This window comes from Micromonospora chokoriensis, assembly GCF_000718555.1.
Taxonomy (GTDB): Bacteria; Actinomycetota; Actinomycetes; order Mycobacteriales; family Micromonosporaceae; genus Micromonospora; species Micromonospora chokoriensis_B.
The window spans coordinates 510,312-567,424 of sequence record NZ_JOAN01000001.1; the positions used below are offsets into that span (position 1 = coordinate 510,312).

The following is a 57,113-nucleotide window of genomic DNA, read 5'->3' on the forward strand; positions in this document are numbered from 1 at the left end:
CGGACGGGATCGGCGCGGCGCGGTGGCATCCCGGTCGGTGCGCCGTAACCTCAAGTAACTGCAAGCTACGGCAAGCGCTCCCCGGCCGGACGATCCACGCACCCAAGCGCGATCGGTGGAAGATCCTGCGGTCGGGTGACGGTTGCTTCGAATTCGGTGACGGGAGGGGTGAGGGTGCCGACCTCGGTGCTCCTCGCCGTCCTCGCCGCCGCCGGCCTGCTCGCCCTGGCTCCGGCGTTGGTTCGCCGGTACGACGCCACCGAGCGGCTGGTGGCGGAGCGGGCGCAGTCGACGGCGCGGGTGCTCCAGCGCCGCCGACGGCGCCGCACTGTGCCAGGGCGGCGACCCGTCCATCCTCCGCGCTCACTGGTTGTCACCCTCAGTGAAGATGTGACTACCGGAGCGTTAGGTGCGCCGGTCTCCGCGCCTCCGGCCATTCGTCGTTCCGGTCGGCTGCGTGCCGTACCCCCCGCACCCAAACGATCCCGCCGCCGCCCACCGCCGCGCCGACAGCACACCCCCGCCGTGTACCGGCGTCGCCGGGTGCTCGCCGCTCTGCTGCTCCTCAACGTCGTCGAGCTGATCGGCGTGCTCTTCGTCAGCCCCGGCTTCTGGATCGGCTTCGGGGTCACCTTCCTGCTCCTGGCCCTGTACGTGGTCCACCTGCGGGGCCGGGCCCTCGCGGGGCGTCGCCGCCGCCGCGCCCGAGCCCGCGAGGCTGCCTGGCTGGCCGCCCGGCAGGCCGAGGTGCGCCGGGAACAGGCCCGCCGGGCAGCGGCCCGCCGGGAGGCGCAGCGCCGTCTCGCCGCCCAGCGTGAAGGGGTACGCCGAGCCGCCATGGGTCTGGACCGGCCGGGCGACCTGCCGGCCGCGGTCAACGGTGGGTCGGTCTCGTATCGGCGCTCGGGTGGACTACGCGGGCGCCCCTACGAGGCCGGCCGAGGCGCCTGACGCCCCGGCTCAGTCCCGCCCGGCCCCCGCGCGGCCCCCGCGCGGTCCCGCTTGGCTTGATCCACTCGGGTTCCTGGAAGTCGGGGTGTTGCGGCGTCCGGGATGCCCCGGTTTTCATGAGCCCGAGTCGATCTTCCGGTAGGCCGGATCGCCGGGCAGGGGGCGGATTCGCGGTGAGGGCCAGCGACCTGTTAGCCTTGCTGCCGGCCCGCCCGGTGATAGCCGGGTGGGACCGACGAAGCCGGTTCGCCGGTGGGGGGCTGTGGCGCAGACTGGTAGCGCACCTCGTTCGCATCGAGGGGGTCAGGGGTTCAAATCCCCTCAGCTCCACCAGAAGCAGTAGGCCAAGGGCGGGTTCTCGTGAGATCGAGAGCCCGCCCTTGATCGTTTCTAGCGCCCGCACGACCGCCCCTTCTCCGCGATCTTGCGTTTACTGTCCCGGCATAGGGGGCATTGGGCGCATCTCGGCGACCGAAACTGCAAGATCGGCGCGGGCGGGGCGTGCGACCTGCGGGTGCTAGCCCCCGAGCACGACCAGGCGGACGTGCACGTTGTCATCGATGGCAATGTCCTCTTTCTTGCGCACCGAGTCCCGTAGCGGCAGCACGTAGCCGCCTTCCTTGGGGAACAACGAGGTCCGCCATCGACTCCGCCCGAGCCGAACCTCGACGGGCACCATGCCCCAGCCGTACGTGACGGCCGATGCCACCTGGCTCACGAGGTCGGCGCACTCGGTCGGCACCGTCACGAAGTGGTACGGCGATGGCCCTCGCCATTCCCACACCACGCCCTCGAACTCGAACTCGATCACGGCCTCACACCACACAGAACTCGTTGCCCTCGGGCACCTTCAGGAAGCTGATCGCGGGCACCCCGCCAACGTACGTGAGTCAAGAGGCACTGTCGCCGGTCAGCGCCACGTCAGCTTGGCAAGCTCCGCACGAAACTGCTTGAGGCTGAAGGACCCGCCCTCGGTGGGTATCAGCCTCAGCATGTACGTCAAGTCCCCGACCCCCCATCGCACCTCCCAGGAGCTTTCTGTGCCGCCGGTGATGGTGCCGGTACGTGAGCCGATGGCGACGGTGCCGACGGCGGGGGAACGATCCCCTCCGACCCCGCGGTCCCCAGCGAGCCAACGCGATTCTTGCCGTCGATCTCCATGAGGAGCCGGTCGTCAGTCTGCACAGCTGTCTATCCCCGATGGATTGCCCGGTTCCGGATCGTAGTGAACGCCGGTCTCTTCGAAGCCCCACGACGGGCAGACCGGGTCAGGAGAAGCGTTCGGTCGTCACGGGGATCAGGCCGTGCTGTCGCAGCACGTCGGTCAGTTGGGACAGGGTCGTGCCCACCGTCTCGGTGCCGTCGGTAGTCAGCAGCGCGGTCACGTCGAGGCACCAGGCGAGGGTGTGGCCGACGCGGCGCAGGTCCCAGGTGAGCTGATCGCCATGCTGTTCGAGGTGGCCGCTCGCAGCTGCTGCGCTGGTGCCGCCAACCGGCGTCTGCCAGATCGCCCGGAGGCTCGCCACCTGCTCGGGGCGGAGATCCTTGGCGAAGAGGACGCGGTACACGCGTCGTTCCTGGAAGCCGGCCGGCGGCTGTGCGGGGCCGAGCCGCAGCGGCGGGGCGCTCGCGATCGGTTGGTGGTCGAGGAAGTACGTCCGCAGCGCCGTCTCGTCCGGCAGGTGCTCGCCGGTCCACGCGCGGTAGATGCCCTCTGCCTCGCGCCGGGAGGTGGGCGTCGCCCTCGCCCGCAGCTCCGGGTCGGTGCGCAGGTCACGGCTCAGCGAGGCGGAACTCCACCAGCCGGTATCCGGCGTCCAGCCCGCGCTGTCCAGACCGGTGGTGGTGAAGTCGTGGTCGCGAGTGAACTCCTCGACGACGATCCCCTCGGCCTGAGCGGCCGGGACCTGGGGCCGGACCAGGTAGTAGTCGAGTGCCGGCCGCCGCCCGGCCAACTCGATGAGCGTCGAGGCGGGCACTGCGCGGAGCGGATCGGTGGTCATCAGCTCAACGGTAGCGAAGGCAACGGCTAACATCCGGATCCCGACGTGAGGAGCCCAGATGACATCGGCGGCCCAGACCAGGTTCGGCATCGTCGGCAGTGGATGGCGGGGTGAGTTCTTCCTCCGCCTGGCCCGGCTGCTGCCAGAACGGCTGCGGGTTACCGGGGTGGTGACGCGTACCGAATCGCGCGGAGCCGCGGTGACGGCCGAGTGGGGCGTGCGGACCTTCCGCACGACGGCGGAGTTGCTCGCTCACGAGCGGCCGGACTTCGTCATCGTGTCGGTGCCGTGGCCGGTGACACCCGAGGTGACCCGGGAACTGGTCGCGGCCGGCGTACCGGTGCTCGCCGAGACGCCGCCCGCCCCCGACCTGGCGGGGCTGCGCTCGCTCTGGGCCGACGTCGGACGCAGCGGTCTGGTGCAGGTCGCTGAGCAGTATCTGCTGATGCCTGGGCACGCGGCTCGGCTGGCGTTGGTCCGTGCCGGGGTGCTCGGCGAGCCGACCTCGGTCCAGATCTCCTCGACCCACCTCTACCACGCGGTCTCGCTGATCCGGGGCCTGCTCGGCGTCGGTCACGAAAGCGCCGAGGTGAGTGCGCGTGCCTTCGTCGCGCCGCTGGCCAACCCCCTGTCGCCGGCCGGCTGGAGTGGCGACGACAGCCCGCAGCAACTCTCCACCACCCTCGCGACCATCGACTTCGGTGGGCGGATGGGGCTGTACGACTTCACCGACAACCAGTGGTGGAACCCGCTGCGTACCCGCCGGTTGGTGGTGCGGGGCTCGCGCGGTGAGCTGGTGGACGACCAGGTGGTCCGCCTGGTCGACCCGACCACGCCGGTCCAGTCGTCCCTGACCCGGCGGCAGACCGGGCTCGACCTCAACCTGGAAGGGCTCGACCTGAAGCACATCAGCTTCGACGGCGACGTCGTCTACCGCAACCCGTTCGTCGGCAGCGGACTGTCCGACGACGACATCGCGGTGGCGGACATCGTGGCCCGCGCCGGCGCGTGGGCGCGGGAGGAAGGCCCGGCGCCCTACCCGCTCGCCGAGGCTTGCCAGGATCATCTGATCAGCCTTGCCATCGAAGAGTCGGTACGCACCGGCGGACCGGTCGTCACCGCTACCGAGGCGTGGGGGCGGTAGCCCAAGCGGATCCACTTTGTCGCTTGACTGACAGTGCGCAACCGTGGAGGCGGCTCACGTGTGAATCCGGATATCAACCGATGTCCGGGAACACCCGGGCCCACACGGGGAGCAAGGATGAATCGAAGCACTCGACGCAGGATGCTCGCAGCCACCGCCACTGGTCTGCTGGCCACCTCTCTCGGCGTCGCTGTCTCCGCGACGGCGACCGCCGCGCCCGGCGGGGCGGCTCTGCGCACCTGCAAGATCAGCACCCTGCCCTACCCGACCGACACCTATCGCGCCGACGCGAACGCGGTCGACCCGACGGGTCGCTACGTCGCGGGCACCGCGCTGCGGGTCGGTGAGACCGACAACCAGTACCTGCTGCTGTTCTGGGACGGGCAGCGGGTCACCGAGCTGGAGTCGCAGGGCGATTCCACCCCCGTCGACATCAACGCCGACGGCGTCGTGATCGGCAACGGTTGGGCGGAGACCGGCCAGGGGCGGCCGTGGAGGTACCGCGACGGCAAGCTCGAGCTGTTGCCGGTGCTGCCGTCCACCGGCATCTTCGTCAGCGCCATCAACGATGCCGGCGACATCGTGGGCTACGGCTCCGACATCGTCCCCGGGGAATCCGTCGCGCTGCGCTGGCCGGCCGCCCGTCCGGGCACGGTCGAGGTGCTCGACGCCCCAATCGACGCCCAGGCGGGTGGAATCACGGACAACGGGACCATCGTCGGTAGCGCCGGACCCTTCGGCGACTGGAACAGCTGGGTCCGCCGGCCGAACGGCCGGATCGACGCGCTCACGTTCCCGGGTGCCGAGTGGAGCACAGCCGGCGCGGCGGCGGGACGCTGGGCGATCGGCCAGGCATGGCTGGGCGGCACCACCTCGGCCAGGGTGCGGTGGGACCTCCGGAACGGCTCGCACACGTTGCTCGACCAGGAAATGCCCGCACTGACCGACATCAACGCCAAGGGTGTCGTGGTGGGCGATGACCGCGTCGCCAGGGGCTCCACCTCCCGGGTCCTGCCGGGGGGCGGCGAGGGGGTGAGCATCGGTGCGCGGTCCATCTCCGACTCGGGCACCATCGTCGGGTTCCGCAACGTCCGCGCCGACCGGCTGACTCCGGTGCGCTGGACGGGCTGCTGACCCACCGACTCTCCCACCGCGTGGGGCCGGCCCGGACGGGGTCGGCCCCACGTCACGTCAGCGCGTCACGGCTTCCAGGAACCGGCGGTCTGGAACTGGTCCTGGTATTCCAGCGCGCCCGAGGTGTCGTGCACGTCGAACACCACGCTGCCGGTGCGTTTGGCGCCAGCGGTGAGGTCGTCGCTGGCCGGCATCGGTTTGCCGCAGCCGGAGAAGGCCCCACCGATCGCGGTGGTCTTGGTGCCGTCGGCGGCGACCCATTGGAAGAAGAGCGGGTTCGTCGAGACTGTTCCCTTGGTGACGGCGACCGTCACGTCGGCGATCACGTACATGCCCTCGCCGGGTTTCTGGCCGTGGGACTTGCAGGGTTTGGTGGCGCTGCTGAACTTCGTCACGGTGATCTCCACGGTGCCGTCGTCGCCGTCGATGATCAGGGTGTCGCCGGGAGACATGCCTCGGGTGTCGCCATTCGTCGGCGGCGAGGTCGACGGGGACGCGGCGGCCCGCGATGGTGTGACGCGGCGGGTCGCGTCGGGGCTGGGCGGGGCCACGCTCGCCGTGGTCGAGGCGGGGTCGGCGCCGATGACGACCGCCACGATGCCACCGGCACAGGAGAGCAGGGTGAGGACGGCCGCGGTGACCGCGACGAGAACGGCGGACCTCTTGGAGCCGTTCGGCTGCACCGGTGGGGGTGCGCTGATCAGGTAGCCCGAGGCACCGGTCACCCGGTACCCGTCACCAGCGACCGGGTGCCCGCCAGCCTCCGGGTACGCGGCCCCCGAGAACGGCGGCTGCGGTGTCACCACGGACGGACGGGCCGGCTGCTGCGGGTTCGGTTGTTGGAGGTCCTGCGGCCCGACGGGGGGGTGGGGGTGGGTCACCGTACTCCTTGACACTTCGGTACGTGCGGTGCGGGGGCCTTCGACGTTACCGTGGGTGGCGGAGCGCCCGATCGCCGCGCCGGAAAGCGTCCCACCCTTGTTACCGAAGCACCGCACTGGCCAGTATGGATGGTGATCAACCCGTCACCGAGCGCCGATGTGGACGGGTGGTCCATTCATTGCTATGAGTAACCAAGCGAGGTCAACGCAGCGGAAGCACGGCTGCGGTGCGGACCAGCCCGTCGGCGACCACGAAGCGGCCGGTGATCGATGCGGGCGGGTCGTCGACCCCCGCCGCGTCCACCCGGGCCGGTGCGATCCGGGCGGTGAACGTGCCGGCGTCCGGATCGAGGTCGAGTCGGGCGTCGTGGAAGTCCAGCCAACTTCCGACGACCGGGTACCACACCTTGTAGACGGTCTCCTTCGCACTGAACAGCACTACCGGCCAGCAGATGCCGCTGGGCAACCGCGCGCAGTCGGCCTCCTCCTCGGGCAGCAGCACGAGTCTGCGTACTCCCGGATTGACCTCACGGTGCTGCTCGGCGTCTATCCCGACGGACCGGATGTCGGTGGTGTGCGCCGCTGCGGCGGCGCAGTAGCCGGCGGTGTGGGTGATGCTGCCGACCACCCCGGGCGGCCAGACCGGCGCGCGGTCGGCGGCGGCCGGCACGGCGGTCGTCGGCAGGCCGAGATCGCGCAGAGCCCGGCGGGCGCAGGACCGCCCCGCGGCGAAGTCCCGCCGGCGGGTCTGCACGGCCCGCTCGCCGAGACATGCCTGCTCAGCGGGGAGCAACTCGCCCGCCCAGTCCTCGGGCCCGGCGACGGCCACCGCGACCGTCGACGGCAGCAGGTCACGCATTCCCGCGCCCTACTGGCCGGTAGGAATGGCGCATCGGGTCAACGGTCAACTTTCCGACTCCCACGACCGCTGAAGGTACCGCAAAGATGTAACACCGGAGGGACGCGTAGCGCCCTCTCTGATGGCTCCGGGGGGACCACCATCAACACTGGCCGGCACGGCAGCCGCCAGTCCCGTGGACATCTGGAAGGACGTGCGATGACCGATGGTGCGAAACGGTCGGGGGTGCGGGCTGACGAGCACGCCCCGAAGACGCCCTGCTGGAGCTGCGGCTCCTGCGGCGACGAGTGGCCGTGCGCGACGAAGCGCACCCGACTGCTGGCGGAGTACGGGGGTGACCGGGCGATGCTCAGCGTCTATCTGGGTTCCTGCCTCGCCGCTGCCACGGAGGATCTTCGCGCCGCCCCGGTGATGTCGCTCCAGGACCGGTTCATCGGCTGGTTGCCGCGCGGCGCCCGGCGTAGCTGAGCCTCTGGTGGCCCCGCCGTCGCGGCGGGGCCACCAGAGGGGGCGTTCACCGACGGCGGGGCCGTCGGGTCATCGCGAAGCCGAACACGCCGGCCACCGCGGCGAGCGCGCCGCCGATGCCGGTCCAGACCCAGCGCGAGCCGAGATCCGGCAACCAGTCCGCCAGCGAGTCACCCTCGTCGTCGGCCTCCGCGTCCACCGGGGGTACGGCGTTGAGCACCGTGCCCGCCTTGGTGTTCGGCACCAGCGGCGCGGCCAACTCGCCGTCGTCGGCCGAGGCGCCCCGGTCGGCGATGGTGCCGACCAGCAGGTCCACGTCGATCGGCGCACCCAGATCCGGCTCCGGCAGGTCGATCACGGAGAGCCGGATGACGTACGTGCCGGGCAGCGGATCGGCCGACCAGGGCTCCGCCCACGGCCGCACCTCGCGCAGCGTGCAGCCCAGCACCACGTTCGATGCCTTCGCGTCCACGGTCGGGGTCTGCGCCCCCGCCGTGCACGCCTGGCGTCGGCGTAGCCCGTCGAAGACGTCCACCGTCCAGGTGGAGGCGCCGCTGCGTCCCTTCGGGAAGGTGACGGTGGCGCTGATCTCGTGCACCTGACCGGCGGTAGCCGGGAACGACCAGTAGAGGTGGTCGCCGAGCGAGGCGTCCACCCGTACCGGTTGCCCGGCGGTGATCGGGGTGGCGCTGAGGAACGACGTGCCGGCACGATTCACCGGCGTGGCACCCGGGGAGGGGGTCGGGGCGGCGAGGGCCGCAGCGGGCAGCAGAGCGGCCCCGCCGGCGGCGAGCAGCGCCGCCATTGACCGGAACAGCGCGGTACGCATCAGTTCTCCCTCCAGGTGGCGACCCACCAGCGGGTGAGCAGGCCGGCGAGCAGACCGGTGATCAGCCCGGCGACGGTGAGCAGGAGAAGCAGCATCCAGCCCCGGCCGAGATCCGGTCCGTCCGGCGCGGGGGCTGCGGGGACCACGTCGATGGTCAACTCCACCGGCATGCCGGGGGTCGCCGCAGTGCCGGGGCGTGGGGCGAACGAGTTGCTCACCACCAGGCAGACGGTGGTGGGCTCGACGATCGGCGCGGGGCTCTCCTCGGCCTCTGCGGCATCCTCGTCGTCGGCGGTGGCCGACCAGCGCAGCCCGGCGGAGAGCACGTCGGCCCGTCCGCTGCCGGCGTCGGCGCCCCGAACCAGTTCCCGGCCATCGGCCGCGGTGGCCCGCAGCAGCACCCCGTAGTCCCGGTTGACGGCTCGGTCCAGCGCCATGCTCACCGAAGCCCGCAGCTCCTGCCCGGGACGGATCGGCACCCGGTAGTAGCGGTGCTCGGAGAACGCCTCCCGGTCGGCGTAGACGCCGGGGGCGAGCAGTGGTGCCGAGTCGCAGGCGCTGGTGCCGCCGACCACTGTCGGTGCCCGGGTGTGCGTATCGCCGGCCCGCTCGACGAGCTGCTTGATCCGGTCGGTCAGCTCCTCGGCGCTCTGCGCGGCGGTGTACGTCCCGCCGGTCGCGTTGGCGATGCAGAGCAGTTGCCGGCGGACCTTCTCGTCGGGAGCCAGGCCGAGGGTGTCGACGACCAGGCTGGTGCCCTGGGCGGCCAGTTCCCGGGCCACCTCACACGGGTCCGGCGGAGCGCAGGTGTCCTCGCCGTCGGTGATCAGCACGATCCGTCGGGTGGTGGCCCCGGTGCCCAGGTCCTGCGCGGCAGAGCGCAGCGCCAGCCCGACCGGGGTGAACCCGGTGGGCCGCAGTGTCGCCACCGCCGCCTTGGCCGCGGACCGGTCCACCGGGCCGACCGGCACGATCTGCTGCGTGTCCTTGCAGCCCACCTTCTTGTCCTGGCCGCGGTAGGTCGCGCCGAGCACCCGGATGCCGAGCTGGGTCTCCTCGGGTAGCGCGTCCACCACCTCGTTGAAGGCCTGCTGAGCGACCGAGATTCGGCTTCGTCCGTCGATGTCGGCGGCGCGCATCGACCCGCTGACGTCGAGCACCAGCTCGACCCGAGGCGGTTCGGGCGCGGTCTCCTCGTCGGCCTGTGCCGGGACGGGCCCGGCCAGCGCGGTGGTCGCCAGCAGTCCGAGAAGGACGGCCGACGAGCGTCTGAAGTTGATCACGGACCGCAGTGTAGTGAGATCCACTTTGGATGATCGCTTGGGTGGCGGGGTTCAGTGCTGACGGCTGCGGCCGGATCGAAAAGCACCCCTGAGCGCGCGTGCCCGCGCTCAGGGTCCACGCCGGGTCACCCTCGGTCAACTGTGCGAGGGTAGGTGTCGGCCCGGCTAGCATCCGTCGGAAATCTGACCCAAGTCGACCCGTTGTGCCGGTGGTGCGCGGTGGTTAAGCTTCTCATGCGCGCCCCAATCGCCCGCTTCCCCCGTGGCAGGCGATCGGGGCGCGCGTCTATGTCAGAAGGGCCCGCACGCTTCGGCGTGCGGGCCCTTCTCCATCGCGCTGCGCTGCGCGTCGCCTGTCGGTGCTTATATCCACCGACCGTCGAGCCACATCCGGGACAGCCAATCCGAGTACGGGATGAGTCGGCCGACGAAGATCGGATAGAAGTACGCGAAGCAGAGCGCCACCAACAGCACGTACGCCCCAGCCGCGACGCTGCCCACCAGCCGGCGTTCATAGCTCGGGTCGCCGGGCGTCAGCGGCGCCACCGCACCCACGTCAGCCCCGTCGGGAGCGATCAGCGCGCCCAGCACGTACACCACCGCCAGCACCAGGAACGGCACCGCTGGCGCGGCGTAGAACGAGAACATCGTCCGGCCGTCGAGGGCGAACCAGAACCAGGGCAGCAGCCCGGCGGCCACGGTGAGCAGGATCGCGCCGGCCCGCCAGTCCCGGCGGGCCAGGCCCAGCCAGACCAGCGCCACCAGGGCGGGCAGGAACGACCACCAGAGCAGCGGGGTGCCGAGCAGCAGGATCTCCGAGGCGCAGCTCGGCGCGCCGCAGGCGCCGTCGCCGGACCAGTGGAACGCCACCGGGCGTCCGAGCAGCAGCCACTGCCACGGCCACGACTGGTATTTGTGCGCGTCGTCGAGCTGGGCGTGGAAGCCGTACGCCGCGCGGTGGTATTCGAAGAGGTTGATCAGCGGGCCGATCACCGGACGGTCACTGAGCGGGGCGCTCGGGTAGGCCGACGCGGTCCGGTAGTAGCCGTTGTCGGTGAGCAGCCAGCCCGACCAGGTGGCGAGGTAGGTGCCGACCATGAGCACGCCCGCGAGCAGTAGCCAGGGCAGCTCGTCGACCAGGGTGTCCCGCCAGGGCCGGCGGACGCCCGCCGAGCGGCGGACACCGACCTCCCAGAGAATCACCAGCAGCGCGAAGGCCGGCACGAAGTACAGGGCGCTCCACTTCACCGCGCAGGCGCAGCCGAGCAGCACCCCGGCCGCCAACCGCCACCACGGCCAGGTGCGCCAACCGGTCGGCGGTCGGCCGGCACGGCCCCGCTGGCTCGGATCGAGCCCGTCGTCCAGTGCCCGTGCCCAGCGCCGACGGCGGGCGTCCCGATCGAGCACCAGCGCGCCGAACGTGGCCAGCACGAAGAAGAGCAGGAAGATGTCGAGCAGGGCCGCGCGGGACAGCACCAGGTGGAACCCGTCCAGGGCGAGCAGCAGGCCGGCCGCGCAGCCGAGCACCGTCGACTGGAACATCCGCCGACCGATGCGGACCAGCAGCAGCACCGACAGCGTGCCGATCACGGCCGCCGAGAACCGCCAGCCGAACTCCGGCGCGGTGGTGATCAGGTGCCCGGGGACGGAGACCTTCGAGTCCGCGTCCTGATAGCCGAAGGCCCACTCGCCGAGGCCGATCAGCCACTTACCCAGCGGCGGGTGCACCACGTACGACGGGACGTTGTCCTTGTAGTTCCACTCCACGCCCCGGGAGATCAGCCCGTAGGCGTCCTTGGCGTAGTACGTCTCGTCGAAGATCTTGCCCTTCGGGCTGGACAGCCCGACGAAGCGCACGATCGCCGCGATGGCCACCACCACCGCTGTGGCCAGCCAGGAGAACCGGTCCAGTTGGGTGTCGACGGTGGCGAACCGCCGCCGGACCACGGTGGCCACTCCGCCGCCCTCGGCACGCGGTGCCGTCTGGTCCTGGTTGGGGCTGGGCTCGCCGGCCGCCTCGGTCATCTTGTCCGGGTCGGCGCTCGGGCTCTGCGCTGTCGACGCACTCGTCACCCGGCGATCGTAGGCTGCCAAGGTGTCGGGTGACGCCCGTCGTCCCTGATACCGGTATTCGCAGTCAATGAAGGAGACGAATTCGTGGGTGAAATGTCCGAAGTTGGGCGCCTGATTCTGCTCGGTGCTCCGCTCGGCAACCCCGCCGACGCCTCGGCCCGACTCCGGGAGGTGCTGATGAGCGCCGATGTCGTCGCGGCCGAGGACACCCGCCGGCTCACCCGGTTGGCCCGCGACCTCGACCTCACCGTCGGCGGACGGATCGTCTCCTACTTCGAGGGCAACGAGGAGCGGCGCACCCCCGAGTTGGTCGAGGCCATCCTCGGCGGGTACGTAGTGGCGCTGGTCACCGATGGGGGGATGCCGAGCGTCTCCGACCCCGGCTACCGGCTGGTCCGCGCCGCGTTGGAGGTCGGGGCGCCGATCACCGTCGCCCCCGGGCCGAGCGCCGTCACCACCGCGCTGGCCGTCTCCGGGCTGCCCTGCGACCGGTTCTGCTTCGAGGGCTTCCTGCCCCGCACCCCCGGCGGTCGGCGAGCCCGGCTGCGCGCGCTCGCCGCCGAGGAGCGCACCCTGGTCTTCTTCGAGGCGCCGCACCGGATCGGGGCGACGCTCACCGACCTGGCCGACACGTTCGGCGCGGACCGGCCGGCCGCGCTCTGCCGCGAACTCACCAAGACCTACGAGGAGGTGCTCCGCCGCCCCCTCGGCGAGCTGGCCCAGTGGGCCGCCGAGGGCGATCCGCGCGGCGAGATCACCCTGGTGGTGGCCGGTGCGCCGGTGACCGCCGCCGAACGCCCCGACGACGACACCCTGCGCGCGGCCGTCGCTGAGCGGGAGGCCGCCGGCCGGTCCCGCCGAGACGCCATCACCGACGTCGCCACCGAGTACGCGCTGCGCCGCCGGGACGTCTACACGATCGTGCACAGCTGACCGAGCCGGTCGGGCTCGCCGGGTGGCGGGCTCACCACGCGTAGGCCAGGAAGCCGACGGTGATCAGCGCGGGGCCGGCGATGGCGGCGGCCACCGCCCACCGGCGGTGCCGGCGGCCGGCCAGCCGAGCCGATCCGGTCCACCGGACGATGCCGGCGGTGCAGCCCAGCACCACCAGCAGGCCGGGCAGCCACCGCAGGTGCCGGCCCACGCCGACGTCCGCGTACGCGATGCCGCTGTCCGGGCCGGTCATCCGCGCCGGCAGCGACGTGCCGGCCGCGTTCCCCTCGACGGGCACGCTGCTGACCCGGACACCATGGGCGATGAACCGCCCGTCGTCGGCGGTGAAGATCCCCCGGCAGCGCTGGGTGAGCCCGCCGCCGGTGCAGTCGTCGATCACCACCGTGCCGGTCCGGGCGTGCCCGACCGCGAGCCAGAACGGGCCGGCGCTGACCCAGGCGAAGAAGGCCGCGACCAGGCTGAGCAGCACCAGCGCGGTGAGCCCAGGCAGCGGATCCGGCGGTGGGGCGGTACGGCTGGGTGCCCGGCGTCGCACCAGCCGGAAGCCGCGAAACCGCTCCGGCGCCGGGTCCTTGCGGACCGGGGTGCCGTCCCAGTGCACCTGCTCGATCGGCGCCCAGAAGACGACACCGTCGTCGTCAGGTGAGTCGCCGTCGCGGCGGCGGTCCCGCTGCAGGCGGCTCTGCTGCCGGACCGGCACCCGACGCGGCACCGCGTCCACCGGCGCCCCGGTGGTCGGCTCCACCTCGACGTGATCCGTGCTGGCCGGCGCCGAGCCGGCCGGTGGGGCCGACGAGCCGGGCCGGGCCGGGCTGGGTGCGGGTGCCGCCGGGGTCGGACGGGCCGGGGTGGGCGACGGCGCCGCGGGCGTGGGCCGGGCCGGGGTGGCGGACCTCCCCGCTGGCGTGGGCCGGGCCGGGGTGGCGGACCTCCCCGCGGGCGTGGGCCGCTGCTCGCCCGGGTCGGCGTTGGGCACCAGCCGGGGCTGAGGCGCGACACCGGCACCCCGGGGCACGGCGGGTTCGGGCCCCGGGTCGTCGCCGACCGCCGGTCCGGTGGGACGGCCCTCGTGGTCCCGCGCCGCTCGTCTGCCCGTCACGACGTTCATTGCACACCGGCTCGGGAGGTGAAACGGGCAGCTAAGGCGCGTGTCGACGACAAATCGGACCAACGGGCGAGGTGGTTGGCCCGGTCCGCCGGTCGGGCACCCCCTATTGGTTCGCGGGCGCACCGGACGGGTCACTAGGCTTGCTGCTCATGAGTCACGTTCTCGCGGCAGTGGCCTGGCCGTACGCCAACGGCCCCCGCCACATCGGCCACGTCTCCGGTTTCGGCGTTCCCTCCGACGTCTTCGCCCGGTACATGCGGATGGCCGGCCACGACGTGCTCATGGTCTCCGGCACCGACGAGCACGGCACCCCGATCCAGGTGCAGGCCGACGCCGACGGGGTGACCCCGCGCGAGCTGGCCGACCGGTACAACAGGGTGATCGTCGAGGACCTGCACGGCCTCGGTCTCTCCTACGACCTGTTCACCCGCACCACCACCCGTAACCACTACGCGGTGGTGCAGGAGCTGTTCGAGGGGATGTACCGCAACGGCTACATCGTGCCGAAGACCACCATGGGTGCGATCTCCCCGTCCACCGGGCGCACCCTGCCCGACCGTTACATCGAGGGCACCTGCCCGATCTGCGGGTACGACAGCGCCCGTGGTGACCAGTGCGACAACTGCGGCAACCAGCTCGACCCGATCGACCTGATCGACCCGAAGTCGCGGATCAACGGGGAGACTCCGAAGTTCGTCGAGACCGAGCACTTCTTCCTGGACCTGCCGGCCCTGGCCGAGGTGCTGCGGCAGTGGCTGGACACCCGCGAGGGGTGGCGGCCCAACGTGCTGCGGTTCTCCCGCAACCTGCTCGACGACCTCCAGCCCCGGGCGATCACCCGGGACCTGGAGTGGGGGGTGCCGATCCCGCTCGACGGCTGGCGCGACCGGCCGGACAAGCGGATCTACGTCTGGTTCGACGCCGTGATCGGCTACCTGTCCGCCTCGATCGAGTGGGCCCGCCGCTCCGGCGACCCCGAGGCCTGGCGCAAGTGGTGGTCGACCGACGGTGCGGGCAAGGACTCCCAGTCCTACTACTTCATGGGCAAGGACAACATCGTCTTCCACTCGGTGATCTGGCCGGCGCTGCTCTCCGGATACTCCGGCGAGGGCTCCCGCGACGGTGAGCCGGGCGAGCTGGGTCGGCTCAACCTGCCCACCGAGGTGGTCTCCAGCGAATACCTGACCATGGAGGGGCGCAAGTTCTCCTCGTCCCGCAAGGTGGTCATCTACGTCCGCGACTTCCTGGAGCGCTACGACGCCGACGCGCTGCGCTACTTCATCGCCGCCGCCGGCCCGGAGAGCAACGACACCGACTTCACCTGGGCCGAGTTCCTCCGCCGCAACAACGACGAGTTGGTCGCCGGCTGGGGCAACCTGGTCAACCGGTCCGTCTCGATGGCGGCGAAGAACTTCGGGGCGATCCCGCCGATCGACCCGGCCGGGCTCACCGAGGCCGACGAGGCGCTGCTCGCGGTGGCCCGGGCCGGCTTCACCACGGTGGGTGACCTGATCGGCCGGCACCGGCAGAAGCAGGCGATCGGTGAGGCCATGAAGGTGGTCGCCGAGGCCAACAGGTACCTCTCCGAGCAGGCACCCTGGAAGCTCAAGGACGAGGCGGACAAGCCCCGGATGGGCACCATCCTGCACGTCGCCCTTCAGGTGATCAGCGACGCCAACACGCTGCTCACCCCGTTCCTGCCGCACTCCGCGCAGCAGGTGCACGAGCTGCTCGGGGGCACCGGCGTGCACGCGCCGATGCCGGTGATCGAGCAGGTCGACGACCTGGACGGCGGCCCGGCGTACCCGGTGCTCACCGGCGATTACACCGTCGGCGCGCGCTGGGAGTCGGTGTCGATCGAGGCGGGCCGGCCGCTGGCCACGCCGAAGCCGGTGTTCCGCAAGCTCGACCCGTCGATCGTCGACGAGGAGCTGGCCCGGCTGGCCGACTGAACGCACGACGCGCGCGGCGGCGGGGGTGCCCCGCCGCCGCGCGACGTCACATCGCGTACCGGGTGTCCATCACCTGGTCGTCGGTCACCTCGGCGGCCGGCGCCCAGGTCTCGTAGACGCCACGTTCCTGGCACTGCGCGCCGGTCGTGACCACGGTGTCCGGGTTCGGGTAGCGAAGGCGGATCCGCAGCCAGCCGGCCTCCTCCCGCAGCACCAGGGACGGCACGCCCCGCCACTGGGCGAACCGGACCCGGCGGGCCACCGCGTCCACCGGGTAACGGGCCGCCCGGGTCATCGCCAGCACCCGGAACCCGCCGGGCAGGTCGGCGAGGGCCTCGTACTCGCTGTCGCCGTACATCCCGACCAGTTGGGTGGAGCGAGGCGCGTCGCCGTTCGGCACGTACTCCTGGTCCGGGGACAGGCCCGGCACCGCGGCCAGCAGGTGCCGCCACTGCGGGCCCACCATCCGCAGCCACCCGCGCTGCTCGGCCTGGTAGGTGTACAGCACCACCTCCACCCCCTCCGCCGGATAGGCGATCAGGGCGGCGTTCGCCGGCATCGGCAGGTCGGCGAAGTCCCGGGTGATGAACTCCGGGATGAGCTGACCGTTGCTGGGCACGAAGCCCGTGCCCAGCACCGGGGCGCCGATCCGGTCCCGGGAGGGCAGCGCGGTCAGGCCGCGGTGTGCCTCGCCCATCGGCACGTCGTAGTCGCCCGGGTCGGACGCGCGCCAGCGCAGCGCGTACGCCACGTCCGTGCCGTCCCGGCCGACATCGCCATCGGTACGCAGCACCGTCGTCGTCGCAGGCGTACGCAGATGCGCCACGTCGTATTCGCGGTAGCAGAAGCCGTGCGGCAGCCAACCCCGTACGAAGCCGGCGAGCTGCTGAGCCGAGAGCACCTTCATCATTCGGGTGCCCCGGCGAACCACCGCCGACGCGCGCGCCACCGCGAGCATCGGGTCACCAGACGCTGCCGGCTGCTGGCTGAGCTGGTGCAGGTGCGCCCAACCCCGCTCACGATGCGCGGGCATCATCAGCGGCGTCTCCGGCTCGTCGACCGGCTCCGTCGCCCCGTGCACCGCGGTCACCTCGGTGACGTGCACGAACCGGCGCCACGGCAGGGCGCTACCCGAGCGGGGCGCCCACTCGAAGCCGGCCACCTCGTCAGCGCTGAACAACTCGTACGCGGCGCCTCGGGCGATCTCCTCGGCTGGGTACACGCCGCCGCCAAACGCCACGTGCAGTCCGGTTCGCTCGCTGCGCTCGCTCACGCGGCGAAACCTAGAGCCGTGCGGCGTAGTCGAGGTGAACGTCGGGTGGCGGGCAGATGGCCAGGCCCGGTGTGTGATGCTGTCGCTGATGAGCGAGCCCACTGAATCCCGCCGCGAGCGTGCCGCCCGGCGGGCCGGAGAGTTTCCGCCCGCCCCCGAGGCGCTGCCCCGGCCGGTGCTGGACAGCCACACACACCTGGACATCACGGTCAGCGAGGCCGGTGTGCCCGGCGGCGGGCCGGCCGACGACCCGGTCGCCGTGGCCATCGCGTTGGCCACCGAGGTCGGCGTGGACCGGCTGGTCCAGGTGGGCGTGGACGTCGCCTCCTCGCGTTGGGGCGCGGACACCGCCGACCGGTACCCCGCCGTGCTGGCCACCGTGGCGCTGCACCCCAACGAGGCGCCCCGGTTGGGCGACCTGGATGAGGCGTTGCGGGAGATCGAGTCCCTCGCCGCCCGCGACCGGGTCCGGGGGATCGGCGAGACTGGAATGGACTTCTTCCGGACCGGCGACGAGGGGCGTGCCGCGCAGGAGGTGAGCTTCCGGGCGCACATCGCCATCGCCAAGCGGTACGGCAAGACTCTGGTCATCCACGACCGGGAGGCGCACGCCGACGTGCTGCGGATCCTCGACGACGAGGGCGCTCCCGAGCGGGTGGTGCTGCACTGCTTCTCCGGTGACGCCGACTTCGCCCGCGAGTGTGTTCGTCGCGGCTATCTGCTCAGCTTCGCCGGCACTGTCACCTTCGGCAGCGCGGCCGCGCTGCGCGAGGCCGCCGCGCTGACCCCGGTTGACCAGATGCTTGTGGAGACCGACGCGCCGTACCTCACCCCGATGCCACATCGCGGCCGGCCGAACGCGTCGTACCTGATCCCGCTCACCGTCCGTGCGCTCGCCACGGCCACCAGCAGCGACCTGGACGAGCTGTGCGCGGCCATCTCCGCCACCGGCGACCGGGCCTTCGGCCCATGGTGAGCCCGGCCCGACGGTCGGCCCCGATCCCGTCGCTAGGCTGCCAGCCATGACCGGTCTCCTCGGCCCGGCGGAGATCCGGGAACTCGCCGCCCGGCTGGGCGTCGCGCCAACCAAGAAGCTGGGCCAGAACTTCGTCCACGACCCGAACACCGTGCGTCGGATCGTCACCGCTGCCGGCCTGACCCCCGACGACGTGGCGCTGGAGGTGGGTCCTGGGCTCGGCTCGCTGACGCTGGGGCTGCTGCCGGTCGCCGGGCACGTGCACGCCGTGGAGATCGACCCGGTGCTCGCCGGGGCGCTGCCGGAGACCGTCGCACGGCACGCCGGGGCCGACGCCGCACGGCTCACCGTGCATCGCGCGGACGCGCTGCGCATCGCCGCCGCCGAGCTGGCCGACCCGGCACCGACCGCGCTGGTGGCGAACCTGCCCTACAACGTCGCCGTGCCCGTGGTGCTGCACCTGCTCGCCGTGCTGCCCACCCTGCGACAGGGCCTGGTGATGGTGCAGAAGGAGGTCGCCGACCGGCTCGTCGCCGGTCCCGGCTCCAAGGTGTACGGCATTCCGTCGGTGAAGCTCGCCTGGTACGCCCACGCCCGAGGCGCCGGCAAGGTGCCGCCGAACGTGTTCTGGCCGGTGCCCAACGTCGACTCCGGCCTGGTCTCCTTCACCTGCCACGAGCCGCCCCGCACCGACGTACCCCGGGAACGGGTCTTCGCGGTGGTGGACGCGGCGTTCGCGCAGCGCCGCAAGACGCTGCGCGCCGCGTTGGCCGGCTGGGCCGGTGGCGCGGACCGGGCCGCCGCGGCGCTCACCGCGGCCGGCGTCGACCCCGGTGCCCGCGGCGAGTCGCTGACCGTCGAGCAGTTCGCCGCCATCGCCGCGTCGGCCCCGGTCGGTACGCCGGCCGCGAAGTAGGCTGACGCCGTGCCCGCCCAGGACGCCGAGGAGCTGATCGTGACCAAGCCGTTCGACATTCGCCTGCGCGTGCGGGACACCACCCCGTGACCGAGGCCTGGCGACCGGACGACGAGGACGAGCGCCGCGGCGCGATCGGGCCGGTGAAGGTGCGGGTGCCCGCGAAGGTCAACCTGCACCTCGGGGTGGGCCCGCTGCGCCGGGACGGCTACCACGAGCTGAACACGGTCTACCACGCCATCTCGATCTACGACGAGCTGACGGCTCGCCGGGGCGACACCCTCGCCCTGACCATGGAGGGTGAGGGCACCGGCGAGCTGGCCCTGGACGACACCAACCTGGTGATCCGCGCCGCGCACGCCCTCGCCGGGTACGCGGGCGTGCTGCCACATGCCCGCCTGCACCTGCGCAAGCAGATCCCGCTCGCGGGCGGGTTGGCCGGCGGCAGCGCCGACGCGGCCGCCGCGCTGGTGGCCTGCGACGCGCTCTGGGGCACCGGGCTGTCCCGCGACGAGTTGGCCGGCATCGCCGCCGACCTCGGCTCCGACGTGCCGTTTCTGATCTACGGTGGCACCGCGCTCGGCACCGGCCGGGGGGAGGCGATCAGCCCCGTGCTGGCCCGCCCGACCTCCTGGCACTGGGTGGTGGCCATCGCCGAGGTTGGCCTGTCCACCCCGACCGCATATCGGGAGTTGGATCGGCTCCGCGACTCAGGTGCCGCTGGTGCCCCGCTGGGCAGCACCGACGCCCTGCTCGGCGCGCTGCGCCAGCGTGACCCCCGGGTGCTCGCCCGTACGCTCGGCAACGACCTCCAGGACGCCGCGCTGGCCATGCGTCCGGCTCTGGCCGCCACCCTCAAGGCCGGTGAGGCAGCCGGCGCGCTCACCGGCATCGTGTCCGGCTCCGGCCCGACCTGCGTGTTCCTCGCCGCCGGTGCGGCCGACGCGGAACGGATCGCCGCCGAGCTGACCGCCGCCGACGTCTGCCGGGAGGCGCGGGTCGCACATGGTCCGGTCGCCGGTGCCCGCGTCGGCTGACGACGCGCTCCACCGGGGCAACTGACACGCGGCGCGGGCGTTCGGGGTGTCCGCGTACCCTTGGGATAGGCGTCCAGGTGCCCGCCGGCACCGGGACGCTTTGATCATGAAGGGTGGAACGTGGCGAACATCGTCAATCTGGACCGGGTGTCCAAGGGGTATGGCGCTGCCGGGCGGCTGCTCACGGACGTCTCGCTCGGCCTGGACGACGCCGACCGGATCGGCGTGGTCGGCCTCAACGGCGCGGGCAAGTCCACCCTGCTGCGGCTGCTCACCAAGCAGGAGGACCCCGACGACGGCCGGGTGACCCATCGCCGCGACCTGCGCGCGCTCTGGCTGCCGCAGCAGCTCGCCCTCGCCCCCGAGGCCACCGTCCGGGACGTGGTGCTCGGCACCGCCTGGCTCGACGAGGGCATGGGCGCCGAGCACGAGTGGGCCGGCGACGCCGGGGTGCGGGCCATCCTCGACGGCCTCGGCATGCCGCACCTCGGCCTCGACCAGCCGGTCGGCCCGATGTCCGGTGGCGAACGACGCCGGGTGGCGCTCGCCGCGCTGCTCGTCCGCGACTGCGACCTGCTCATTCTCGACGAGCCCACCAACCACCTGGACGTCGGCGGTGTCGACTGGCTGGCCCGGCACCTGGTCGGCCGCAAGGGCGCCCTGGTCGTGGTCACCCACGACCGGTGGTTCCTGGACGCGGTCTGCACCACCACCTGGGAGGTCGCCGACCAGACCGTCCGCGCCTACGAGGGCGGCTTCGCCGCCTGGATCCTCGCCCGCGCCGAGCGTGACCGCGTCGCCGCCGCCACCGAGGCCCGCCGGCAGAACCTGCTCCGCAAGGAGATCGCCTGGCTGCGCCGTGGCCCGCCGGCCCGGACCTCCAAGCCGCAGTTCCGCATCGACGCCGCGAACGCGTTGATCGCCGACGTGCCGCCGGTGCGCGACACCATGTCGTTGCAGCGCATGGCCACCTCCCGGCTCGGCAAGCAGGTGTACGACCTGGAGAACGTCGAGCTGCACGCCGGCCCGAAGGAGATCCTGCGCGACGTCACCTGGCAGGTCGGCCCCGGCGACCGGATCGCCATCCTCGGCGCCAACGGCGCCGGCAAGACCACGCTGCTGCGGATGCTCGCCGGCATCACCCGCCCCGACGGTGGCCGCCTCGGCACCGGCTCCACCGTGCGTCCCGCGTTCCTCTCCCAGGAGCTGACCGAGCTGCCCGGGCACCTGCGGGTGCTCGAAGCGGTGGAGGAGGTCGCCCGCAGGGTTCAGCTTGGCGACCGGGAAGTCTCTGCCGCCCAGCTCGCCGAGGTCTTCGGCTTCGACGACCGCCGGCTCTGGACCCCGGTCAGTGACCTCTCCGGTGGGGAACGCCGCCGGTTGCAGATGCTGCGGCTGCTCGCCGGCGAGCCCAACGTGCTGCTCTTCGACGAGCCCACGAACGACCTGGACACGGACACCCTCGCCGCCCTGGAAGACCTGCTCGACTCGTGGCCCGGCACGATCATCGTGGCCAGTCACGACCGGTACCTGATCGAGCGGGTCACCGAGACGGCGTTCGGGATGTTCGGCGACGGTCGGCTGGTGCACCTGCCGGGCGGCGTGGATGAATACCTCGCGCGGACCGCTGAGCGGGCCGGCTCTCCTCGGGCGGGCGTCACCTCGACCTCCGCATCCGCCGGTCCCTCGGGTGGCGGCATGTCCGCCGCCGAGGTCCGCCAGGCCCGCAAGGAGCTGACCCGGCTGGAACGGCAACTCAGCAAGCTCGATCAGCGCGAGACCACGCTGCTCGATCAGCTCGCGGCGGACGCCACCGACTACGCCCGGGTCGCCGAGTTGGACACCCAGCTCAAGGATCTGCGCGCCGAGCGGGAGCGGATCGAGGAGAGCTGGATGACGCTCGCCGAGGACCTGCCCGAGAGCTGACCGGCTGGGCGCGCCAGCCCGGGGCCGTGTGCGGCGTCACACCGCCACATGCGCGACAATCGTCGGCGACACCTCACCCCACGGCGTTGGAGACACAGACATGGCCCACACCCCCGTCAACCACCCCGCGCGGCCGATCTACCGGGCGATCGGCGGGCTGACCGGTCTGTACCTGGTCGTCTTCGGTGTGCTCGGCATCATCACGAGCGCTGGCAACGAGATCCTCGCCCAGGACGACACCCGGGTCCTCGGCCAGGGCACCAACCTCGGCTTCTCGCTGCTCAGCGTGCTGCTCGGGATCGTCGTGCTGATCGGCACCGCGCTCGGCCGCAACATCGACGTGGCGATCAACCAGTGGCTGGCGTACGGCCTGATGGTGGTCAGCCTGGCCGGTCTCGCGTTCATCCGGACCGACGCCAACTTCTTCAACTTCAGCATCACCACGGTAATGGTGGTGATGACGGCCGCCCTGGTGCTGCTGATGGTCGGCATGTACGGCAAGGTCGGCTCGGAGGACGAGGCGGAGGCGTTCCAGAAGGCTCGGCTCGTTCTCTGAGCTCGCTTCCTCGTCGGTTGCGGTGGTGGTTTTCGCCGGAGCCCGAGCTGCTCCGGGCGGTCAGGCTTGATCCCTGCGCAGCTCGGGCTCCGGCGAAAACCTGACCGGGTCCAGCCTTTCGGCGGACGCTTCCGGCTTTGTGGTTCTTCGGACAGTTGGGTCTGACCTGGGCGACAATTCCCCTGAAACGGTCACATCAGGGGGTCTGGGCATGCCGCATTTTCCGGTTAACCATCCGGCACGGCCGCTCTACCGGGTCCTCTCCGGTCTGATCGGCGTCTACATCCTGGTGTTCGGCGTCTGGGGCGTCGCCGAGACGATCGGCGACCCGCTGTTCGACCGGGACAGCACCTGGGCCCTCGGGCTCCGGACCAACCTGGCCTTCTCGCTCGCCTCGGTGATCTTCGGAGTCGTCCTGATCATCGGGGCCTCGCGGCGCACCAACCTCGGCCACTACATGAACCTCACCGCCGGCGTGGTGTTCCTGGTGACCAGCATCCTGATGATGTCGGTGCTGCAGACCGAGGCGAACTTCCTCAACTTCTCGATGTCGACGGTGGTCGTGTCGATGCTGTTCGGCCTGATCCTGCTCGGCACCGGCCTCTACGACAAGGTCGGCCCACCGGAGCACGCCGAGGCGGAGCTGGAGCACCGCAAGCACCCGGTGGCCGACGTGCACCGCCGCTGATCAGCGTCAGGAACGCCGTGCGGTGATCAACGTCGGCTTCGCCTCCAGGTGCGACAGCCCGTTCCAGGCCAGGTTGACGAGGTGCGCCGCTACCGTCTCCTTGCGCGGCTTACGCACCTCCAACCACCAGCGGCCGGTCAGTGCGACCATGCCGACAAGCGCCTGCGAGTACAGCTCGGCGAGCTTCGGGTCGTACCCGCGGCTCTTGAACTCGGCACCCAGGATGTGCTCGACCTGGTGCGCCACGTCGTTCATGACACTGCTGAAGTTGGCCGCGCCGGACATCAGCGGTGACTCACGGACCAGCACCCGGAAACCGCTGGTCTCCTCCTCGATGTAGGTCAGTAGGGCCAACGCCGCCTGCTCCAGCAGCTCCCGTGGGTGCCCGGCGGTCAACGCCGTGGTGATCCGGTCCAACAGGGCCCGGACCTCCCGGTCCACCACCACCGCGTAGAGCCCCTCCTTGCCGCCGAAGTGCTCGTACACCACCGGTTTGGAGACCTTGGCGCGGGCCGCCACCTCTTCGATGGAGGTGGCGTCGAAACCGCGCTCTGCGAAGAGTTGCCGGCCGGTCGCGATCAACTGCTCCCGTCGTTGGGCCGCCGACATGCGGACCCGCGAGGCGGGTTTGGCCTTTGCTGCGGGGGCCGGCACCGACGCACGCCGGCCGCCGACACCTGTGCCCGCATCGTCGCTGACCTCGGGCATGTCGCCGCCTTGCTGGCGCTCGGTGACGCCCTGCCGTGGAATGGTGCCTCCGCTGTGCCCGTTCACGTCGTCGCCTCACTGTCGGGCGGTCCGACCACCCTGCCGCGCCGTTCGACCGTACCCGGATCGGGCCCGGCCCCCCGTCTGCCGAGCCCTCCGGTCGCCCCGGATGGCATGGTCATCCGGCCATCCTGCCAGGCGGCAACCCCGTGCACCGCCCGGTTTCAGTGCGGTGCGACCGGCTTCACGAGCTTGGCGGCGAGCCGCTCCGGCTTTGGCCAGCGCACCTGCGTTGCCGCGCCGAACTTCTCGAACAGCCAGATCACCCGGGCGGAGATGTCCACCTGACCGCGCAGCACGCCGTGCCGGGCGCTGGTCGGGTCGGCGTGGTGCAGGTTGTGCCAGCTCTCGCCGAACGACAGGATCGCCAGCGGCCAGAAGTTCGACGCGCGGTCGCCCTGGCGCATCGCGAACGGGCGCTCACCGTAGACGTGGCAGACCGAGTTGATCGCCCAGGTGACGTGGTGCAGCAGGCCGATCCGGACCAGCCCGGCCCAGAAGAACGCGGTAAGCGCACCCTGCCAGGACCAGGTCACCAGGCCGCCGATCAGCGCCGGGCCGAGCAGCGAGATGGCCACCAGCGCGGGGAAGAGCCGATCGACCCGGCTGATGTCCCGGTCGGCGATGAGGTCCGGCGCGAAGCGCTCGCGGTTGGACAACTCCCGGCGGAACAGCCAGCCCACGTGTGCGTGGAACAGGCCCCGGGTCAGCGCCCAGAAGCTGGTGCCGAAGCGCCACGGCGAGTGCGGGTCACCCTCCAGATCGGAGAACGCGTGGTGCCGTCGGTGATCGGCGACCCACTGGATGATCTCGCCCTGCACCGCCAGCGAACCCGCGACCGCCAGAGTCACCCGCAGCCACCGCTTGGCCTTGAACGAGCCGTGCGTGAAGTAGCGGTGGAAGCCGACGGTGATGCCGAGCCCGGAGACGACGTACCAGACCAGGCCGATGATCACGTCGGTCCAGCCCAGCCAGCCGCCCCACGCCACCGGAACGGCGACGATCAGGGCGACGAAGGGGATCACCACAAATGCCCACAGGGCGGCCAGGATGCCGGGGGACTGGCTGCCGTCGGTGAGTGGTTTGGGGCCGGGGCCGGCGGTGTTGGGATCGAGCAGGGCAGTGGACATGGGACCTCGCAGGGGGATGGAAAACGATCACGAAGCTACGCCTACGTCACCGTAACTTACGGCACCGTAGATCGCACGGGGAAGTTTTGAATAGCTCTCGCGTATCTGGTTGAAGTTGCAGGTCAGGTGCCGTCCTCGCGGGTCTTGAGATAGGCGGCTCGACCGGGGTTTGATCGACGGAAAGCTCGGTCGGGAGCGGTCCAGCGGACTGTTCGGAGCGTCCGCCGCTGCGGGGCTTGGGCTCGGCGGCGGGATGAGCGATGGCGTTCGACGGCCGGGGCGCTAAGGTGTAGCGCGGGATGTCCATCCCTCGCGCGACGTCCTCGCGTCGCTGATCGGCCGTGGTGTAATTGGCAACACCCGGGTCTTTGGTACCCGTATTTCAGGTTCGAACCCTGGCGGCCGAGCTGCCCACCTACGTCCGTTTTAGGGTCCGGTGGGGGTAAGAGGGGAACGTGCCGGGCCTCGCGGCTAGCATGGCCGCGAGAGTGTCCGCCGTCCCGACGGGAGCCACGTCGTGCCCCAGCCCCACCTCCGTACCGTCGTCGTGCTCGCCGCCGGTGAGGGCAAGCGGATGAAGTCGGCACTGCCCAAGGTGCTGCACCCCCTGCTCGGTCGGACGCTGCTCGGTCACGTGCTGAGTGCCGCCGGGCCGCTGGGCGCGGACCGCACCGTCGTCGTGGTGGGCCACGGCGCCGACCAGGTGCGGGCGCACCTGTCCGAGGTCGCCCCGAACGCCACGCCGGTGCTCCAGGCCGAGCAGCTCGGCACCGGGCACGCCGTGCGGATCGCGCTGGACGTCGTACCGGATGGTGCCGGCACGGTCGTGGTGATCAACGGGGACGTGCCCCTGCTACGACCCGAGACGGTGGGCGCTCTGGTGACCGCGCACGAGCAGGCCGCCGCGGCGGCCACCGTGCTGGCCGCCGAGGTGCCCGACCCGACCGGCCTCGGACGGATCGTCCGGGACGCCGACGGCCGCCTGGAGCAGATCGTCGAGGAGCGCGACGCCGACCCGACGCAGCGCGCGCTCCGGGAGATCAACGCCGGCATCTACGCGTTCGACGCGGTGCGGCTGCGCGAGGCGCTGGGCAAGCTCTCCACCGACAACGACCAGGGCGAGGAGTACCTGACCGACGTCTTCGGCCTGCTCCGCTCGGCCGGCGAGCCGGTGGCGGTGCACGTCGCCGTAGACCACGTCGAGACGTTGGGCTGTAACGACCGGGTGGAGCTGGCGACGTTGCGCCGGCTGCTGCGCGACCGGGTCAACGAGGCGTGGATGCGCACCGGGGTGAGCCTGCTCGACCCGGCGACCACCTGGATCGACGTGACGGTCGCGCTGGACCGGGACGCGGTGGTCGACCAGAACACCCAGCTGCGCGGCGGCACGGTGGTCGGCGCGGGCGCGCTGATCGGACCGGACGTCACGCTTGTCGACACGATCGTCGGCCCCGCCGCGTCGGTGATCCGCAGCCACGCCGTCGGCGCCGAGGTGGGCCCGGGCGCAAGCGTCGGGCCGTACGCGTACCTGCGACCGGCCGCCAAGTTGGCCGAGAAGGCCAAGGTCGGCACGTTCGTCGAGGTGAAGAACTCCGAGATCGGCCCGGGTGCGAAGGTTCCGCACCTCAGCTACGTGGGTGACGCGACGATCGGCGCGAAGGCCAACATCGGCGCGGCGACGATCTTTGTGAACTACGACGGGGTGAACAAGCACCGCACGACCGTGGGCGAGGGCGCCTTCATCGGCTGCGACACGAGCTTGATCGCCCCGGTCGAGGTGGGTGCCGGGGCCTACGTGGCGGCGGGCAGCGCCATCGCCCAGGACGTGCCGCCGGGCGCGCTCGGGGTGACCCGGGCGCCGCAGCGCAACATCGAGGGCTGGGTGCCGCGCAAGCGACCTGGGACGGTCTCCGCGGCGGCGGCCGAGCGGGCGCAACGCGGCGCTGAGGGTGCGCCGGGTGTGGCCGACGCCGCAAGCGACAGTGAGGCAATGCACGGGGTGGCCGAGACGGTGAGCGGCGCATCCGGCCCGGGAGATACTGCAACCGAATAGTCCCTGACCCACCACCACCGGGTCGGGTACCGCCGACAAAACGGGAGCAGACGGGCCCATGGGCAGCATCGTCGCCGAAAACCGCAAAAGCCTGATGCTCTTTTCCGGACGTGGCTTTCCGGAGTTGGCCAAGGAGATCGGTGAGGTGCTCGGCGTCGCGCCGACCCCGGCCGACGCGTACGAGTTCGCCAACGGCGAGATCTTCGTACGTTTCAAGGACTCGGTGCGTGGTTCGGACGCCTTCGTGGTGCAGTCCGTCACGCACGGGGTGAACACCTGGGTCATGGAGACCCTGATCATGGTGGACGCGCTGAAGCGGGGGTCGGCCAAGCGGATCACCGTGGTGCTGCCGTTCTATCCGTACGCGCGCCAGGACAAGAAGCACCGCGGCCGGGAGCCGATCTCGGCCCGCCTGGTGGCGGACCTGCTGAAGACCGCCGGCGCGAACCGCATCCTCACCGTCGACCTGCACACCGCGCAGATCCAGGGCTTCTTCGACGGCCCGGTGGATCACCTCTTCGCGATGGACATCCTGGCCGAGTACGTGGAACACAAGTACGCCGGCCGGCCGATGACCGTGGTGGCACCGGATTCGGGCCGGGTGCGGGTGGCCGAGCGGTGGACCGACCGGTTGGGCGGCTGCCCGCTGGCGTTCATCCACAAGACCCGTGACCCGATGAAGCCGAACCAGGTCGTGGCGAACCGGGTGGTCGGTGAGGTGGAGGGCCGGGTCTGTCTGATCGTCGACGACATGATCGACACCGGTGGCACCATCGCCAAGGCCGCCGACATCCTCAAGGAGTCGGGCGCGGCGGAGATCGTCGTCGCGTCCACCCACGCGCTGCTGTCCGACCCGGCCATCGAGCGGCTGAAGAACAGCTCGATCAGCGAGGTCGTGGTGACCAACACGTTGCCGCTGCCGCCCGAGAAGCAGTTGGACAAGCTGACCGTGCTGTCGATCGCGCCGCTCCTGGCGCGGGCGATCCGGGAGGTCTTCGACGACGGCTCGGTGACCACCCTCTTCGGCGGCCTGAGCTGAGCCTGACACTTCGGTGAGCCCCGTTTCCGCCACTTGACGCGCCGGTGGGGGCGGGGCTGGCAAACTGGTGGAAACGGGGCCGGCGCGCTGGTGGGAGCACCACCGACGCGCCGGTTTGGAGCCGTGATCGGGGACTGCCGGAAACCCTGGAAACAGCTCGGGTAGACTAGTGCGGTTGCCACGGCGAGGGTGCCCGGCGGGCCGCTGAAAAGCGCCGCACGGAGGCACCGTCATCGACGCGGTGCTCCGGGCAGTCGTTCATGACGCATGAGCCCCAGCGAGCCCCTCGCCCCAGCACCGCCAGACGACAAGCCGCCGCAGCGAAAAGCATCAGGAGTTTCCCCGTGTCCGAGGTAAAGATCAGCGCCGAGCCCCGTACCGAGTTCGGCAAGGGTGGTGCCCGCCGTACCCGCCGGGCCGGCAAGGTGCCAGCCGTGCTGTACGGCCACGGCGAGAAGCCCAAGCACATCGCGCTGCCGTCGCGGGAGTTCGCCGCCGCGATCCGCAAGGGCGGTGCCAACCAGCTCTTCGCGATCGACATCACCGACGGCACCCAGGTGCTGGCGCTGCCGAAGGCGATCCAGCGTGACCCGATCCGGGACACCTTCGAGCACGTCGACCTGATCCTGGTCCGTCGCGGCGAGAAGGTCACCGTCGAGGTCCCGGTCCAGCTGACCGGCGAGGCCGCGAAGGACACCCTGATCGTGCACGACCACGACACCCTCTCGGTGACCGCGGACGCCACCAAGGTTCCGGACCACCTCGAGGCGTCGATCGAGGGCATGGAGGCGGGCACCCAGGTGACCGCCGCCGACGTCGAGCTGCCGGCCGGCGTCGAGCTGTCCGCCGACTCCGAGCTGACCGTCGCGTCGGTGACCGCTGCCCCGACCGCCGAGCAGCTCGAGGCGACGCTGCCCGAGATCGAGGTGGCCACCGACGAGGCTGAGGCCGAGGTTGGCGAGACCACCGAGGGCTCCGAGGACGCGGACACCACCGAGGGCGACGAGTCGACCGAGGCGCGCACCGAGGCCTGATCATTTCGTACTGTGCGACAGGCGTCCCCGGCTGTTCGGGGGCGCCTGTCGGCATATCGGGAGTCGGTGGGATGGGCGTCGGGAGGGACGGGTCGTGACGGACGAGGCGGGGCCGTGGCTGGTGGTCGGCCTGGGAAACCCAGGTCGGGAGTACGCCGGTAACCGGCACAACGTCGGGTTCATGGTGGCCGAGTTGCTGGCCGCGCGGGTGGGTGCGCGGTTCGGCCGGCACAAGCGGGCGGTGGCCGAGGTGGCCGAGGCGCGGCTGGGCTTCGGTGGGCCGAAGCTGGTGCTGGTGAAGCCACTGACGTACATGAACCTCTCCGGCGGGCCGGTGGCGTCGTTGGCGCAGTTCTACAAGGTGCCGGCCACGCAGGTGATCGCGGTGCACGACGAGCTGGACATCGAGTTCGGCCAGGTGCGGATCAAGTTCGGCGGCGGCGAGGGTGGGCACAACGGCCTGCGCTCGATGTCGAAGTCGTTGGGGACGAAGGACTACGCCCGGGTGCGCTTCGGCGTCGGCCGACCGCCGGGGCGGCAGGATCCGGCGGATTATGTGCTGTCGGATTTTGGCGCGGCCGAGCGCAAGGAGCTGGATTTCCTGGTCGACCGGGCTGCCGACGTGGTGGAGTCGGTGATCCTCAAGGGCGTGGAGCCGACGCAGAACCTCTACCACGGCAGCTGAGCCGGGCGGGGCGTACCCGTTTGGAAACGGCGGGCCGGTAGTCTGCGCCTTTCGGCGTGCCGCAACCGACGACGCGGGTCGCGGCGAATCGGTCCGTGCGGGCACGGGCCGCGGCGAGGCGACGGGAGCGGTCAGTTGAGCAGTCCTCCGATGATCGATGGCGCGTTCGCCCGATGGTTGGCGACCCGGGCCGGGCAGGCGCTGCTCGACCTGCGCGCCGAGATGGGTTTCGCGGACACCGGTGCGCTGAAGTCGGCCGGGGACAAGGTGTCGCACGACCTGATCCGCACGGAGTTGGCGAAGTGGCGGCCGGGCGACTCGGTGCTCTCCGAGGAGGACGAGGGGTCGCGGTTGGCCTGGGCCGCCGAGGTGAACACCGGTGCGGTGTCGCGGTTGACCGCGGACCGGGTGTGGATCATCGACCCGCTGGACGGCACCCGGGAGTTCTCCGAGGAGGGCCGCTCGGACTGGGCGGTGCACGTGGCGCTCTGGGCGCGCAACGCGCCGAGCCCACACGGGCTGGTCGCCGGGGCGGTCGGGCTGCCGGCGCAGCAGCGGGTGCTGGGCACGGACTACCCGCCGGCGTACCCGCCGATGACTGTCGAGGCGGCGACGGCCGGCGAGCGGAAGATCCGGCTGGCGGCGAGCCGGAGCCGCCCGCCCGTCTTCCTGACCGACCTGGCCGAGGACGTCGGGGCGCATCTGGTGCCGATGGGCTCGGCCGGGGCGAAGATCGCGGCGGTGGTGACCGGCGAGGTGGACGCGTACATCCACGCAGGTGGGCAGTACGAGTGGGACTCGGCGGCCCCGGTGGCTGTGGCGACGGCCACCGGATTGCACGCTTCCCGGATCGACGGTTCTGCGCTGAAATACAACGAGGCGGATCCGCGCCTGCCCGACCTACTGGTCTGTCGCAAGGATCTCGCCACCCGGTTGCTTGCAGCGCTGCAGAAGCATTCCGGGTAGCCTGAGCGCACTTTCTTGACATGTCCGACCGGAAAGGTCTGGAAATCGGATGAGCGAGCGAATCGAGCCGGTGTCATGACCACCCCCGCGGCGTACCAGGTCTCCCACCTGGACGCCCTGGAGGCAGAGAGCATCTTCGTGATGCGCGAAGTGGTCGCCGAGATGGAACGCCCGGTGCTGCTCTTCTCCGGTGGCAAGGACTCGATCGTCATGCTGCGGCTGGCGCAGAAGGCGTTCGCCCCGGCCAACATTCCGTTCCCCGTCATGCACGTCGACACCGGGCACAACTTCCCCGAGGTCCTGGAATACCGCGACCAACGGGTCGCCGAGCTGGGGTTGCAGCTCGTGGTGGCTAGCGTGTCGGAGGCCCTGGCCAGCGGCTTGGTCCGGGAGTCCGCCGACGGCATGCGCAACCGGATCCAGACACCGGTGCTGCTCGACGCGGTAGAGAAGCACCGCTTCGACGCGCTGTTCGGGGGTGCCCGCCGGGACGAGGAGAAGGCTCGGGCGAAGGAGCGGGTGTTCAGCTTCCGCGACGAGTTCGGCCAGTGGGACCCGAAGAACCAGCGGCCCGAGCTGTGGTCGCTGTACAACGGCCGGCACCACCCCGGCGAGTCGATCCGGGTCTTCCCGCTGTCCAACTGGACCGAACTGGACATCTGGCACTACATCGCCCGGGAACGCATCCCGCTGCCCTCGATCTACTACGCGCACGAGCGCGAGGTGATCGAGCGGGACGGAATGTTCTACGCCGTCAACGAGTTCTTCCGCCCCCGCGCGGGTGAGGAGCGGTTCAAGGCGCAGGTGCGCTACCGCACCGTCGGCGACGCCTCCTGCACCGCCGCGGTCCGTTCCGACGCGGACACCGTGGAGAAGGTCATCGAGGAGGTGGCGGCCACCCGGATCACCGAGCGTGGCGCAACCCGTGGGGACGACCGGGTCAGCGAGGCCGCCATGGAGGACCGCAAGCGGGAGGGCTACTTCTGATGAGCACCGAGATCATGGCGTCCGCGAATGCGGAGGCCCGGGCTGTTACCGGGGCCGGGCCGGAGGCCCGGGCTATGGACCTGCTGCGGTTCGCCACCGCCGGCAGTGTGGACGATGGGAAGTCGACCCTGATCGGTCGCCTGCTCTACGACACCAAGTCCCTCTTCACCGACCAGTTGGCCGCCGTAGAGGCGGTAAGCGCGGCGCGCGGTGACGAATACACCAACCTGGCGTTGCTCACCGACGGTCTGCGTGCCGAGCGGGAGCAGGGCATCACCATCGACGTGGCGTACCGGTACTTCGCCACGCCCCGGCGCAAGTTCATCATCGCCGACACTCCGGGTCACATCCAGTACACCCGCAACATGGTCACCGGGGCATCGACCGCAGACCTGGCGTTGATCCTGGTGGACGCGCGTAAGGGCCTGGTCGAGCAGTCCCGCCGGCATGCGTTCCTGTGCTCCCTGCTGCGGGTGCCGCACCTGGTCCTCTGTGTCAACAAGATGGACCTGGTCGACTGGTCGCAGGAGGTCTACGAGCAGATCGCCGACGAGTTCACCGCGTTCGCGGCGAAGCTCGACGCACCAGACCTGACCGTGGTGCCGATCTCCGCGCTGCGTGGCGACAACATCGTCACCCGATCGGAGAACATGCCCTGGTACGAGGGCCCGTCGCTGCTGCACCACCTGGAGCGGGTGCACATCGCGAGCGACCGCAACCTGGTCGACGTCCGGTTCCCGGTGCAATATGTGATCCGTCCGCAGTCCACCACGGTCACCGACTACCGCGGTTACGCCGGTCAGGTCGCCTCCGGCGTGCTGAAGACAGGTGACGAGGTGATGGTGCTGCCCTCCGGCTTCACCAGCCGGATCGCTGCCGTGGAGACCGCCGACGGTCCGGTCGCGGAGGCGTTTCCGCCGATGTCGGTGACGGTACGACTGGCCGACGAGATCGACATCTCGCGGGGTGACCTGATCTGCCGGCCGAACAACGCACCGGCGGTGGCCCAGGACATTGAGGCGATGGTCTGCTGGATGGACGAGACCGCACCCCTGCGGGTCGGCGGTCGGTACGCGATCAAGCACACCACCCGCTCGGCGCGGGCGATTGTCCGCGGACTGCACTACCGGCTGGACATCAACTCGCTGCACCGCGACGAGTCGGCCGACGAGCTGCGGCTCAACGAGATCGGCCGAGTGCGGCTGCGCACGACGGTGCCGCTGCTGGCCGACGAGTACCGCCGCAACCGCACCACCGGAGGCTTCGTCATCATCGACGAGGCAACCAACCGCACGGTAGGCGCCGCCATGATCGTCGAAGCCACCTAACCCCAACCCGCCGGCTCGCCGGCCCGCCCGCGCCCGCGCGCAAGATCGCGCTCGATCCAGGATGTGGTGGCCTCGCCCGTTGGACGAGGCCACCACGCCCATGAACAAGCACGATCTCCATCGCCGGCCCACACCCGATCCCCGACCCTAGGCGGGTGATCAAGAGGTTTGCGTCAGGATTCGGGCTCGAATTGACGCGAACCTCTTGATCACCGGCTGCGGTGGGGGGTGGGCGGTGGGGGTGGGGGTTAGGGCAGGCGGGTGGCACCGGGGGAGGGGAGGACCGTGACGGTGCCGGGGGCGGTGAAACCCCGTTCCGCGTACGCGGCCGTGACGGCGGCGGCTACCGCGTCGGCGTGGTCGGCCTCGACCAGCGCGAGCACGCAGCCGCCGAAGCCGCCGCCGGTCATCCGCGCGCCCAGCGCACCGGCAGCCAACGACGCCTCGACCGCGGTGTCGATCTCCGGCACGGTGATCTCGAAGTCGTCGCGCATCGAGATGTGGGAGGCCGTCAGCAGCGGACCGATGTCACGGACCCGGGCGGCGCGCAGCAGCGCCACCGTGTCCAGTACGCGCTGGTCCTCAGTCACCACGTGCCGGACCCGCCGCCGGGTCTCCTCGTCGTCGAGCTGAGCCAACGCGGCGTCGAGCTGGTCGATGTCCACATCCCGCAGCGCCGCGACGCCGAGCGCACTGGCCCCGGCCTCGCAGGAGCGGCGGCGGGCCGCGTACTCCCCGTCGGCGTGTCGGTGCGGCGCCCGGCTGTCGATCACCAGCACCGCCAGCCCGGCGGCGTCCAGGTCGAACGGGATGTGCTCGACGGACTCGTCGCGGCAGTCCAGGAAGAGGGCGTGCCCGGCGCGGCAACGGATCGACGCGGACTGGTCCATGATGCCGGTCGGCGCACCCACGTAGACGTTCTCCGCCCGCTGCGCCAGCCGGGGTTGCAGTGCCGGGGCAAGCTCCAGCCCGCCGAGGTCGAGCAGGGCGGCCAGCACGGCTGACTCCAACGCGGCCGAGGAGGAGAGCCCGGAGCCCAGCGGTACGTCGGAGGCGATCGCCAGCCGGGCACCGGGCACTGGGTGACCCGCCTCGCGCAGGGCCCAGACCACACCCGCGACGTATGCGCCCCAGCCGGTGACCCGACCCGGCTCGGCGACGTCGTCCGCGCTGAAGGTGATCGCCTCGCCGGAGAGCTCGGACCAGACCGTCCAGTGCTCTCCGTCCTGCCGGTCGGCCGCGACGACGGTGCGCATCGGCAGCGCGAAGGGCAGCACGAACCCTTCGTTGTAGTCGGTGTGCTCGCCGATCAGGTTGACTCGGCCCGGAGCCGCCCAACGGCCGGATGCTTCGCCGCCGAACTGTGCGGAGAAGCCGGCTGCGGCCCGCTCGGCGACGTCGCCGGTCGGGTGGGTCATGACTGGCCCAGGATGTGCGTGCGGTAGAACGTCCAGGCATCACCGACCATGTCGTGCAGGGTCGGCTTCTGCGGCACCCAGCCCAGCTCGTCGCGGGCCAGCGCGGAGGACGCGACCAGCTCGGCCGGGTCGCCCTCGCGGCGTGGTGCCACCTCGACGGGCAGTTGGTGCCCGGTGACCTCGCGGACCACGTCGACGACCTGGCGGTTGGTGAAGCCGTTGCCGTTGCCCAGGTTGTAGATGCGGTGTTGGCCGCTGGTGGCCGCGTCCAGCGCCAACAGGTGCGCGCGGGCCAGGTCAGCGACGTGGATGTAGTCGCGGACGCAGGTGCCGTCCACGGTGGGGTAGTCGTCCCCGAAGAGTTGGAGCTTCTCCCGTCGGCCGGCGGCGACGTCCAGCGCGATCGGGATCAGGTGCGTCTCCGGGTCGTGTCGCTCGCCGAGCGTGACATCGCCGTCGAGGTGGGCGCCGGCCACGTTGAAGTAGCGCAGCGACACGGCGGCCAGCCCGTGCGCGATCGCCTCGGAGGTGAGTGCCATGTCGACGGCGAGTTTGGTGGCGCCGTACGTGTTGGTGGGCGCCTTTACCGCGTTCTCCGTGATCGGCAGCTCGGTGGGGTTGCCGTAGACGGCGGCGGTGGAGGAGAAGACCATCCGGGGCACCCCGGCGGCCCGGACGGCGTCGATCAGGGCGAGCGTGCCGATGGTGTTGTTCTGCCAGTACAGCTCCGGCTTGACCATCGACTCGCCGGCGGCGATCAGGGCGGCGAAGTGCAGCACCCCGTCGAAGCCGGCATCCGCGGTGAGGACGCGGGCAGCGTCGTGGATGGACGCCTCGACGTGGGTCGCGTCCGGGGCGAGGGCCTCGCGGTGGCCGGTGCGTAGGTCGTCCAGGATGACCACCTGGTGGCCGGCGTCGAGCAGCATCCGGGTCACCACGCTTCCGATGAAGCCGGCGCCCCCGGTGACGAGCAGTTTCACGTCGTTGTCTCCTGCCTGGCCCGCCCGGGACGTGGCCTTTCGGTGATCACACTAGGACGGTGGTCGACACCCTCGCCGACACCACCGTCAACCCCATTCCATCATAATCTCTCATGATTAAACAGAGCCGAACATCTGCCGGCCGCTCCGCGTGATCCCCGGTGCGGTGGGGCCCTCGGTGTCTACCATCTCTGTCATGCGGGAAGCGGCCCGTACCGGGCTCCGGCGACGCGCGGGGGTGCACCCCCGCCGCGACCCCGGCCCGCTCGCCCGGGCTGTCGCCCGGGTGCTGGTCCGCGCCGCAGATGGTGCCACCCGGCTCGTCACCGATCTGCTCGGGACCGGCCCAGCGGCCGGCCGGGAGCGCATCTCGGAGGCCGATCTGCGGGATCTGGTCGCGGCGAACACCGTGCTCGACCCGGACGAGCGGCGGATCATCGACGAGGTCCTGGTGGCCGGTGCCAGTCTGATCCGCGAGGTGATGATGCCGCGCACCGAGGTGGTCTTCCTGCCGGCCCGGCTGACCATCGCCGAGGCCGCCCGACTGGTCCGCGCCGAGACGCACACCCGTTACCCGGTCACCGACGGCACCCACGACGACGTGGTCGGCTTCGTGCACCTCCGTGACGTGCTGCTGCGTCCGGACGCCGACCCGTGCGTCACCGTCGGAGAGTTGGCCCGGGAGGTGAAGCGGCTCCCCGGCAGCAAACGGGTGCTCGCCGCGTTGACCGAGATGCGCCGGGAGGGCCAGCACCTCGCGGTGGTGGTCGACGAGTACGGCGGCACAGCCGGGATCGTCACCCTTGAGGACCTCATCGAAGAGTTGATCGGTGAGATCCACGACGAGTACGACGCCATCCCGGACCCGGTGCACGCGGGCCTGCCCGCCGTGGTGGACGGCCGCCTCAACCTCGCTGACTTCGCCGAGCGGACCGGGGTGGCGCTACCCGCCGGGCCGTACGAGACGGTGGGCGGTTTCGTGATGGCCGCGCTGGGCCGGCTCCCGGTGACCGGCGACGAGGTGCCGGTGCCCGGTGAACCCGCCGCCGTCGGCGGGCCCGATCCGGCCGATCTGCCGGCTGGCTGGCTGCTGCGGGTGCTCACGTTGGACGGCCGCCGGGTGGCCCGGCTCGCGGTCTCCGCCGCGCGCGCGACCGAGCAGCGCCGCGAGCAGGACACCGAGCAGCGCTGGGAGTACGACCCGGCGCCCGCCTCGGGGGTCGGCCGTGAGCGGGCCCGGGAGGCGGTGTCCGGGCAGCACCGTCGGGTCGCGGCCGGGCCGACACGCCGGGTCGGCGTCGACGAACCACGCGAGGTCAGCACCCCGGAACCGGCGGGCCGCAGCCGACCCGCCGGCCCGTCATGACGGACCGGGTTGCTTGCTGACAGAATTATCGCCATGTCCGACGTTCCCGCCCGACCCCGCGTCTTCTCCGGCATCCAGCCGACAGCCGACTCGTTCCACCTCGGCAACTATCTGGGCGCGGTGCGGCACTGGGTGGCACTGCAGGACACGCACGACGCGTTCTACTGCGTGGTGGACCTGCACGCCATCACCGCGGGGCACGACCCGGCGCTGCTGCGCCAGCGGACCCGGGTGGCTGCGGCCCAGCTCTTCGCGGTCGGGCTCGACCCGGAACGCAGCACCCTGTTCGTCCAGTCGCAGGTGCCTGAGCACCCGCAGCTCGCCTGGGTGCTCGGCTGCATCACCGGCTTCGGCGAGGCCAGCCGGATGACCCAGTTCAAGGACAAGTCGCAGAAGCAGGGCAACGAGCGGGCCAGCGTCGGGCTGTTCACCTACCCGATCCTGCAGGCCGCCGACATCCTGCTCTACCAGGCCAATGCGGTGCCGGTCGGCGAGGACCAGCGCCAGCACCTGGAGCTCTCGCGGGATCTGGCCCAGCGGTTCAACTCGCTGTTCGGCCCGACGTTCACGGTGCCCGCGCCGCACATCGTCAAGGACACCGCCAAGATCACCGACCTGCAGGATCCGACCGCGAAGATGTCGAAGTCGTCGTCCTCGCCGGCCGGCATCATCGACCTGTTGGAAGATCCGGCCCGGTCCGCGAAGAAGATCCGGTCGGCGGTGACCGACACCGGCCGGCAGATCGTCTTTGACGCTGAGACCAAGCCCGGTATCTCCAACCTGTTGACCATCCACTCGGCGCTCAGCGGTCGTGGCATCGACGAGCTGGTCGCCGCGTACGCGGGCCGTGGCTACGGTGACCTCAAGAAAGAGCTGGCCGAGGTGGTGGCGGACTTCGTCCGCCCGATCCAGGAGCGCACCCGCGCCTACCTCGACGACCCGGCCCAGTTGGACAAGCTGCTCGCGGCCGGCGCGGAGAAGGCCCGTGCAGTGGCCGCGACGACCCTGCGGACCGCGTACGAGCGGGTCGGGTTCTTCCCACCCGTGCGCGGCGAGTAGCTCCGCGGTACAGGTGAACGGGTCGGTGCTCGGAGGGGCGGCACGAAGCGTGGAGCGCAGTGGCGGGGTGCCGCCGACCGGCGACACCATCCAGATCGGCATCGCGGTGGACATCCCCGAGCCGTGGGGTGCCCAGCTCACCCGGCGGCGGGTCGAGGCCGGTGACCCGCTGGCGGTGCCGGCACACGTGACGTTGCTCGGTCCCACCGAGATCCAGACGGCCAACCTGCTCGCGGTGGAGCGGCACCTGGCCGCCGTCGCCGCCGCGCACCTGCCGTTCACGCTGCACCTGCGGGGCACCGGAACGTTCCGTCCGGTCACCCAGGTGGTGTTCGTCGCGGTGGCCGCCGGGATCAGCGAGTGTGAGTTGCTGGCTGCGGCCATCGCCGCCACGCCAGGCCTACACCGCGAGGCCCGCTTCCCGTACCATCCGCACGTCACAGTGGCGCAGGACGTGGCACCGGACGCCCTCGACAAGGCGTACGAGGATCTGGCCGACTTCTCCGCGATGTTCCAGGTCGACGCGTTCACCCTCTTTTCGCACAGCGGGCAGGCCAGGTGGCAGCCGCGTCGGGACTTCCGACTCGGCGACTGAAGCGTCCGCACCTGTTGCATCGGCAAGTGAAACGTCCGGCGACGCGCCGGCCGGCGAGCATCGGAAGCCGGTTGCCACTACAGCGGTGGGAGATCGGCGAGGATGATCGCGTGAACGTGATCGGCCGCATCGAGGCGGGCATCGGCCGCTGGGTGAGCGCCGCGCGCCACCGGTCGGGGCTCTTCGATCATGTGTGGCGGGCCGGCGAGCTCTACGCCGAGGTGCTCGCCGGGCGGTTGGCCGCGGCGATCGCCTACTACGGCTTCTTCGCGGTGTTCGCCCTCGCCCTGGTCGCGTTCTCGATCTTCGGCGCCATCCTGGAGGACAACGACGAGGTCAGCGCGGCGGCGGCCGACTTCCTCAAGGAGAATCTGCCGTTCCTCGACGCGCAGCAGATCGCCAACTCCAGCGGCACGGTCGGTGTGGTCGGCCTGGTCATCCTGGTCTTCACCGGGATCGGCTGGGTGGAGGCCATCCGGTCCTCACAGCGACTGATGTACGCACTCAACCAGCAGCCGGGCAATCTGGTCGTGCGGCGGCTCGTCGACCTGGGCGTGATGATCGGCGTCTTCGTGCTGCTCGGCCTCTCGGTCGCGGCGGTGGACGCGTTGGAGTCGCTGCTGCGCTTCCTACTGCGCAGCACCGGCTCGGTCGGTCTGACCACGATCAGCGCGGTGCTCAGCGTGCTGGTCAACACCGTGCTCGCCACCGCGCTGCTGCTCGCCGTGCCCCGGCTGCGGATGAGCCGGTCCCGGCTGCGACCGGTGGTGTTGCTGGTGGCGGTCGGGATCACGCTGCTGAACACCGTCGGGCGGTACTACGTGGTGCGTACCGAGCGGAACCCGGCGTACACCGTGGTGGCCGGTGCCGTCGGTCTGCTGCTCTACCTCTACCTGCTCAACCAGCTGGTGCTGTTCGGCGCGGCGCTCCTCGCGACCAGCACCAACGGCCGGGTGGTGGACCTGGCGGAGGCCCCGGCGCCCGCGCAGGATGTCGACGAGGGCACCGACCCCGGTACGCCGGGCGGTGCGGGCTGATGACGGAAGGTGCGCAGGTGCTGATCTCGGTCGATCCGGACTCGTCGGTGCCCCCGTACGAGCAGGTGCGGGTGCAGCTCGCCGAGCTGATCGGCGACGGTCGGTTGCCAGTCGGCAGCCGACTGCCCACCGTCCGGCAGCTCGCCGCTGACCTGCGGCTGGCCGCGAACACGGTGGCTCGCGCCTACCGGGAGTTGGAATCGGCCGGGCTGCTGGAGACCCGGGGCCGCAACGGCACCTTCGTGGCCCCCGGTCGGGACGACGCCGTCGACCGGTTGCAGCGGGCGGCGGCCGGCTACGCGGCGGAGGCCGCCCGGCTCGGGGTGCCGCCGGCCACCGCGCTCGCCCCGGTCCGCGCCGCCCTGGACGCTGTCCGCCCCGGCTGATCGACCGCCGATCGAGCGCCGGACGGGCGGTAACTGAGGAGAACGGCGTCGGGGCTCGCGTTCGCGGACCATGATGAGCCGGTGGGCGCACTCATGACACTTGACCTGCCGGCGGACTCACCGCTCCTCGGCCTGCCGTGGATCATCACCTTCGGTCCGCTCGGTGACCTCGACGAGTGGGAGCCGGTGGTCTGCGGGCCGTACGAGCGACCACACGCGTTGGCGCTGGCCGAGGCGGTAGTGGCCGAGGAGCAACTGATGGCCGTCGTCGAGCCGCTGCTGCCGGCGCTCTCCGCCGACGAGATCCGCAGTGAGATCGCCGCCGCGCAGGTCGCCGCCGAGGACGAGGCCCGCCAGGTGGAGGGGGCCGACCTGTACGGGGACTTCGAGGACGTGATCGACGAGGAGTTGGACGCCGCGGCCGACGAGGCGGGCCACGGTGAGCCCGTCGAGCCGCCAGACGAGGCCGAGGTCCGTGCCGGCTTCACCCGGATCGCGGCGCTGCTCACCGCGAAGTGACCAGTTGGGCTGGCGCGGACGGACACCGGCGCCACGAGGAGCGGACTCCGCGTGGCGCCGGTGGCACCTCACCCCCCACCACAAGGGGCCGGTAGCCCAGTCGCCCGCCGGCGCGGGGCACGACGAACGACCAGGTCGAGAACGAGTTACCCGTTCAGCGCTGTTCCAACCAAACTGCCGCGTCAATTGGCAGCAGATGGCCGGAGCCCTGGTCGGTGAGGGTGTCGCTGGCGACGAGCGGCTGACCGTACCCGTCGATCAGGACCGGTGCGCCGCTGAGATTGACCAGGCAGGTCAGCACGGTGTCGTCGGCGGTGCGGGCGAAGGCCAGCACGCCCGGCTCACTCTCCAGCCAGGTGACCCCAGCGGCGTCGTGGGCCAGCGCGGGGTGAACGTGGCGGATCCGCAGCGCGGCCCGGTACAGCTCCAGCGTCGAGCCGGGCACGTCGGTCTGCGCCGTGACGGAGAGCGCCTGCCAGGCCGCCGGGGCGGGCAGCCAGCTCAGCTCGCTGCCGGCCGGCCCGAAGCCGTACGAGGGCGACTCCCCGCTCCACGGGATGGGCACCCGGCAGCCGTCGCGGCTCTCGCCGGTGCGCAGGAACGCCGGGTCCTGGCGTAGCTCGTCGGGAAGGTCGAGGACCTCCGGCAGGCCCAACTCCTCGCCTTGGTAGAGGTAGGCGCAGCCGGGTAGGGCGAGCATCAGCAGGCTCGCGGCACGGGCTCGGCGCAGCCCCTCGGCGCCGTCGCCGTAGCGGGTGACGTGTCGCTGCTTGTCGTGATTGGACAGCACCCAGGTGGTCGGGGCCCCGACCACTGTCGCCTCGGCCAACGCCGTGTCGATCACCTTGCGGAACGAGTCGGCCGACCAGGTGGCGTCGAGGAAGTCGAAACTGAACGCCTGGTGCAGCTCGTCCGGGCCGATGTAGCGGGCCAGGCGCTGCGGCGTCTCGGCCCATGCCTCGGCGACCGCCATGCGACCGCCCGGGTAGCTGTCCAGGATGGGCCGCCAGGCGCGGTAGATCTCGTGCACCTCGTCCTGGTCGAAGTAGGGCAGCCGGCCCTTGCCGAGCAGCTCGACCTGGCGCTGGCCGGTGGTCATCGAGCTGAAGCCGACATCCGGCAGCCCTTCCGCCTTGATCATGCCGTGCGCCACGTCGACGCGGAACCCGTCCACGCCCCGGTCCAGCCAGAACCGCAGCACGTCCTCGAATTCGGCGCGGACCTCCGGGTGACGCCAGTTCAGGTCCGGCTGGGACCTGTCGAACAGGTGTAGATACCACTGGCCGTCGGCGATCCTGGTCCAGGCGGGGCCGCCGAAGATGCTCTCCCAGTCGTTCGGAGGCAACTCGCCGTGCGTGCCCTGCCCGTCGGCGAAGAGGTAGCGGGCCCGCTGCGGTGAGCCGGGGCCGGCGGCGAGAGCGGCGGTGAACCAGTGGTGCGCGCTGGAGGTGTGGTTGGGCACCAGGTCGACGATGATCCGCAGGCCGTGGGAGTGCGCATCGGTGATCATCTCGTCGAAGTCGTCGAGGGTGCCGAACATCGGGTCGACGTCCCGGTAGTCGGCTACGTCGTACCCGCCGTCGATCATCGGGGAGGTGTAGAAGGGGGTCAGCCAGAGCGCGTCCACCCCGAGGTCACGCAGGTACGGCAGTCGCTGCCGGATGCCCTGGAGGTCGCCGGTCCCGTCGCCGTCGCTGTCGGCGAAGCTGCGGACGTACACCTGATAGACGACTGCGGAGCGCCACCAGTCGTCGTCGGTGGTAGGCGGCGGGGTGGCGGTGCTGATCATTTGAGCAATATGCCGGCCTGTCGCTGCAAGAGTCAAGCAGATCTTGCGTAAGGGACGCGTGCCCCGCGCGGCGCGACCGCGGTGGAGCCGCGCACCACCAGCTCCGGGCGGAACAGGTACTCCGAGTGCGGGGCGCCGTGCCCGTTGATCTCGTCCACCAGGGCTCGGACCGCGGCGACCGCCATCGCGGTGACCGGCTGCCGCATGGTGGTCAGCGGCGGGTCCGTGAAGGCCATCAGCGGTGAGTCGTCATAGCCGACCACGGAGAAGTCGGCCGGCACGTTGAGGCCGCGTTGCCGGGCCGCCCGAACCGCGCCGAGCGCCATCAGGTCGGAGCCGCAGACCACGCCGGTGACGCCGCGGTCCAGCAGACGGCTGGCCGCCGCCTCGCCACCCTCCACTCCGAACAGTGTCAGCTCGGCCAGTGGGCCCAGGTCGGTCTCGGCCACGCCGGCCAGCCGGGTCATCGCGGAGCGCCAGGCGGCCACCTTGCGCTGCACCGGGACGAACCGGTCCGGACCGGTGATCAGCCCGATCCGCCGGTGCCCGAGCGCGACCAGGTGGGCGACGGCCAGCTCGGCCGCCTCCCGGTCGTCGCAGGAGACGAAGGGTGCGCCGACGCCGGGCACGTAGCCGTTGATCATCACAACCGGCATCGGCCGGGTGAGCAGCGCCCGGTAGCGGTCGTGGTTGGCCGCGGTGTCGGCGTGCAGGCCGGAGACGAAGACGATCCCGGAGACCTGCCGGTCCAGCAGCATCTCCACGTACTCGTCCTCGGTCACGCCGCCGGCGGTCTGGGTGCAGAGCACCGGAGTGAACCCGCTCTGCGCCAGCGTCGACTCGATGACCTGGGCGAAGGCGGGGAAGATCGGGTTGTCCAACTCCGGCACCACCAGGCCGACAAGCCCGGCGCTGCGCTTACGAAGCCGGGCCGGGCGCTCGTACCCGAGCACGTCGAGGGCGGTGAGGACAGCCTGCCGGGTCTCCGGGGCCACGCCGGGGCGATCGTTGAGCACCCGCGACACCGTGGCCTCGCTGACCTCGGCCTGCTGGGCGATGTCGGACAGTCGAGCGCGCATGGCGGCACTTTAGCCCACCGGCAAGTTCTTGCGGAGCTACCTGCAAACCCTTCCATGACCTGTAAACCCTTGCCGACGCCCCGGGTGTCGCCGCCGGGGTGACGTCGGGAGAGCCGTCCGGGATGAGGCTGGGGATGGTCGATCTCCTGACGCCGCGCGGTAGGGTGCTTCGGCGCTGCCCCAACGGTTTCAGCGAGTGCGGGACAGCGTACGAGTGGTGGGCCTGCTTCACTAGCCGCTGGATGGCCCGCCGCCCTCCATACGCAGTCCGGTGCGGCCCCCGGGGGAGATTTTCGTGCAACTGTCGATCTTGATGCCGGTTCACAACGAAGCGGAACGCGTCGCGGAGGCCCTGAAACAGGCCCTGGCCGTCGAATACCCGTGTGAGATCGAGATCGTGGTGGTCGACGACGGCAGTTCCGACGACACCGCGGAGATCCTGAGCCGGATGGACGACGCGCGGTTGCGGGTCGTGACGCATCCGCGCAACGCGGGCAAGGGCGCCGCGATCAAGACGGCGGTGGCCAGCGCCCGGGGCGAGTACATGGTGATCCTGGACGCGGATCTGGAGTACGACCCGCAGGACATCCCGAAACTGTTGGCGCCGGTGCTGGAGGGGCACGCGACTGTCGTCTACGGCAACCGCACCTTCGGCAGCCACAGCGCCTACAGCTTCTGGTACGTCGTGGGGAACAGGGGCCTGACCACTGCGGCGAACATGCTGTTCAACTCCTACATCGGCGATCTGGAGACGTGTCTCAAGCTGATGCCGGTGGAGTTGTACCGATCGCTGGACATCCACTCCCGAGGGTTCGGCATGGAGGCTGAGGTGACGGGCAAGCTGCTGCGGCGGCGGATCCGCCCGTACGACGTGCCGATCAGCTACCGGGCTCGAGGCCGTGACGATGGCAAGAAGATCACCTGGCGGGACGGGGTCGAGGCACTGTGGATCCTGGGCCGGGAACGGGCTCGGCGTCTCCCCGGCGGCAATCCCCGCGCAGTCACTCGCTGACCGATGACGATCACGAAGCGCCTGGCCCCGGGAACCGTCGTCCGCGTCGTTGTGGCACTCGTCGGAGTGGGCTGCCTGCTGGTGGCCGCTCAGGGTGCGGTCTGGGCGAGCCAGCACGGCTACGCCATCATGAACGACCGGGAACACGACCTGACCGTGCGACGGCGCCAGGTGGACTTCGAGACGCTCTGGCGCGAGTTCGTCGCCCAGGTGCCTCCGGGTAGCCGGATCGCGCTCGCGCCCGACCAGCCCAACAAGACGCTCTGGCATCAGCGGATCAGTGAGTTCGCCGCACTCAACCGCTGCCTGGTCGTTCTCGGGCCAAAGGGGGACTACGTGGTGAGCGTCGCCTTCATGGATCGGCAACGGCCGGCCGGCCCGGGTGTGCGGCTGGTCGTCCGGAAGGTCGTCTGACGACATGTACCTCACCCCGGTAGTCGCCGCCCTCGCCCTCCTCGCCGCCGGTTTCCCACTGGCCTTCGTGATTCTGCGCAGCCCCTTCCTCGCCCTGCTCCTCGCGCCTCTGGTGGCGGCCCTGTTGAGCACGTTCGCGGTGATCCTGATGCTGGTCGTCGGCGGTCCGCTGCCGCTCTGGCTCGCCCTGGTGCTGGTCGCGGGGGCAGCCGCCGCCTGGTGGCTGCTGCGCCGCCCCGGCGAGCCGGCGCCGTACAGCGGCTGGTCGCACACGCTGCTGATCGCGCTGTCGTTGCTCCCACCGTTCCTGTTGGTCTTCGAACCGCCCTACCAGTGGGATTCCCATTCCATCTGGTGGCTGCACGCCGGCTACTTCTCGCATGACGGCGCGTACGCACGCACGGCTATCGGCAGCCCTGCCTTCGTCTTCTCGCACACGGACTACCCGCCGCTCAACTCCGCGCCGGTCGCGGCCGTGTGGAGCGTCGTCGAGCCGGACTTCCGGACCGCCCAGCTCATCGCCGCGATGGTCAGCATCTCCGCGATCGCGATGCTGATCCACCTGGTCCGACGAACGTTGGTCGGGGTGTCCGCGTGGGTGGCCTGGACGCTCGCGGTGGGGGTGGGCCTGGCGTCCTGGTCGGCCGCTCCGCGCGCGGTTACGAGCGGGCTTGCCGACACGCTCTGGGCGGCGGCCATCGCCGGGGCGGTGGTGGCCCTGTTGCTCGGTGGCGACCCGCTGCGCCGACCCCTGCTGCCACTGCTGCTGCTGACCGTTGCGGCGCTCACCAAGAACGAGGGGCTGGTGGCAGCCGTAGGTGTCGCCCTGCTGGTCACCCTGCGGTGCCGCGCCGAGTGGCGGCGAGCCGGGCTGGTCTGGCTGCCGGTGCTGGCCGGGGGCGTGTGGGTGGTGCTGGCTCGTCTTGCCGGCGCCCAATCGGACATCGCTAGCGGCAGTTCGGGTGGCGCGTTCTCACGTGGAGTCCAGGAAATGGCGGAGCGGTTCCAGCTCACCATGGCGGCGCTCTGGGATGGGATCGGCCCGGTGGTGGCGGGCACCGTGGTGGTGGCGGCGCTCGGCGCGCTGTTCCTGCGCGGGCGGCGCCGGGCGATCGGGCTGGCATCGGACGGCTGGGTGTGGGCGGCCAACGGCTACTACCTGGCCGTTCTGGTCTGGACCTACCTGTCCGGTCCCAACGACATCCGGTGGTGGCTGTCGACCTCGGTGAATCGGGTCACGGTCCTGGTGGTGCTCCTGGCGGCGGTGAGCTGTGCGGGCTGGGTCGCCGTCGCGTCCGGCGATGGCCGCCCCGCAGAGCCTGACCCGGTGGGCGACGGGCCGCGCGAGTCGGACAGAACGGGCATTACCTCCGCGGCGACTCGCTGACCGGCTCCCGCTACTACGATCCGTCGTTAATAGGGAAGTATGGCGACCGTGGAAGCTCTCAGACTCGTCCTTCTCTACGTCCACCTGATCGGGTTCGCTCTGCTGCTCGGCGGCTCGATCGCCCAGTACGCCAGCGGCCGGGTGCGGATCAACCCCGCCATGCTGTGGGGTGCGGTGATCCAGTTGCTGACCGGGCTCGGCCTGTCCGCGCCGCTGCGCGACGGCGACGAGCCGGCACCGGCGAAACTTGTGACGAAGTTGGTGATCGCGCTGCTGATCTTCGTCATGGTCTTCTTCTCCCGGAAGCGGGACGAGGTCAACCGTGGCCATTTCCTCGCGATTGTCGGTCTGACCCTGGTCAACGCGGCGGTGGCGGTCTTTTGGCGGTAACGTCCGGGGAGGGGGCCGCCCCCGAAAAACGGACGTTGCGGACGCCCCGGTGCTTGGTTACCAGCATGAGGAGTGACTTGCCCCACGCAAGGGTTACACCCGGGTAACAGGCGCTCAACAGTCGTGCACGATTGTCGGCCGGTGGGTGGACGCGGGCGTACGCTCCCGTCCGTAACGTGGGACAGCCGGCGGCATACCGCAGGTCGGCTGATGGGCTGCCACCGCACTAGGCGCGGTGTGCAATGGGAAGGAGACGTCTTGCGCTCGGTGCGTGGGATGCGGATCGCCTCGATCTTCGCGGTGGGTGGGCTCGCGCTCACCGCCGCCGCTTGTGGCGAGGCCCCCAAGGATGACAACAACGCCGGCAGTGGCGCCAAGAAGTTCAGCGCCTGCATGGTGACCGACGTCGGCGGCATCGACGACAAGTCGTTCAACACCTCGGCCTGGAAGGGTCTGCAGGAGGCCAAGGCCGCCAACAGCAACATCGACATCAAGTACGTGGCGTCGAAGTCCGAGGCGGACTACGAGCCGAACCTGACGCAGTACGTCAACCAGAAGTGCGACTTCATCCTGGCGGTCGGCGGCCTGATGGCCGAGGCCACCAAGAAGACCGCGACGGCGAACCCGAAGCAGGAGTTCGGCATCGTCGACTCCAACCCGGGTCTGGACAACATCTACCCGATGCAGTTCGACACCGCCCAGGCCGCGTTCCAGGCTGGCTACCTGGCCGCCGGGATGACCAAGACCGGCAAGGTGGCCACCTACGGTGCTATCCCGATCGCGCCGGTCACCATCTTCATGGACGGCTTCGTCGACGGTGTGAAGTACTACAACACCACCAAGGGCAAGAACGTCCAGGCGCTGGGCTGGAACAAGGAGACCCAGAAGGGCTCCTTCTCCAACGCCTTCGACAAGCAGGACGAGGGCAAGAAGGTCTCCGACGCGCTGGTCGCCCAGGGCGCGGACATCATCATGCCGGTCGCCGGCGGCTCCGGCCTCGGCACCACCGCCGCGGCCAAGGCCTCGGGTGGCAAGTACAGCACCATCTGGGTGGACGTCGACGGCTGCGAGAGCACCCCGGACTGCTCCGCGATCGTCACCACCGTGGTCAAGAACATCCCGGACGCCGTCAAGGAGGCCGTGGTGAAGGCCGCCGCCGGTGACAAGCTGCCGGCCAAGCCGGGCTTCGTCGGCACCCTGGCCAACAACGGTGTCTCGATCGCCCCGTTCCACGATTTCGACAGCAAGGTTCCGGCCGAGCTGAAGGCCGAGCTCGACAAGATCAAGGCGGACATCGCCGCGGGCACCATCACCGTCACCTCGAAGGCCCAGCCGACCAAGTGACAACCGGCCGGCCCCTACGGTGAGATCATCGGAGGGATCGGCGGGAAACAGGTACGACCGATCGGCCGCTCTGGCTCTGCGGGTGCCCCGCGGGGTTGGAGCGGCCGATCGCGCACCATGTCGACCGGACCGTTCCGGCCGGGTCGACAGCAGCTAGGCTGCACCATCGCTCGCACTCCAGGAGGTTGCGCTGAGACTCGAACTGCGCGGCATCACCAAGCGGTTCGGTGATCTGGTCGCCAACGACCACATCGACCTGACGGTGGAGCCTGGAGAGATTCACGCCCTGCTCGGCGAGAACGGCGCGGGCAAGTCGACCCTGATGAACGTGCTCTACGGGCTCTACCAGCCCGACGAGGGCGAGATCCTGGTCGACGGCAAGCCGCTGAAGCTGAAGGGCCCATCCGACGCGATCGGTGCCGGGATCGGCATGGTGCACCAGCACTTCATGCTGGTGCCGGTCTTCACCGTCACCGAGAACATCATGCTCGGCGCCGAGCAGGTCAGGGGCGGCATCGCCGGCTTCCTGGACCGGCGTCGGGCCCGGCGCGAGGTCGCCGAGGTGTCCGAGCGCTACAACCTCCGGGTCGACCCGGACGCGGTGATCGAGGACCTGCCGGTCGGCATCCAGCAACGAGTCGAGATCGTCAAGGCGCTCACCCGCGACGTCGACCTGCTCATCCTGGACGAGCCGACCGCGGTGCTCACCCCCCAGGAGACCGAGGAGTTGCTGACGGTCATGCGGTCGCTCAAGGCGGCCGGCAAGTCGATCGTCTTCATCACCCACAAGCTCGGCGAGGTCAAGGCCATCGCCGACCGGATCACGGTGATCCGGCGCGGAAAGACCGTCGGCACCGCCTCGCCGGAGGCCAGCCGGGACGAGCTGGCCGCGCTGATGGTCGGGCGCAACGTCCGGCTCACCGTGGACAAGGCCCCGGCCACGCCGGGCGAGCCGGTGCTGGAGGTGGCCGGGCTCGTCGTCGACGACGACCGGCAGATCCGCGCGGTCGACGGCATCGACCTGACCGTACGCGCCGGTGAGGTGCTCGGCGTGGCGGGCGTGCAGGGCAACGGGCAGACCGAGCTGATCGAGGCGATCATGGGCCTGCGCCCGGTGCTCGCCGGCACGGTCAGCCTGGCCGGTGACCGGATCGACGGCTGGAAGCCCAAGAAGGTGCTCCGGGCGGGCGTCGGCTACGTGCCCGAGGACCGCAGCGTGGACGGCCTGGTCAAGGAGTTCAGCGTCGCGGAGAACCTGGTACTGGACATCTACGACCGGCCGCCGTTCGGTTCCGGGCTCGCGCTGAAGCCGGACGCGATCGCCGCCTCCGCCAAGGAGCGGATCGAGCAGTTCGACGTCCGTACCTCATCGGCCGACACGGCGGTGGGCACCCTCTCCGGTGGCAACCAGCAGAAGGTGATCGTGGCCCGGGAGCTGTCCCGGCCGCTGAAGCTCTTCATCGCCGCCCAGCCGACCCGTGGCGTCGACGTCGGGTCGATCGAGTTCATCCACAGCCAGATCATCCGCGAACGGGACATCGGCACCGCCGTCCTGGTGGTCTCCAGCGAACTCGACGAGGTGATCGGGCTGGCCGACCGGATCGCGGTGATGTACCGCGGTCGGATCATCGGCATCGTCGGCCCGGACACCCCACGCGAGGAGATCGGCCTGCTGATGGCCGGCATCAGCCCGGACGCGGCCCACGAGGCCACCGCGGCGACCGGCGAGGGCCCGGCGAACGCCGACGGTTCCGCGAGCGAGGACGAGGCATGACCACCAACCCCAACCCGCAGTCGGGCTCCCCCGACAAGGAGCCGGCGAGCGAGGCCCAGGCCGCGCAGAACGCCCTCGGCAACACCGAACGGGCCGAGACGGCGACCCTGCCGGGCCGCCCACAGCCTGAATCGGAGCCGAAGCCGAGCCTCGGCCGGATGTTCCTGGACAACCTCTGGGCGGCCAACACCTTCACGGTGACCCTGCTGTCGTTGGTGCTGGCGATCGTGGTCGGCGCGGTGTTGATGATCATCTCTGATCCGACGGTGCTCTCCACCTACTCGTACATCACCTCGCGCCCGTCCGACGCGATCAACTCCAGTTGGACGCTCGTCAGCGAGGCGTACGCGAACCTGTTCAAGGGCTCGGTCTTCGACCCGGAGGCGTTCTCCGCCTGGGTGAACGGCACCGGCGGTTGGCAGGCCGTGCTCGCGCCGATCTCGGAGACGCTCACCTACGCGGCGCCGCTGATCTTCACCGGCCTGTCGGTGGCGCTGGCCTTCCGGGGCGGCCTGTTCAACATCGGCGCCCAGGGTCAGGCCACCATCGGTGTGATCATGGCGGCGCTGGCCGGCTTCCTGCTGCCGCTGCCGCCCGGCCTGCACCTGCTGGTGGCGGTGCTGGCTGGCGCGCTGGGCGGGGCGATCTGGGGCTTCATCCCCGGCATCCTCAAGGCCCGTGCCGGCGCGCACGAGGTGATCAACACGATCATGCTCAACTACGTCGCCACGTACTTCCTGACCTGGTTGATCGTGCAGAACGGCGTGCAGGACCCGACCCGCACCGACGCGATCAGCAAGGCGGTCGACAGCTCCGCCCAGCTGCCCCGACTGCTCGGCGGCGACCTGCGGGTGCACGCCGGCATCCTGCTCGCCGTGCTGGCCACCTGGGCGGTGGCCTGGCTGCTCAACCGCTCGACGCTCGGCTTCGAGCTGCGCGCGGTCGGCGCCAACCCGGACGCCGCCCGGACCGCCGGCATCAGCGTCACCCGGACGTACATCCTGATCATGGTCTTTGCTGGCATCCTGGCGGGCCTCGGCGGCTCGAACATGGTGCTCGGCTCCACCGCCAGTGCTCTGACCCCGCTGGTGGTCGCGCAGATCGGTTTCGACGGCATCCTGGTGGCGTTGCTCGGGCGGGTGAAGCCCTGGGGGGTGCTGCTCGCCGCGCTGCTGTTCGGGGCGTTGCAGGCCGGTGGCAACCGGATGCAGTCGTACTCCGGGATCTCGCTGGAGCTGGTGACCGTGCTCCAGGCGCTGATCGTCATCTTCATCGCCGCGCCGGCCCTGGTGAAGGCGATCTTCCAGCTCCGGGCCGCACGCGCAGCCCGGTTGCAGACGAGCCTGGCGAAGGGCTGGTAACTCATGTCCACCATGGCTGTCCCTGACATCGCCGTCGCCCCGGTCGACGAGGGCTTCTGGACTCGCAGCCGCAAGGTCGGCCTCACGCTGCTGGGGCTCGGCCTGCTGGCCGCGGTGCTCTTCGGCGCGCTCGCCACCGACCAGCAGGCCCGGTTCACGCTCAGCGACGACGCGGCCGGTGCCGCATTGGAGATCAACGGCACGATCGGGGCGATCCTGTTCGGGATCATCACGATCGCCGCCGGTGCGGCGCTGCTCGCCGGGGTGCCGAAGCGCTGGTTCCTCCCCGTGCTCGGCGTCGGGCTCGTCGGCTTCGTGCTCTCGTTCCTCTGCTGGCAGGTCTCCGCCGCGCCGGCCGGGCAGAACTTCATGCCGCTGGTCAACATCATCCGGGGCACGTTCATTCTGGCGCTACCGCTGATCTTCGGCGCGCTCGCCGGGGTGCTCTGCGAGCGCTCCGGCGTGGTCAACGTGGCCATCGAGGGTCAGCTGCTGATGGGCGCCTTCAGTGGCGCCCTGTTCGGCAGCATCTCCGGCAGCGTCTGGGTAGGCCTGGTCGCCGCCGCCATCGGCGGCGCGCTCATCTCTCTGCTGCTGGCCGTCTTCGCGATCCGCTACCTGGTCGACCAGGTCGTCATGGGCATCGTGCTCAACCTGCTCGCGATCGGCGTCACCGGCTTCCTCTACGAGCGGCTGATGCAGACCGACGCGGAGAAGTACAACAGCGCCCCCCGCTTCAGCAACTGGGAGATCCCGCTGCTGAAGGACATTCCGGTGCTCGGGCCGGCGCTGTTCCGGGGCAACATCTTCCTCTACCTCGGTCTGCTGCTGGTGCTGGTGATCCACATCGGGCTGTTCCGTACCCGGTGGGGGCTGCGGACCCGCTCGGTCGGGGAGCACCCGATCGCCGCCGACACGCTCGGCGTCAAGGTGCTGCGGGTCCGCTACCGCAACGTGCTGCTGGCCGGTGTGGTCGCCGGCATCGGCGGCGCGTCCTACACGCTGGCGCTCTACTCGTTCACCAAGAACATGATCGGCGGCAAGGGCTTCATCGCACTGGCCGCGCTGATCTTCGGCCGGTGGAACCCGACCGGCGCGCTGCTCGCCGCGCTCTTCTTCGGCTTCGCCGACCAGCTCGCCACCTACCTGGGTGCGATCAGCAGCTCCATCCCCAGCCAGTTCCTGGCCATGCTGCCCTACCTGGCGACCATCCTGGCCGTCGCCGGGCTGGTCGGCCGGGTCCGGGCACCGGCCGCCGACGGCAAGCCCTACATCAAGGGCTGACCATGACCCGGGCTGTCCCACACCGGCCATCACCGCAGATCGCTGCTTGCCGGGCCGAGGAGCCGGCCCTGCCCGCTTCTGACCTGGGCTGCTTGGGCAGAATGGCGGCATGACCGACATTGACTGGGCGCGGTTGCGCGCCGCCGCCACCGACGCGATGCGGCACGCGTACGCGCCGTACTCGACGTTTCCGGTCGGGGCGGCCGCGCTTGTCGACGATGGCCGAGTGGTGGTCGGCTGCAACGTGGAGAACGCCGCGTACGGGGTGACGCTCTGCGCCGAGTGCGGGGTCGTGTCCAGCCTGCATGCCACCGGTGGTGGTCGGCTCGTCGCGCTCTCCTGCGTCGACGCGACAGGTGAGCCGTTGATGCCGTGCGGCCGCTGTCGGCAGCTGCTCTGGGAACACGGCGGGCCGGAGTGTCTGATCGAGAGCAAGACCCGGCCGCTGCGGATGGCCGAGCTGTTGCCGCACGCCTTCGGCGTGGAGGACCTGGAGGCCGTCACCGGTGAGACGCCGGTGCCGGTGGTCCCGGAGCGGCTGGCCGCGTGGCGAGGGCGCGGCACCGTCTTCGTGCACCCGGACATGTCCGCCGGTCAGCAGGTCTGGACGGCGTACTGGGAGCGTTCGGCCGGCGACGACGCTGGCGCCGAGACCGGGGTGCTGGAGGAGGCACCGAGCTGGGCCGACCCGGCCGAGGCGATCACCTGGGGTCTGGCGCGGACGCCCCGGGTGGTCGTGGTGGACGCCACCGGCACGATTTTCTGGGCGGGCGAAGGCGAGCCGCCGCTGGAGATCCCGGTCCGCTGGTCCGCCAGCTGACCGCAAAGCCGCAGGCGACCACACGCGCGCGACCACACGGCAAGGCCGCGGGCTACCGCCCCGCCCCGCCATGATCGTGCTCGATCCTGGAAATAGTGCCCAACCTTGTGATGCGAGGGGACTACTTCCTAGTTCGAGCGCGATCAGGGCGGGCGGGGGCGGGGACGGCGCCGAGGCGGCTGGCACGGCCCTGGACTGATCCACAACGATGTGAGAAGGAACCACACGGTGAGTGCTTTTGCTGCTGTTGACGTTATCCGGGTCAAGCGGGATGGGGGTGTGCTGTCGGACGCGCAGATCGACTGGGTGGTCGACGCGTACACCCGGGGGGTTGTCGCCGACGAGCAGATGTCCGCGCTGGCGATGGCGATCCTGCTCAACGGTATGACCGGGCCGGAGATCGCCCGGTGGACCGCCGCGATGATCGCCAGCGGTGAGCGACTGGACCTCTCGGCGGTACGCCGGCCGACTGTCGACAAGCACTCGACCGGAGGCGTCGGCGACAAGATCACTCTGCCGCTCACCCCGCTGGTGGCGGCGTGTGGCGCGGCCGTGCCGCAGCTCAGCGGCCGGGGTCTCGGGCACACCGGCGGCACGCTGGACAAGTTGGAGTCCATCCCGGGCTGGCGGGCCACGGTGAGCAACGACGAGTTCATCGCCCAGTTGGACGAGGTCGGCGCGGTGATCTGCGCGGCCGGCGCTGGGCTCGCTCCCGCCGACCGCAAGCTGTACGCGTTGCGCGACGTTACCGGCACCGTGGAGGCGATCCCGCTGATCGCCAGCTCGATCATGAGTAAGAAGATCGCCGAGGGGACCGGCGCGCTGGTCCTCGACGTCAAGGTCGGCTCGGGCGCCTTCATGAAGTCCGTCGACCAGGCCCGCGAGTTGGCGCGCACCATGGTCGAGTTGGGTGGCGCGCACGGCGTGCGTACGGTCGCCCTGCTCACCGACATGTCCACCCCGCTCGGCCTGGCGATCGGCAACGCGGTCGAGGTGACCGAGTCGGTCGAGGTGCTGGCCGGTGGTGGCCCGGCCGACGTGGTGGAGCTGACCCTCGCCCTGGCCCGGGAGATGCTCGACGCCGCTGGCCTGCCGGACGCCGACCCGGCGGCGGCGCTGCGCGATGGCCGGGCGATGGACTCCTGGCGGGCGATGATCCGGGCGCAGGGCGGCGACCCGGACGCGCCGATGCCAGCGGCCGCCGAGGTGGAGGTGGTCCGCGCCGAGCGGGACGGGTACGTCGCGGCCGTCGACGCGTACGCGATGGGGGTTGCGGCGTGGCGGCTCGGCGCGGGTCGGGCCCGCAAGGAGGACCCGGTCAGCGTGCCGGCCGGTGTGGTGTTGCACAAGCGCCCGGGTGACGAGGTGCGGGCCGGTGACCCGCTCTACGAGCTGCGTGCCGAGGACGCCACGCGGATTCCGGCCGCGCTCACCGAGGCCGCCAACGCGGTGCGGATCGCGTCGACGGCTCCGGCGGCGACGTCGCTGGTCATCGAACGCATCGGCTGAGCGATCCGCTGTCGCCCTGGCGTGGTGCCGGTGGCCTGGGAGCGCTATTGTCGCAGGCCAAGGGGGGACAACCGGCCTTGCGCCGGCGCGAGCAGACAGGAAGATCCGCCGTGACCGTTGCTGCCCCCGATCCACGTGAGGTGCGCGAGGCGAGCCTGGACGAGCTGTCCCGGCTTGGCCTGCCGTTGCCGCCGCCCCAGTTTCCCCTCGTCTGGGAGCCGGGCGACGGGATCGACCTGCGCCCCACGGCGGAGATCGAGGCGCGGATCGCGGTGCTGCACCTGATCCTGGCCCGCTGCTTCGGGATGCCCCCACAGGCGGCGATGAGCTGGCTGCTCGGCTCACACCTGGTCGACATGGTCACCCCACCGGAGTGGCAGTTCGTGATGGGCGGCAAGGGCGACCACCGGTCGTTCGTGCTGCATCACGACGCGCTCTTCGCGCTGGCCTGGGTGCTGGGGCTGAGCAAGCAGCTCGACCCCACCCTGGCCGTCGACGAGCGGCTGGTCGAGCGGCTGCCGCACATCGCCGAGGGGGAGTCCTTCCCGCACTGGCGTTCCCGGATCCTCACCGCGCCGCAGCACCCGGCCGACGCGGCCGCCCTGCTCGACCTGCACTACTGCCTGGACTGGGCGTACCTGGAGACCGAGCGCGGCGGTCGGCGTGCGCCGGGTCTGGTCGACGCGAACGCGATCGGGCAGCGGCGCTGGGCGTTGGAGTGGGCGGTGATCCTGCGCGGGCCGTACCACGACGAGCCGCCCGGCTGGGAAGAGGTCGACCTCTCCACCTGAGCTCAGCGGGGTAGGTAGGTGTCCACCCGGATCGCCACGGTCACCCGTACCGGCTCGGGTAGGGCGGCCAGCCGTCCGGCGAGGGCGTCCGGCGCGGTGTGCCAGGCGCTGGGGCCCATCCCGACCAGGGTGGCGACCTCCAGCCGGGTCAGGGCCAGCTCCGTCCGGTGCGCCGTCGAACTGGCCAGGGTGAAGTGCCCGCCCAGGCTGCCGGTCACCCGCTCGGCCTTGTCCGGGTCCACCCGCAGCAGGTCGAGGGCATCGACCAACTCGGCGAGGTGGTCGGTGTCGGGCGTGACCACCAGCAGCGTCCCGGCCGGATCGAGCACCCGGTGGAACTCGGCGCCGTTTCGCGGGGCGAAGACGTTCAGCAGCACGGCGGTCGAGGCGTCCGCCAACGGCAGCCGCTGCCAGGTGTCGGCGAGCGCCGCGGCGGCCCGGGGATGCGCGCGGGCCGCGCGCCGCAGCGCCGGCTTGGACACGTCCAGGGCCAGACCCACGGCGTCCGGCAGCGCCGCCAGCACCGCGCCGAGGTACCGGCCGGTGCCGGCACCGGCATCCACCACCAGGGGGTACGCCCCGAAGCCCGCCACGGCCCGCGTCGCGGCTGCGGCAAGCGCGTCCGAGATGACGTCGTAGTGCCCGGCGGCCTGGAAGTCCGCCCGGGCGGCGACCATCTCGGCGGTGTCACCGACGTGCGGGGCCCGACCGGTGAGCAGGTTGACGTAGCCCTGACGCGCGATGTCGAAGCTGTGCCGTCGCGGGCAACGCAGGGCCCGAACGTCGGTGGCTTGCGCAAGTGGCTCGCCGCAGACCGGGCAGCGCAGCCGGTCGAGAACCCGGGGATCCAGGTCAGGGCGCGGCTTGTCCAACCCCCGGAACGCGTCCATGCCGTCGAGCCTAGTGGCCGCACTCCGCGGGCCCGAACCGGCTGACTAGGGTCTGAGCATGCACGAAACTATCCGATACGAGGACATCGTCAAGGTCCCGAAGGCGCTACTGCACGATCACCTGGACGGCGGGCTGCGGCCGGCGACAATCGTCGAACTGGCCGCCGAAGTGGGCCACGAGCTGCCCACCACCGATCCTGAGGCGCTCGGACGCTGGTTCGTGGACGCGGCGGACTCCGGCTCGCTGGAGCGCTACCTCGAAACGTTCGCGCACACCGTGGCGGTCATGCAGACCGCGCCCGCGCTGCGTCGAGTGGCCCGCGAGTGCGCTCTGGACCTGGCCAACGACGGTGTCGTCTACGCCGAGGTGCGCTTTGCCCCGGAGCAGCACCTGGAACAGGACCTGAGCCTGGACGAGGTGGTCGAGGCGGTGCTGGCCGGGTTCGCCGAGGGCACCGCCCAGGCGGTCGAGGCGGGCCTGACCATCCGGGTGGGCACCCTGCTCACCGCGATGCGGCACGCCGCCCGCTCTCAGGAGATCGCCGAGCTGGCGGTGCGGCACCGGGACGCCGGGGTGGTCGGCTTCGACATCGCCGGCGCCGAGGCGGGCTTTCCCCCCACCCGGCACCTGGACGCCTTCGAGTACCTCCAGCGGGAGAACTTCCACTTCACCATCCACGCCGGCGAGGCGTTCGGCCTGCCGTCGATCTGGCAGGCGATCCAGTGGTGCGGGGCCGACCGGCTCGGCCACGGGGTGCGGATCGTCGACGACATCGCCCCCGACGGCACGCTCGGCCGACTGGCCGCGTACGTCCGGGACAAGCGGATCCCGCTGGAGCTGTGCCCCTCGTCGAACGTGCAGACCGGCGCGGTGACCTCGATCGCGGACCACCCCATCGGCCTGCTGC

At 70.9% G+C, this 57,113-nt stretch carries 53 protein-coding genes and 2 tRNA genes (1 of these 55 only partly in view); 39 read left to right on the top strand and 16 right to left on the bottom strand.

The window, feature by feature from the left end:
• Positions 1-168 precede the first annotated feature (168 nt).
• Both IF46_RS0102410 and IF46_RS0102415 read left to right on the top strand, forming a co-directional pair.
• Positions 169-951, top strand: coding sequence for a hypothetical protein (locus IF46_RS0102410; protein ID WP_198041331.1), 783 nt, complete (start codon positions 169-171; stop codon positions 949-951).
• Between the two features lie 256 nt (positions 952-1,207).
• A tRNA-Ala gene (locus IF46_RS0102415) sits at positions 1,208-1,284 on the top strand.
• A 184-nt stretch (positions 1,285-1,468) separates the two neighbouring features.
• Here the strand turns inward: IF46_RS0102415 and IF46_RS0102420 are convergent.
• Both IF46_RS0102420 and IF46_RS0102430 read right to left on the bottom strand, forming a co-directional pair.
• Positions 1,469-1,762 (bottom strand): DUF1905 domain-containing protein, encoded by a 294-nt coding sequence (locus tag IF46_RS0102420; RefSeq protein ID WP_232233905.1) that lies wholly within the window; start codon positions 1,760-1,762, stop codon positions 1,469-1,471.
• A 457-nt stretch (positions 1,763-2,219) separates the two neighbouring features.
• The gene (locus tag IF46_RS0102430; RefSeq protein ID WP_157562521.1) at positions 2,220-2,954 is read right to left on the bottom strand and encodes a hypothetical protein; all 735 of its coding nucleotides are present in this window, start codon (positions 2,952-2,954) and stop codon (positions 2,220-2,222) included.
• Between the two features lie 58 nt (positions 2,955-3,012).
• On the opposite strand from IF46_RS0102430, the gene IF46_RS0102435 reads away from it, so the two are divergent.
• On the top strand, positions 3,013-4,098 hold the full coding sequence (locus IF46_RS0102435; RefSeq protein WP_030486593.1) for a Gfo/Idh/MocA family protein: 1,086 nt from the start codon (positions 3,013-3,015) through the stop codon (positions 4,096-4,098).
• A 117-nt stretch (positions 4,099-4,215) separates the two neighbouring features.
• On the top strand, positions 4,216-5,232 hold the full coding sequence (locus IF46_RS0102440) for a hypothetical protein (protein ID WP_157562523.1): 1,017 nt from the start codon (positions 4,216-4,218) through the stop codon (positions 5,230-5,232).
• A gap of 65 nt (positions 5,233-5,297) precedes the next feature.
• Here the strand turns inward: IF46_RS0102440 and IF46_RS0102445 are convergent, their stop codons facing one another.
• Both IF46_RS0102445 and IF46_RS0102450 read right to left on the bottom strand, forming a co-directional pair.
• A complete protein-coding gene (locus IF46_RS0102445) occupies positions 5,298-6,113 on the bottom strand; it encodes a DUF4352 domain-containing protein (RefSeq protein WP_157562525.1) in 816 nt (271 codons plus the stop codon).
• Positions 6,114-6,315: 202 nt separating this feature from the next.
• On the bottom strand, positions 6,316-6,972 hold the full coding sequence (locus tag IF46_RS0102450; protein WP_030486596.1) for a 4'-phosphopantetheinyl transferase family protein: 657 nt from the start codon (positions 6,970-6,972) through the stop codon (positions 6,316-6,318).
• Positions 6,973-7,170: 198 nt separating this feature from the next.
• Here IF46_RS0102450 and IF46_RS0102455 point away from each other — a divergent pair, with 198 nt between their 5' ends.
• On the top strand, positions 7,171-7,440 hold the full coding sequence (locus IF46_RS0102455) for a hypothetical protein (protein WP_030486597.1): 270 nt from the start codon (positions 7,171-7,173) through the stop codon (positions 7,438-7,440).
• A 46-nt stretch (positions 7,441-7,486) separates the two neighbouring features.
• On the opposite strand, the gene IF46_RS0102460 is transcribed toward IF46_RS0102455, so the two are convergent.
• The 3 genes from IF46_RS0102460 to IF46_RS0102470 all read right to left on the bottom strand — a co-directional run bounded on the left by IF46_RS0102460 (position 7,487) and on the right by IF46_RS0102470 (position 11,577).
• Positions 7,487-8,269 carry a hypothetical protein gene (locus tag IF46_RS0102460; RefSeq protein WP_030486598.1) on the bottom strand — a complete coding sequence of 261 codons (783 nt, stop codon included), beginning with the start codon at positions 8,267-8,269 and terminating at the stop codon, positions 7,487-7,489.
• On the bottom strand, positions 8,269-9,552 hold the full coding sequence (locus IF46_RS0102465) for a VWA domain-containing protein (protein WP_030486599.1): 1,284 nt from the start codon (positions 9,550-9,552) through the stop codon (positions 8,269-8,271). The genes IF46_RS0102460 and IF46_RS0102465 overlap by 1 nt, the downstream gene beginning before the upstream one ends.
• 363 nt (positions 9,553-9,915) lie before the next feature.
• Positions 9,916-11,577: a dolichyl-phosphate-mannose--protein mannosyltransferase gene (locus tag IF46_RS0102470; protein ID WP_030486600.1), complete on the bottom strand. Its 1,662-nt coding sequence runs from the start codon at positions 11,575-11,577 to the stop codon at positions 9,916-9,918.
• Positions 11,578-11,718: 141 nt separating this feature from the next.
• On the opposite strand from IF46_RS0102470, the gene rsmI reads away from it, so the two are divergent.
• Positions 11,719-12,558: a 16S rRNA (cytidine(1402)-2'-O)-methyltransferase gene (rsmI, locus tag IF46_RS0102475; RefSeq protein WP_030486601.1), complete on the top strand. Its 840-nt coding sequence runs from the start codon at positions 11,719-11,721 to the stop codon at positions 12,556-12,558.
• Between the two features lie 31 nt (positions 12,559-12,589).
• Here the strand turns inward: rsmI and IF46_RS0102480 are convergent, their stop codons facing one another.
• On the bottom strand, positions 12,590-13,687 hold the full coding sequence (locus tag IF46_RS0102480) for a hypothetical protein (protein WP_420063542.1): 1,098 nt from the start codon (positions 13,685-13,687) through the stop codon (positions 12,590-12,592).
• 149 nt (positions 13,688-13,836) lie between these two features.
• Between IF46_RS0102480 and metG the strand changes: the two genes are divergently transcribed.
• Positions 13,837-15,639: a methionine--tRNA ligase gene (metG, locus tag IF46_RS0102490; RefSeq protein WP_030486604.1), complete on the top strand. Its 1,803-nt coding sequence runs from the start codon at positions 13,837-13,839 to the stop codon at positions 15,637-15,639.
• Positions 15,640-15,685: 46 nt separating this feature from the next.
• Here the strand turns inward: metG and IF46_RS0102495 are convergent, their stop codons facing one another.
• Positions 15,686-16,912 (bottom strand): hypothetical protein, encoded by a 1,227-nt coding sequence (locus IF46_RS0102495; protein WP_030486605.1) that lies wholly within the window; start codon positions 16,910-16,912, stop codon positions 15,686-15,688.
• A gap of 76 nt (positions 16,913-16,988) precedes the next feature.
• Here IF46_RS0102495 and IF46_RS0102500 point away from each other — a divergent pair, with 76 nt between their 5' ends.
• From IF46_RS0102500 to IF46_RS0102530, 6 genes are all read left to right on the top strand, one after another.
• On the top strand, positions 16,989-17,888 hold the full coding sequence (locus IF46_RS0102500) for a TatD family hydrolase (RefSeq protein ID WP_030486606.1): 900 nt from the start codon (positions 16,989-16,991) through the stop codon (positions 17,886-17,888).
• Between the two features lie 46 nt (positions 17,889-17,934).
• Positions 17,935-18,804 carry a 16S rRNA (adenine(1518)-N(6)/adenine(1519)-N(6))-dimethyltransferase RsmA gene (rsmA, locus tag IF46_RS0102505; protein ID WP_030486607.1) on the top strand — a complete coding sequence of 290 codons (870 nt, stop codon included), beginning with the start codon at positions 17,935-17,937 and terminating at the stop codon, positions 18,802-18,804.
• Positions 18,805-18,890: 86 nt separating this feature from the next.
• Positions 18,891-19,841, top strand: coding sequence for a 4-(cytidine 5'-diphospho)-2-C-methyl-D-erythritol kinase (locus IF46_RS0102515; protein ID WP_030486608.1), 951 nt, complete (start codon positions 18,891-18,893; stop codon positions 19,839-19,841).
• 120 nt (positions 19,842-19,961) lie between these two features.
• Positions 19,962-21,767, top strand: coding sequence for an ABC-F family ATP-binding cassette domain-containing protein (locus tag IF46_RS0102520; protein ID WP_030486609.1), 1,806 nt, complete (start codon positions 19,962-19,964; stop codon positions 21,765-21,767).
• Between the two features lie 100 nt (positions 21,768-21,867).
• The gene (locus IF46_RS0102525) at positions 21,868-22,323 is read left to right on the top strand and encodes a DUF4383 domain-containing protein (RefSeq protein WP_030486610.1); all 456 of its coding nucleotides are present in this window, start codon (positions 21,868-21,870) and stop codon (positions 22,321-22,323) included.
• A 211-nt stretch (positions 22,324-22,534) separates the two neighbouring features.
• Complete coding sequence (locus tag IF46_RS0102530; protein ID WP_030486611.1) at positions 22,535-23,011, top strand: DUF4383 domain-containing protein; 477 nt, start codon at positions 22,535-22,537, stop codon at positions 23,009-23,011.
• Positions 23,012-23,017: 6 nt separating this feature from the next.
• Here IF46_RS0102530 and IF46_RS0102535 read toward each other — a convergent pair whose 3' ends face one another.
• Together IF46_RS0102535 and IF46_RS0102540 are read right to left on the bottom strand one after the other, a co-directional pair.
• Entirely contained in the window at positions 23,018-23,719 is a 702-nt protein-coding gene (locus tag IF46_RS0102535; RefSeq protein ID WP_157562541.1) for a TetR/AcrR family transcriptional regulator, read from the bottom strand.
• A gap of 224 nt (positions 23,720-23,943) precedes the next feature.
• Entirely contained in the window at positions 23,944-24,909 is a 966-nt protein-coding gene (locus IF46_RS0102540) for an acyl-CoA desaturase (protein WP_030486613.1), read from the bottom strand.
• Between the two features lie 335 nt (positions 24,910-25,244).
• Between IF46_RS0102540 and IF46_RS0102545 the strand changes: the two genes are divergently transcribed.
• The 8 genes from IF46_RS0102545 (at position 25,245) to IF46_RS0102580 (ending at position 33,001) form a co-directional block, all read left to right on the top strand.
• Positions 25,245-25,316 (top strand) — tRNA-Gln (locus IF46_RS0102545).
• 110 nt (positions 25,317-25,426) lie between these two features.
• Complete coding sequence (gene glmU, locus IF46_RS0102550) at positions 25,427-26,962, top strand: bifunctional UDP-N-acetylglucosamine diphosphorylase/glucosamine-1-phosphate N-acetyltransferase GlmU (protein WP_030486614.1); 1,536 nt, start codon at positions 25,427-25,429, stop codon at positions 26,960-26,962.
• A gap of 58 nt (positions 26,963-27,020) precedes the next feature.
• Positions 27,021-28,001, top strand: coding sequence for a ribose-phosphate diphosphokinase (locus IF46_RS0102555; protein ID WP_030486615.1), 981 nt, complete (start codon positions 27,021-27,023; stop codon positions 27,999-28,001).
• A 344-nt stretch (positions 28,002-28,345) separates the two neighbouring features.
• A complete protein-coding gene (locus IF46_RS0102560; protein ID WP_030486616.1) occupies positions 28,346-29,035 on the top strand; it encodes a 50S ribosomal protein L25/general stress protein Ctc in 690 nt (229 codons plus the stop codon).
• 94 nt (positions 29,036-29,129) lie between these two features.
• Positions 29,130-29,720: an aminoacyl-tRNA hydrolase gene (gene pth / locus IF46_RS0102565; RefSeq protein WP_030486617.1), complete on the top strand. Its 591-nt coding sequence runs from the start codon at positions 29,130-29,132 to the stop codon at positions 29,718-29,720.
• A gap of 150 nt (positions 29,721-29,870) precedes the next feature.
• Positions 29,871-30,686: an inositol monophosphatase family protein gene (locus IF46_RS0102570; protein ID WP_030486618.1), complete on the top strand. Its 816-nt coding sequence runs from the start codon at positions 29,871-29,873 to the stop codon at positions 30,684-30,686.
• Between the two features lie 75 nt (positions 30,687-30,761).
• The gene (cysD, locus tag IF46_RS0102575) at positions 30,762-31,673 is read left to right on the top strand and encodes a sulfate adenylyltransferase subunit CysD (RefSeq protein WP_030486619.1); all 912 of its coding nucleotides are present in this window, start codon (positions 30,762-30,764) and stop codon (positions 31,671-31,673) included.
• Complete coding sequence (locus tag IF46_RS0102580; RefSeq protein WP_030486620.1) at positions 31,673-33,001, top strand: GTP-binding protein; 1,329 nt, start codon at positions 31,673-31,675, stop codon at positions 32,999-33,001. Before cysD ends, IF46_RS0102580 begins: the two co-directional genes overlap by 1 nt.
• 248 nt (positions 33,002-33,249) lie before the next feature.
• Here the strand turns inward: IF46_RS0102580 and galK are convergent, their stop codons facing one another.
• The gene (gene galK / locus IF46_RS0102585; RefSeq protein ID WP_030486621.1) at positions 33,250-34,419 is read right to left on the bottom strand and encodes a galactokinase; all 1,170 of its coding nucleotides are present in this window, start codon (positions 34,417-34,419) and stop codon (positions 33,250-33,252) included.
• Positions 34,416-35,399: a UDP-glucose 4-epimerase GalE gene (gene galE, locus IF46_RS0102590; RefSeq protein WP_030486622.1), complete on the bottom strand. Its 984-nt coding sequence runs from the start codon at positions 35,397-35,399 to the stop codon at positions 34,416-34,418. Before galE ends, galK begins: the two co-directional genes overlap by 4 nt.
• Before the next feature lie 196 nt (positions 35,400-35,595).
• Between galE and IF46_RS0102595 the strand changes: the two genes are divergently transcribed.
• From IF46_RS0102595 to IF46_RS0102620, 6 genes are all read left to right on the top strand, one after another.
• The gene (locus IF46_RS0102595; protein WP_084597725.1) at positions 35,596-36,765 is read left to right on the top strand and encodes a hemolysin family protein; all 1,170 of its coding nucleotides are present in this window, start codon (positions 35,596-35,598) and stop codon (positions 36,763-36,765) included.
• Positions 36,766-36,798: 33 nt separating this feature from the next.
• Positions 36,799-37,824: a tryptophan--tRNA ligase gene (trpS, locus tag IF46_RS0102600; protein ID WP_030486624.1), complete on the top strand. Its 1,026-nt coding sequence runs from the start codon at positions 36,799-36,801 to the stop codon at positions 37,822-37,824.
• A 13-nt stretch (positions 37,825-37,837) separates the two neighbouring features.
• On the top strand, positions 37,838-38,419 hold the full coding sequence (locus IF46_RS0102605; protein ID WP_030486625.1) for a 2'-5' RNA ligase family protein: 582 nt from the start codon (positions 37,838-37,840) through the stop codon (positions 38,417-38,419).
• Positions 38,420-38,529: 110 nt separating this feature from the next.
• Positions 38,530-39,456, top strand: coding sequence for a YihY/virulence factor BrkB family protein (locus IF46_RS0102610; protein WP_030486626.1), 927 nt, complete (start codon positions 38,530-38,532; stop codon positions 39,454-39,456).
• Positions 39,456-39,842, top strand: coding sequence for a GntR family transcriptional regulator (locus tag IF46_RS0102615; protein WP_030486627.1), 387 nt, complete (start codon positions 39,456-39,458; stop codon positions 39,840-39,842). The genes IF46_RS0102610 and IF46_RS0102615 overlap by 1 nt, the downstream gene beginning before the upstream one ends.
• Positions 39,843-39,923: 81 nt before the next feature.
• The gene (locus tag IF46_RS0102620; protein WP_030486628.1) at positions 39,924-40,361 is read left to right on the top strand and encodes a hypothetical protein; all 438 of its coding nucleotides are present in this window, start codon (positions 39,924-39,926) and stop codon (positions 40,359-40,361) included.
• Between the two features lie 154 nt (positions 40,362-40,515).
• Here the strand turns inward: IF46_RS0102620 and IF46_RS0102625 are convergent, their stop codons facing one another.
• On the bottom strand, positions 40,516-42,150 hold the full coding sequence (locus tag IF46_RS0102625; RefSeq protein ID WP_030486629.1) for a glycoside hydrolase family 13 protein: 1,635 nt from the start codon (positions 42,148-42,150) through the stop codon (positions 40,516-40,518).
• 32 nt (positions 42,151-42,182) lie between these two features.
• Complete coding sequence (locus IF46_RS0102630; protein ID WP_030486630.1) at positions 42,183-43,229, bottom strand: LacI family DNA-binding transcriptional regulator; 1,047 nt, start codon at positions 43,227-43,229, stop codon at positions 42,183-42,185.
• A 295-nt stretch (positions 43,230-43,524) separates the two neighbouring features.
• Here IF46_RS0102630 and IF46_RS0102635 point away from each other — a divergent pair, with 295 nt between their 5' ends.
• From IF46_RS0102635 to IF46_RS0102685, 11 genes are all read left to right on the top strand, one after another.
• Positions 43,525-44,241 carry a glycosyltransferase family 2 protein gene (locus IF46_RS0102635; protein ID WP_030486631.1) on the top strand — a complete coding sequence of 239 codons (717 nt, stop codon included), beginning with the start codon at positions 43,525-43,527 and terminating at the stop codon, positions 44,239-44,241.
• 3 nt (positions 44,242-44,244) lie between these two features.
• Positions 44,245-44,655, top strand: a complete 411-nt coding sequence (locus tag IF46_RS0102640) for a hypothetical protein (RefSeq protein WP_030486632.1) — start codon at positions 44,245-44,247, stop codon at positions 44,653-44,655.
• A 4-nt stretch (positions 44,656-44,659) separates the two neighbouring features.
• Complete coding sequence (locus tag IF46_RS0102645) at positions 44,660-46,042, top strand: hypothetical protein (protein ID WP_030486633.1); 1,383 nt, start codon at positions 44,660-44,662, stop codon at positions 46,040-46,042.
• 48 nt (positions 46,043-46,090) lie between these two features.
• Positions 46,091-46,432 (top strand): hypothetical protein, encoded by a 342-nt coding sequence (locus IF46_RS0102650; protein WP_030486634.1) that lies wholly within the window; start codon positions 46,091-46,093, stop codon positions 46,430-46,432.
• Between the two features lie 276 nt (positions 46,433-46,708).
• Positions 46,709-47,776, top strand: a complete 1,068-nt coding sequence (locus IF46_RS0102655; RefSeq protein WP_030486635.1) for a BMP family lipoprotein — start codon at positions 46,709-46,711, stop codon at positions 47,774-47,776.
• A 250-nt stretch (positions 47,777-48,026) separates the two neighbouring features.
• Entirely contained in the window at positions 48,027-49,550 is a 1,524-nt protein-coding gene (locus IF46_RS0102660) for an ABC transporter ATP-binding protein (RefSeq protein WP_332261473.1), read from the top strand.
• Positions 49,547-50,911, top strand: coding sequence for an ABC transporter permease (locus IF46_RS0102665; RefSeq protein ID WP_030486637.1), 1,365 nt, complete (start codon positions 49,547-49,549; stop codon positions 50,909-50,911). Before IF46_RS0102660 ends, IF46_RS0102665 begins: the two co-directional genes overlap by 4 nt.
• A gap of 3 nt (positions 50,912-50,914) precedes the next feature.
• Positions 50,915-52,195, top strand: coding sequence for an ABC transporter permease (locus IF46_RS0102670; protein WP_030486638.1), 1,281 nt, complete (start codon positions 50,915-50,917; stop codon positions 52,193-52,195).
• A 109-nt stretch (positions 52,196-52,304) separates the two neighbouring features.
• Positions 52,305-53,015 (top strand): cytidine deaminase, encoded by a 711-nt coding sequence (locus IF46_RS0102675; RefSeq protein WP_030486639.1) that lies wholly within the window; start codon positions 52,305-52,307, stop codon positions 53,013-53,015.
• A gap of 228 nt (positions 53,016-53,243) precedes the next feature.
• A complete protein-coding gene (locus IF46_RS0102680) occupies positions 53,244-54,524 on the top strand; it encodes a thymidine phosphorylase (protein ID WP_030486640.1) in 1,281 nt (426 codons plus the stop codon).
• A gap of 110 nt (positions 54,525-54,634) precedes the next feature.
• Positions 54,635-55,315, top strand: a complete 681-nt coding sequence (locus IF46_RS0102685) for a DUF4272 domain-containing protein (protein ID WP_030486641.1) — start codon at positions 54,635-54,637, stop codon at positions 55,313-55,315.
• 2 nt (positions 55,316-55,317) lie between these two features.
• On the opposite strand, the gene IF46_RS0102690 is transcribed toward IF46_RS0102685, so the two are convergent.
• A complete protein-coding gene (locus IF46_RS0102690; protein ID WP_420063543.1) occupies positions 55,318-56,205 on the bottom strand; it encodes a putative RNA methyltransferase in 888 nt (295 codons plus the stop codon).
• A gap of 58 nt (positions 56,206-56,263) precedes the next feature.
• Between IF46_RS0102690 and IF46_RS0102695 the strand changes: the two genes are divergently transcribed.
• On the top strand, positions 56,264-57,113 hold the 5' portion of the coding sequence (locus IF46_RS0102695; protein WP_030486643.1) for an adenosine deaminase. 224 nt of this gene lie beyond the right edge of the window; only the first 850 of its 1,074 coding nucleotides appear in the window; its start codon is at positions 56,264-56,266; its stop codon lies beyond the right edge, outside the window.

Coding starts and splice junctions, on each gene's coding strand:
- IF46_RS0102530 (WP_030486611.1), top strand. CDS start 22,535: ATGCCGCATTTTCCGGTTAACCATCCGGCACGGCCGCTCTACCGGGTC.
- IF46_RS0102455 (WP_030486597.1), top strand. CDS start 7,171: ATGACCGATGGTGCGAAACGGTCGGGGGTGCGGGCTGACGAGCACGCC.
- rsmA (WP_030486607.1), top strand. CDS start 17,935: ATGACCGGTCTCCTCGGCCCGGCGGAGATCCGGGAACTCGCCGCCCGG.
- IF46_RS0102440 (WP_157562523.1), top strand. CDS start 4,216: ATGAATCGAAGCACTCGACGCAGGATGCTCGCAGCCACCGCCACTGGT.
- IF46_RS0102525 (WP_030486610.1), top strand. CDS start 21,868: ATGGCCCACACCCCCGTCAACCACCCCGCGCGGCCGATCTACCGGGCG.
- IF46_RS0102655 (WP_030486635.1), top strand. CDS start 46,709: ATGCGGATCGCCTCGATCTTCGCGGTGGGTGGGCTCGCGCTCACCGCC.
- IF46_RS0102615 (WP_030486627.1), top strand. CDS start 39,456: ATGACGGAAGGTGCGCAGGTGCTGATCTCGGTCGATCCGGACTCGTCG.
- IF46_RS0102430 (WP_157562521.1), bottom strand. CDS start 2,954: ATGACCACCGATCCGCTCCGCGCAGTGCCCGCCTCGACGCTCATCGAG.
- IF46_RS0102640 (WP_030486632.1), top strand. CDS start 44,245: ATGACGATCACGAAGCGCCTGGCCCCGGGAACCGTCGTCCGCGTCGTT.
- IF46_RS0102625 (WP_030486629.1), bottom strand. CDS start 42,150: ATGATCAGCACCGCCACCCCGCCGCCTACCACCGACGACGACTGGTGG.
- IF46_RS0102630 (WP_030486630.1), bottom strand. CDS start 43,229: ATGCGCGCTCGACTGTCCGACATCGCCCAGCAGGCCGAGGTCAGCGAG.
- IF46_RS0102675 (WP_030486639.1), top strand. CDS start 52,305: ATGACCGACATTGACTGGGCGCGGTTGCGCGCCGCCGCCACCGACGCG.
- IF46_RS0102450 (WP_030486596.1), bottom strand. CDS start 6,972: ATGCGTGACCTGCTGCCGTCGACGGTCGCGGTGGCCGTCGCCGGGCCC.
- IF46_RS0102670 (WP_030486638.1), top strand. CDS start 50,915: ATGTCCACCATGGCTGTCCCTGACATCGCCGTCGCCCCGGTCGACGAG.
- IF46_RS0102500 (WP_030486606.1), top strand. CDS start 16,989: ATGCTGTCGCTGATGAGCGAGCCCACTGAATCCCGCCGCGAGCGTGCC.
- galK (WP_030486621.1), bottom strand. CDS start 34,419: ATGACCCACCCGACCGGCGACGTCGCCGAGCGGGCCGCAGCCGGCTTC.
- IF46_RS0102470 (WP_030486600.1), bottom strand. CDS start 11,577: ATGACCGAGGCGGCCGGCGAGCCCAGCCCCAACCAGGACCAGACGGCA.
- IF46_RS0102435 (WP_030486593.1), top strand. CDS start 3,013: ATGACATCGGCGGCCCAGACCAGGTTCGGCATCGTCGGCAGTGGATGG.
- IF46_RS0102690 (WP_420063543.1), bottom strand. CDS start 56,205: ATGGACGCGTTCCGGGGGTTGGACAAGCCGCGCCCTGACCTGGATCCC.
- rsmI (WP_030486601.1), top strand. CDS start 11,719: ATGTCCGAAGTTGGGCGCCTGATTCTGCTCGGTGCTCCGCTCGGCAAC.
- metG (WP_030486604.1), top strand. CDS start 13,837: ATGAGTCACGTTCTCGCGGCAGTGGCCTGGCCGTACGCCAACGGCCCC.
- trpS (WP_030486624.1), top strand. CDS start 36,799: ATGTCCGACGTTCCCGCCCGACCCCGCGTCTTCTCCGGCATCCAGCCG.
- IF46_RS0102555 (WP_030486615.1), top strand. CDS start 27,021: ATGGGCAGCATCGTCGCCGAAAACCGCAAAAGCCTGATGCTCTTTTCC.
- IF46_RS0102595 (WP_084597725.1), top strand. CDS start 35,596: ATGCGGGAAGCGGCCCGTACCGGGCTCCGGCGACGCGCGGGGGTGCAC.
- IF46_RS0102645 (WP_030486633.1), top strand. CDS start 44,660: ATGTACCTCACCCCGGTAGTCGCCGCCCTCGCCCTCCTCGCCGCCGGT.
- IF46_RS0102540 (WP_030486613.1), bottom strand. CDS start 24,909: ATGTCCACTGCCCTGCTCGATCCCAACACCGCCGGCCCCGGCCCCAAA.
- IF46_RS0102460 (WP_030486598.1), bottom strand. CDS start 8,269: ATGCGTACCGCGCTGTTCCGGTCAATGGCGGCGCTGCTCGCCGCCGGC.
- IF46_RS0102580 (WP_030486620.1), top strand. CDS start 31,673: ATGAGCACCGAGATCATGGCGTCCGCGAATGCGGAGGCCCGGGCTGTT.
- IF46_RS0102535 (WP_157562541.1), bottom strand. CDS start 23,719: ATGCCCGAGGTCAGCGACGATGCGGGCACAGGTGTCGGCGGCCGGCGT.
- IF46_RS0102480 (WP_420063542.1), bottom strand. CDS start 13,687: ATGAACGTCGTGACGGGCAGACGAGCGGCGCGGGACCACGAGGGCCGT.
- IF46_RS0102665 (WP_030486637.1), top strand. CDS start 49,547: ATGACCACCAACCCCAACCCGCAGTCGGGCTCCCCCGACAAGGAGCCG.
- cysD (WP_030486619.1), top strand. CDS start 30,762: ATGACCACCCCCGCGGCGTACCAGGTCTCCCACCTGGACGCCCTGGAG.
- IF46_RS0102570 (WP_030486618.1), top strand. CDS start 29,871: ATGATCGATGGCGCGTTCGCCCGATGGTTGGCGACCCGGGCCGGGCAG.